This window comes from Enterobacter sp. J49, assembly GCF_002148625.1.
GTDB classification, from domain to species: domain Bacteria; phylum Pseudomonadota; class Gammaproteobacteria; order Enterobacterales; family Enterobacteriaceae; genus Enterobacter; species Enterobacter ludwigii.
This window is the reverse complement of record NZ_MWPY01000033.1, coordinates 620,890-677,526: the sequence shown is the minus strand read 5'-3', so window position 1 is coordinate 677,526 and position 56,637 is coordinate 620,890. Positions and strand designations below refer to the sequence as shown.

The following is a 56,637-nucleotide window of genomic DNA, read 5'->3' as shown; positions in this document are numbered from 1 at the left end:
GGGAGCGTATGCTGGCAGTTGATGCAGTCCCAGGTCCAGAAATCAATCAGGACGACTTTACCCCGCAAAGATTCAGACGTGACAGGGTCACCATTAACCCATCCGGTTCCGCCACTTAACGAAGGCAACTGACTGCTGGGTTCGGTCATTACGACCGGCTGCAGTTTTACTGGCGCAGTGGCGGGCTTCGCCAGGGTCAACAGCGTCGTTTCAAGACGGTCTGCCACCCCATTTGCACCTTTCAGCACCGAGTTCATCCCCGTGGCGTTGAACGCCACAGCCGCTAACATCACCACGCCCGCCCCCTTGCGCAACCTTTCCATCAGCGCTGATTTGGCCCGCAGCGGTGCCATCAGTTTCCGACCGCCGGCCATAAGCAGGCCCAACATAAGCGCACATCCGCTGCCATACGCCGCCAGCAGCGCGCCGGTGGTGATGGCCGAATGACCCGCAATATTGATACTGAAAATAGCCCCGAGGATCGGTCCGGCACAGGGAGACCAGAGCAGACCGACGGCCAGTCCGGCCAGGAAAGCGGAAAACATTCCGCGCGTTTGTCCGCTGCGGGTGTTGAGGATATTGCCCGCGCTGACCGCAGGCCCGGCTATGCGCTGGGCGAAGGACGGGAAAATTAAGGCCAGCGCGGCTGTAGCCAGAATAATGAGTGCCAGCCAGCGCCCTATTATCGTGGCATCCGTGATCCATTCGCTGGCAACCGTGACAACCATCGCCACCACGGTAAACATCACGATCATCCCTGCCAGCAGAGCCAGGATATGTCTTCGCTGCCCCTGAAAACCGGCAAACAGAAGAGGTATCACCGGGAGCGTACATGGACTGAGCAGGCTTATCATCCCGCCCAGAAACGCGATTATCAAAAACATAAAAACCTCACATTACAGATGGCCTGCGACGCTGCAGTGAGGGTATTTCATCGTACGGATGTGTTTGGGATGTGTGCAAAACGGGACGATTTGTCTGCTCTCGTATCGGTCACGCAACCGGATACAAAACCGTACAATTAGCGACGCGGCAGCGTTACCGTGACCTTCAGCCCGCCTTCAGGAAGGTTTGCCAGCCGCAGTTTCCCGTCAAGCTGCGCGGTCAGCTGTGCGGCAATCGCCAGCCCCAGGCCGGTTCCGCCGGTATCACGGTTACGCGATGTTTCTACCCGATAAAAAGGCTGTAATACCGCGTCGAGTTCAGCTTCGGGTATCCCCGGCCCGCCGTCCAGAATATGGATAGCAATGTGTCCGGCAGAAGAATCATCAATCTCAATAACGGCATAGCCACCAAACTTAAGCGCGTTATCCAGGAGGTTGGTCATCACCCGGCGAAGCGCCTGCGGCCGAGTCACTATCGGCAGGCGGGCGTCGTTTGCCTGAAACTGCACGTTTTTACCAATGTCCTGATAATCACAGGCAATGCTGTTTACCCAGGCATTGAGCTCCAGCTTTAGCGAGGTCTCTTCCAGGGACTCTGATGACCGGGCATAGGCAATCCCCTCCCGCACCAGACGGGTCATGTTATCGAGGTCGTTCAATAACTTGTCCCGTAACTCGGGTTGATCGGCCATCTCGACGCGCAATTTCATGCGCGTGATGGGCGTCTGCAGGTCGTGAGAAATGGATGCCAGGATCTGCGCGCGTTCGCGAAGATAGGATTGAATGCGCGCCTGCATCGCGTTAAAGGCATGCGCGGCTCTTTGCACTTCTACCGGCCCCTTCTCCGTCATTGGTGTGTTTGCCGCCGGGTCCAGCGCGTCAACCGCACGGGTAAACTGAGAAAAAGGCCGAATCACCTGACGCACGGCGATCCAGGCACAGGCCGCAAGCAGCAGCAGCTGCAATACCAGCACAACAGGTAACCAGCTGGCAACCGGCGGCATGCGTGGCGTCAGATCGATGGTCAACGGTGCGCCATCACGTAAGGTGAGATGCGCCTGAATATGGGAAATGGGACCGGGAACGGCGGTAAACGTGAGCGGGTAGTCAGCCGTAAGGGTCTCTTTTAGCGTTCGAATGGCGTCGCGTGAACGTTTATCCTCAGGGGGTGCGCCCGGTTCTCCAGGCCCGAGAATATAGCGATAGTTACCGCGCTCCAGCCGCGGCAGCCAGGCCGCCCGCTCCTGAGCGGGAAGTCGGTCAAGAATGGCCACGCTAGTGGCTACATCGTTTTCCAGATTACCCAGCATTACGCTGCGGGCGCTGTGCATGCGTTCAACCATCACCAGCGTCAGGCTGAGAGTATTGGCCAGTAAGAGTCCAGCCAGCACGATGACCAACAGACGGGACAGCAACGAGCGTGGCCAAAGCGTCATTCATTGGCCTCTTTTATGGTCACCGGCATTGTAAAGACATAGCCTTCACTGCGCACGGTCTTGATATAGGCCGGCGTGCGGGCGTCTTCATTCAGACGCTGACGCACCCGGCTCACCAGCAGATCAATCGATCGTTCAAAAAGCTCGGCATCGCGCCCCTGGGTCAGATTTAGCAGTTGATCCCGGGTCAGGACACGCTGAGGGTGATCGAGGAACACGCGCAGCAGACGATATTCCGCTCCGCTGAGCGCCACTACCATCCCTTCACTGTCGATTAAATGACGGGCCACGGTGTCCAGTTGCCATTCTCCGAACGTGACCAGTCGCCCGGCTTCCGTCACCTGTAAATTGGGGGGCATTGTGCGGAAACGACGTAAAATGGCTTTGATCCGCGCGAGTAACTCGCGTGCAACAAAAGGCTTCACGACATAATCGTCTGCCCCCATCTCCAGCCCCAGGATCCGGTCTGTTTCCTCGTTACGCGCCGTGAGCATCAGAATGGGCAAGTCTTTATGTTTACCGCTTCGGAGCTGACGACACAGCGTTAATCCGTCATCGCCGGGCATCATGACATCCAGCACCACAAGATCGATATGCTGTTTATCAAGCACAACTCGCATCTCTTTGCCATTTGCCGCGCCAGAGGCGCGATATCCGGACTTAACGAGGTAATCGACAATCAGCTCACGAATATCCCTGTCGTCATCGACGACAAGGATATGATCAATATGCTCCACAGAAATCTCCAGACTGAAGGGTAACGTATTGAAAATAGCACATTTCAGAGTTTATCTGCGTCCACAACTGCGTTGACGAAATCCTGCGGATCTTCCTGTGGTGGGTTGTGACCTACGGTTTTGCCAAAGGTACGGTGTTCATACTTACCGGTGAATTTCCCGGCGTAGGCCTGTGGAGCAGGATGCGGCGCCCCGTTGTTTCCGCCTTCAATGGTGATCGTCGGGACGGTAATATTCGGAAGCGTTGCCAGTTTTTGCTCATAACTGTCGTATTTGCGCTCCCCTTTTTCCAGCCCTAAACGCCAGCGGTAGTTACTGAGCGTCACCGCGACATGGTCCGGGTTATCAAGGGATTTGGCACTGGCGTTAAACGTTGCATCGCTAAATTTCCAGTCAGGTGATGCCTGTGACCAGATCAGACGGGCGAAGTCATGGGTGTTTTTGGCGTAGCCTTCAGCGCCACGTTCGGTGGCGAAATAGAACTGATACCACCACTGAACTTCTGCTTTCGGCGGTAAGGGTTGTTTGCCAATCTGCTGGCTGCTGATCAGGTATCCACTGACGGAGACCAGCGATTTAACGCGTTCTGGCCACAGCGCCGCGACGATGTCCGCCGTACGGGCACCCCAGTCGTATCCTGCAAAAACGGCCTGCTTGATGTTCAGGGCATCCATCAGGTTCACAATGTCTTTCGCCATGGCCGAAGGCTGGCCGTTACGCGGCGTTTTATCTGAGAGGAAACGGGTAGTTCCGTAACCACGCAGAGAAGGCACAATCACCCGATATCCTTTGGCAGCCAGCGCGGGAGCAACTTGCGCATAACTATGAATATCGTAGGGCCAGCCGTGTAATAAAATGATCGGTTGACCATTTTTCGGGCCGATGTCGACATAGCCGACGTTAAGGTCGCCGGCGTTAATCTGCTGAGGATGATCAAACGCCGTCGCGAAATCAGTACCGGTTGCTTCGGCCTGACAGGACATGACGGTACCAAGAGAAACGGTTAATGCGAGAGTTGAGTATGCGAGTTTGCTGAACATGTTGTTATCTCCGATTGAGTACGATTCACGGGGATATAACAACATCGGTTTGTATAGCGGATATGTGCGAATGGGCCTTTATTGCAAGCCTGTGTATGTATCAGAGGCGTTGATACAATGTGATACAAACACAGGTCATTGCGTCTTAAAGCGAGACGCGATAACGAACGTAATCGTCGGCTTCGCCATATTGGTCGTAGAGTTTACGTGCCGGGTTGTTCTGCCGCGTGACCCAATAAAGTTTCGACCACCCTTCGCGCTTGCCTTCGTCCATCAGGGCGTCAATGAGCGCTTTTCCGGTCCCTGCTCCCCGTTGGCTGGCAGCAACAAACAGGTCTTCCAGATAACAAACGGGCGCTGTCGACCAGGTTCCTTCGTGCAAAATACACATGGCGAAGCCGATGACGTTGCCGTCGCTTTCCGCAACCCGGCAAAACATCGATGATCGCTCGTCGAGCGCCCTTTGCCATGTCGCGGCGGTCACGGACTCATCGAGGACACAGTCATAAAAATGGGTGTAGCCGTCCCACAGCGGACGCCACTGGGAATAATCTTCTGCGCGTAAAGCTCTTACCGTAACAGCCATATATTCCTCTTATTACAAATCGAAAGCCTTTTAAAAGCAGTTATTGGTAGTAAAGAATTCCAGCACACCGAAAAAGAATGTGATAGAGATGAAAATACCAGAAGGTGAACAAAAACATAACGCTTAAACAGGGAGAACCACGGATGACAATACCGACGCTAACGACAGACCGCCTGTTACTTATTCCCCTGGTCGCGGAAGATGCCGTCCAGATACAGCGGCTTTATCCGCGCTGGGAAATCGTTCGCTATATGGTCTCCTCAGTACCCTGGCCCTACCCGGATAACGGCGCGGAGTATTATGTTAATAACGTTGCATTGCCGGATATGGAAAAAGGCATTGCCTGGTTCTGGAGTATTCGACGTCGCGAGGCACCGGATGAGCTGATGGGGATTATCTGCCTGTACGATGTCGAAGATAACAACCGTGGGTTCTGGCTGGCGCCGGAGTTTCAGGGTAAGGGATACATGCGTGAGGCCAGTATTGCGGCGACGGATTATTGGTTTAACACCCTGAACAAGCCGGTGTTGCGTGCGCCAAAAGCGGCTGCTAACAGCCGCTCCCGCCGTATTTCAGACAGTAGCGGCATGCGGCTTATCAGGACAGAAAAGAAAGCGTACGTCAGCGGCATACTGGATTCCGAACTGTGGGAAATCACCCGTGACGAATGGAATGCCCGTCAGGTCAGTTGATAATACTTATCCGGTAACAGTCTTTCGGGGATCTCTTCTTCATCGTTCATCTGCAACAGGTCACGTTCCATCATGTTGCAGATGGCGTCCAGCGGCAGGTCATTATCTTCGGTACCAAACGGGTCTTCCAGCTCTTCCGCCAGCGTATCCAGCGAGATAAAGGTGTAAGAAATCAGCGCCGACACAAAAGGCGTCATGTAGTGCAGATCGACGACCAGCGCGAACGGCAGCATGATGCAGAATAGATACACCGTACGATGAAGGATCAGCGTGTAAGCAAACGGTACGGGTGTCGTCAAAATACGCTCGCAACCCGACAGGACGATGGACATGTCGTTCAGTCGGTTGTTGAGACTGTGGAACAGGATATCTGAGAGCTCACCATTGCGACGCCTGACGGCAAGCCACTCCCCCATGATCAGTAAAATACGGTTCGCCGGCGAGTTGGCGTTCATCACCTTGCGTAAATCATCTTCCGGAAGATAACGGGAAAGTTGTTCGGCGTTCGTTTCCCGGCGCAGGGTCATGCGCAAACAGTTGGCAAAGGCAATCTGCAGGCGGACAAACTCGCCGAGATGTTTATCGTCCGGCAAGGTGTTTTTTACCTCGCGAAACAGAGAGCGTGCCGCTATCATCAGTTGCCCCCAAAGCTGGCGCGCCTCAACGTAGCGGGAATAGCAGGCGTTGTTTCGGAAACCGAGAAAGATAGCGATCGCCACACCGAGAATGCTAAATGGCGCAACGGTAAATTTGATGCCAAGGGATGTGTACCACGGCAGCATCAGGATCACGGCGATAGAAAGCAGGAAGTTGAGTAGCAAGCGGGTATAGATTTTTGGCAGTACCGAGCCATGCCAGACAAAGATGAGTTGTAACCAGTGCTGTTTAGGACGAACAATCATAGTGAGTTTCAGGAAAGAAAAAGAGCGTGGCTATTAAACGTGATCCCCCTCACGGTTGCAAGCATGTTAATAAAACATTGAATTTTCTGACCTGGCTAGCCTAAACCGCACGGTGCCAGAGGTGTTTTTAAAAACAGAGCAAATAGTATGTTGTAACTAATAAGATCCCCATTAAAACCCGGCCGAAGCCGGGCAACGGTGTTAGCAGAGCGGTTTAACCGCCGCACGCATTCCCTGTTGCAGAATAGCATCCAGATCCCGCGTAACCTGCTCGACCAGGCCGTTAACCTGCGTAAGATCTTGCTCCCAGTGTTCACCCACGCTCAGTACCGATTTTACCAGTTGGCGGGTAGTGATCTGGCGATCGTGATGCTGTGTCCACAGCTGCTGGAAACGCGCCAGCCAGTGCGCGTCGTCCTGTACCGGGTAACTTTCCCCGTTACGCTCCCCGCGATAAAACGCAATCAGTGCCGCTAAAGCAAACGTCAGTCGCGCAGGCAATGACCCGGTTGCTTTCTGCCCTGCCAGCAGCTGCGGCAGAATGCGGGTGCGGTACTTGGTCATCCCGTTGAGGGCAATCGACAGCAGCTGATGCCGGATGTAAGGGTTACGGAAACGGCCCGTTACCGCACTGGCGAACGATTCCAGCTCATCACGCGGCAAATCCAGTACCGGAATAATTTCCTCATAGATAGCTTTTTCGACAAAAGCGCACACGTCAGCATCGTTCATCGCCTCGCCTACCGTGTCCAGCCCGGCCTGGAAGGCTACCGGTACCAGCGCCGTGTGCGCACCGTTCAGAATGGCGACTTTACGCTCTTTGTAAGGCCGGATGTCATCCACGATCAATACGTTGAGCGGGAACTTATCAAGACGCAGTTCGCTGGCAAGGGAGTCTGGGCCCTGAATCACAAACAGATAGAAGTGTTCGGCGGTATCCAGGAACCCGTCCTGATAACCCAGTTCAGCCTGCAGGGCGACCACTTCGTCACGCGGGTAACCCGTTACAATGCGGTCAACCAGGGTCGAGCAGAAGCAGTTGGCATCGTTCAACCATTCAGTAAAGGCCGTCGGCAGCGCCCACTCCTGCGCGTAGCGCAGCACCAGTTCCCGCAGCGCATCCCCGTTGTAGTCAATCAGTTCACACGGAATGATGACCCAGCCTTTGTCTGGCGCACCGTTAAAATGACTGAAACGCTCGAAGAGCAATCGCGTCAGCTTCGCCGGGTAGCTGACGGCAGGCGCATCTTCAAAGGTGTCGCCCGCGTGATAACCGATCCCCGCTTCCGTGGTATTCGAGAACACAAAGCGCATCTCCGGGTTATGAGCCAGCCTGAGGAACGCATCGTATTCGTTATAAACGTTGATTTCGCGGTTAACGGAACGGATAAGACGTGCATCGCTCACCGCGTCGCCCTTTTCGTTCAGGCCGCGAATGATCGTGGTATACAGACCATCCTGCGTATTCAGCGACGGCGGAAAATCACTTTGAATGGGACGAACGACCACCACACCGGCGTTAAGATCGGTATGTTCGTTTAACAGGTCGATTTGCCAGTCGATAAACGCCCGCAGGAAATTACCTTCACCAAACTGAATGATACGTTCCGGATAGTGTGGACCGGGAAAATCATGACGGTTAAGTGTGTTCACAATGGGTTCCTTTTATAATTAGTCATACAGCCTGATAAGATTGGTACGATAACTTATCAAAACTTTACGACCGGGAACCCTGTTTTGATCAATTCATGATGGAGTTGTGAAAAATAATTATAAGAACTTATAGAACACGGAGGTGGCGGTCATCGCGCCATCCGGCATCAATGCATAGCGCGGGATCTCCCCCACTTTTTGCCAGCCAGCACGCTGGTAGAACGTCTCGGCACCGCTGCCGGTGGACGTATCCAGTACCAGGACCGAAATGCCTCTGGCTCTGGCCTGAACTTCAAGTTCTTCCATCAGGGCCATTGCCGCCCCTTTACGGCGCGCTTTTTCATGGACCAGCAGTTTTGCCACATCCGCGCGATGCGGCTGATTCTCCGGCTGATCGGTGATCAACTGTACCGTGCCGATAACGCCGTCCTGCGGATCGATACTGGCCAGCACAAGACGTTCATTGCGTCCCACGCTCTCAGCAATACCGCGCCAGAAAGCACGCGCTTTCTCCAGGCTAAAGGGCAACATAAAACTGACGGATGCGCCGCCGTTAACGCAGTTTTCGAGGATCGCGGACAACGCATCGAGGTGGGTGAGGATCTCTTCCCGGGTGAGGTTTTTGATGTGCAGTGAGGTATTCATTGTTTTTCCTTACGTTGAATACCGTCACTGTGCAATTAACATCTTATTAACGCAAACGGATCGATCATAGGCTTTTGTTATGTCATCTTTCACGGTGGCGTTGCTGCTTCATGGCATACATCTTTTCATCGGCCTCTTTTAGCCACTGTTGCAGGTCATGGCCATTGTGGTCAAATTCACTGAGGCCCCACGAGAACAGAAGCGACCACGGATGCAGTTTGCGGGCATTATAATTTTCGACCTGCTCGGCCAGATACTGCATCGCAATCCAGGCCCCCTGCTCATCCGTATCGGCGAACAGCACGGCAAACTCATCCCCACCAAAGCGAACCAGCAGATCCGCCTCACGGAAGGAGGAACGCATCAGTTGCGCCATCACGTTCAGCGCCTTATCACCTTCCTCGTGGCCGTAGCGATCGTTTATCTCCTTAAAGCGATCCAGATCCAGCCAGCCGAGGGTTAACGGCTCTGCACGGCGTCGGGCGACGGACAGGGTAAACCGGACGAGCTGATTAAAGCCCCGACGGTTGAATAAGCCCGTCAGTTCATCGGTAGTCGCCGCACTGACGGCAGCAAATTCATCTTCTGCCAGCGCGCCCAGGTCTCCCAGCACGGCAAGATCGGCCGCCGTAAACTCGCGCGGAGAATAATCAATCAGGCAAAGCGATCCGACACTCGCGCCGTCGCGCAGACGCAGCGGGAAACCAGCGTAGAAACGAACGCCGGGCTCACCGGCCACCAGCGGATTATCAGCAAAGCGGTCATCCTGACGCATGTCCCCCACCACCAGCGGCGCTTCGCTGAGGATCGTATGGCCACAAAATGAGATATTGCGCGGGACCGAGTCCGGTGCCTGGCCATCCGCTGACTTCACGATCAGCGAATGCTCATCGATAAGATTGACCATCGCCAGCGGCACCTGGAAAAAGCGTTTTGCCAGACGCGTCAGGCGGTCAAAGGCCGGCGAACTGTCGATTTCAAGCAGGCCTGATTCGCGCAGCGAGTTCAGACGTTCCGTTTCATTTTCAGGGGTTGCAGGTGTTTTCATAACGTCTCCTGACGCAAGCTTTACTAAAAGCGTAGCTTAAACAGAGACATTGTCAGTGTACGAATATCCTGTTCAGACGCTATTTGTTAACGTCACTGGCTCATGACGACTAATGCAGTGATGTTTCGCTGCCGGTGGTTGCAGTAACCTGCTCATCCGACAACCGGGCGCTGGTCCGATTTCGCCCCGCTTTCTTTGAGCGATAGAGATGATCGTCCGCTTCAGCCATCAGCTTATTAAAGACCTCCGTCAACTGCCATGATTCAGATTTACCGCTGCCCAGGCCAATGCTGACGGTCAGATACAGCGTCTGCTGGCGCCAGGTAAACGGATGATGTGCGACGGTGGTTCGAATGCGTTCAGCCAGTTCAAAACCGTGCTGCGCATCCCCGGAGTTCACGACCACCGCGAACTCTTCTCCGCCCATTCGCGCCACCATACCGTCCTCACCGACAACCTGCTGAACCTGCCGGGCAAAGGCCGCCAGTATGCGATCACCGCACTCGTGACCGTAGTTATCATTGATGCTTTTGAAGTAATCGATATCCAGCAGCATGACGGTTAAAAAACGCGAATGCCGGTGCGCCTCTTCTTGCTTTAACGCTTCATAAAGCCCGGAGCGGGAATAGACATGCGTCAGAAAATCATAATCTGCCCGCAGTGACACCTGACGAATCAGTGAATTAATGGCCGCCACGCTGACGGAGACCATCACCGGACAAATAGCCATAGTGGCAATGCCCAGCCGGGCTGAGAACATCATCGGGGTCGAAAGCGGTGTCGCAACGGCAATATTGATAATGGAGTTGGCAACCAGAATGATCTCAACGGCGCCCGTGAGAAACGTCAGTAAACAGGTGACGGGCAGCGGGTAGCGTACCGCACACCAGATAAGCGCCGGCAGCGGGAAACAGAGGCTCCCCGCGCCGCCAATCACCACCGATGCGACCACCGAGACAATCAACGCCATAACCGGGAACAGCTGCTCCAGACGTAACTGAATATCACGCACGGGCAGGCTAATCGTCAGCATACACGGCACAATCAGCACCCCCGTTGAAAACTGCTCGCTAAACCAGTCGGCAAACAGCGGCCAGAAGGTGTGACTGTCGATACCGACCGACCCCACCGCGCCAAGCAAGGCACACAGCAGCGCAGCAATCAGGCAGTAGTTAAACAGACGCAGCGCATTAAGCGGATCGGGGGTTTTCATCAGCCGTTTATCACGCAGAACCAGTATGGCGACCACGACGATAAAAATCATATTCGACAGGTTAATCACCAGCGAGGCCATTCCCCAGCTGGTGGTGACCGCGTCGTACATCAGCATGGCAACATACGCGACCGCGTAGTTATGCAGACGATTCAGATAAGCATAACGGGCGAATACTCCCGCCATAACGCCATTCAGTGGCCAGAACAGCGACAACGCTTCAACCAGACGCAATTCAGCACCCACAAAATAGAATAAGGTGGTGAGAATAAAGATCCACGACGCATTACGCAGCGGAGTATCGGGTTGAAAAAACCTGAAGGCAGAGAGAGCAGAACGCATTAAATATCATTCCGTATAATAACTTATGGCGATTATGTCGATCGTCAGCAGGATCTGAACTAACTTAACCTGCATCTATAACACAAATACAACAGGATCATAACTCGTCAAATTTAGGCGTTCATCTGCAGCACCAGCCAGTGGTGGATCACGCTGACGATATAATGCTGTTGCTGCGCGCTGAGCTGAACACCCTGCGGAATGTTATGCCACTTTGCCAGACAGCCACGACAACAGGTGGCGGTGGCATGCTGAGCGATAAACACCGGATGACCGCGCATGGGCGTCTGTTTTCCGTCATTGTTGGGATGGGCCGGTGCAAGACGCCGGGCAACAAAATCGGCGGCGTGCTGGTCAATGGTTTCGGCACCTTTGTCCCAGCAGTACTGCCGTTCCTTCGTGCCCAGGCGAAAGCGCGAACGAAAAGGCGATCGCGCCAGGCGGGCAAAAAGCGGATCCAGGGTCGACATCAGTATACGGAACGTCCCAGACGTTGGGTCAGTTTCTCCAGAACTGCCACACCGGCAAGTGAATTTCCCGTTTCATCCAGCTCCGGGCTCCAGACGGCAATCGCCATTTCGTGAGGCACGATTGCCACCACCCCGCCCCCGACACCCGATTTAGCCGGAAGACCGACGCGCCAGGCAAACTCTCCGGCGTTCTGATACATCCCGCTGGTCGCCATCAGGGCATTCACCTGACGCGCCTGCATGGGCGAGACAACATCTTGCGCGAGGTGCGGCGCATGCCCCTGATGGGCGAGGAACAAGAATGTCTGTGCCAGTTCAACACAGCTCATTTCCAGCGCGCAGTAATGAAAATAGTTTTGCAGCACGGTGGCGACATCGTTATGGAAGTTACCAAACGATTTCATGAGCCAGGCGATAGCCGCGTTACGGGCGGAGTGTTCAAACTCCGAGCGCGCCACCACCGCATTGTAGGCAATATCGGCGACGCCCGAGAGCTGGCGGACAATTTCAAGCATGCGCTGGCGAGGGGCGCTAAGACGGCTTTGCAGCATATCGCAAACCACCAGCGCACCGGCATTGATAAACGGGTTACGCGGTTTACCCTGTTCAATTTCGAGCTGAAGCAGTGAGTTGAAAGGCTGCCCGGACGGATCTTTCCCCACGCGGTGCCAGATTTCGTCTTCCTCATACTGGCGCATGGCCGCAACCAGACTGAGTACTTTTGAAATCGATTGAATTGAAAAACGCTCGGTGGCGTCACCGGCCTGGTAACGCTGCCCGTCTACCGTACAAATGGCAATACCCAGCTTATTCCCGCTGACCGAGGCAAGGGCCGGAATATAGTCGGCAACCTTCCCTTTTCCAATTAACGGACGAACCTGCGACAAAATCTCGTCCAACATCTCATTATGGATGACCGCAGCCACACTTTGCTCCTTGCCCTCAGGCTAAAACGGGCTGCGAGTATAACAGAGGCTTATATGTTGCGTCAGGCGCTAAGACGAAAACGCGAAACCGCCTGCAATAAAAGATCGGATTGCTTATGCAGCCGTTCAGAAGCATCCGACGCGTCAGACACCAGCATGTCGGTCTGACGGGAAACCTGATTCAGCGCCTGAAGCTGCCGCGTCATCAGATGTATGCTCTCCCCCTGGCTCAGGGTCGCGACCGAGATCTCATTCAGCAGACTGCTTAAATTAGCCACCAGCCCGATCACCTGCTGCAGATTATCTTCCAGCAGGTTAACGGCCCGGGAACCGTCTTCGATGCCCTGCAAAGAGTGATTGATCAGTGCCTGAATAGTCTGCGTCGAGTGGCTGCTCTTTCTGGCCAGCAGCCCCACTTCCCGGGCGACAACGGCGAACCCGCGCCCGTGGTTCCCCGCATGGGCAGCCTCGATGGCCGCATTCAGTGCCAGAATGTTGGTCTGAAACGCCACGCTGTCGATCATCGCCACGATCCCGCGCATCTCTGACGATCGGTCAACGATCGCCTGCATGGAGGCATTGACGGTTGTCATCATCCGATCGCCGCCCGCGGCTACCTGGCGCGCCTCGTCCGCCCTGGAGCTGGCGAGTTTTGCATAACCTGTATTCCCTTCCACGTGGTTTTCCAGCGCGGCAATGTGTGTCGTCACATCCTCAAGCTCTTTCGCCTGACGAGCCGACTGCAGATACAGCTTCTGGTTGCCCTGTGCCAGAGAGCCTATATTTTCAACCATTTCGTGGGTGGCATTGCTGACCTGGGTCACCAGTTCCTGCAGTCCGTGCTGCAGGGTGGAAACACTGTCGCTCAACTGTCCGATCTCCTTGTTAAAGCGCAGCACGCCTGGCGGTGTACCGGACAGGTCTCCTGCCGCCAGCTGGTTAATGTGAGCAATCAACCGACGCAGCGGCGTAATGACCCAGCGGGACATGCCGAACCACACCAGAATGGCGATGGCAAGTAGCAGAACCGGTGCAATCAGGAAGAGCGTTTGCAGGCCAGAGAGTTGCGCCATCAGACTCTGGCGGCCCTGCATCGCCTGCTTCTCGCTGGCCTGCTGATAGCGGGCATAGTTTTCGTTGAAGTCAGTCTGGAAAGCCTGGGCAGGCACGGCGAAAAAGGCGTCGATCGTGTTGGTCTTGATGAGCCCTTCCGCCTGCTCCTTGATGGCACCGTAGAAAAGCTGGTAGCTGGTGATCAGGGAGTCATCTTTTGGCGGATTGAGCGCCAGCCAGGCGTTCCAGGCCTGCTGAGAAACCGTCAGCGACGCCTGAGCTTCGTCCATCAGGCTGTGCCAGCTTCCTTCAGAGCCGGTCTCTTTATCCTGCATAAACCAGACGCCGGAGCGGTTAAGCAGATCGCTTGCTGCCAGCAGAGACACGCGGGCCAGATCCAGTTTGCTCTGTTGCTGGTATGCCAGCAGATTTTGCTGCTCGTTGCGCTGAGCGTCTTTCAGGGAAGCATTGAGCAAAAATGAAGAGGAGAGTTGCAGTGCGGAGAAAAGACCAATAATACAGAAAATACCGGTCAGCAGGCCAAACTGACGAGGGATGAGGCGCTGCGCAATACGGCGAAAAATTTGCGTTAGGTTCATAATTTTCTTCAGTAACAAGACGTTAGACGCGTGCGAGTCTACGAAACGAAAATGACAGAACCATTGCAGGAAAATGACAACGGCCTTCGTGCTGAAGGCCGTTATCGGAGAGCGAACTAGACTCTGTTCTTCCATACCGTCTGCACGTTACAGAACTCGTGCAGACCGAAGTGGGAAAGCTCACGACCAAAACCGCTCTTCTTCACGCCGCCAAAGGCCACGCGTGCATCGCTGGCGCTGAAACCATTGATGAACACCCCACCGCACTCCAGCTCACGGGAGAATTTCTCCGCCAGCGTATCGTTCGCGGTAAAGACGGTTGCGGACAGACCAAAGTCGCTGTCGTTAGCCAGCTGCAGCGCGTGCTCCGCGTCTTTCGCAACGCTAACCGCCGCAACCGGACCAAACAGCTCCTGACGAAATGCCGTCATGCTGGCAGTGACATTCCCCAGCACGGTCGGTGCATAGTAGTTACCTTCACCGGCGACTTTCTCCCCGCCAAGCAGCAGCGTGGCGCCTTCGGCCAGCGTGGCCTGCACCTGCTGATGCAGTTCATCGCGCAGGTCAAATCGCGCCATCGGGCCAATAAAGTTTTCTTCGCTATCCGGCGTCCCCATCTTCAGGGCCGCCGTCGCCTCGACAAAACGCTGGGTGAAAGCATCAGCGATGCCCTCTTCCACAATAAAGCGCTTAGCGGCGGCGCAAACCTGTCCGGTATTCTGATAACGACCGGCCACGGCTGCTTTCACCGCCAGATCCAAATCAGCATCATTGAGCACAATAAACGGATCTGAACCGCCCAGCTCCAGGACGCATTTCTTCAGTGCTGCCCCCGCCTGCGCACCAATCGCCGCACCCGCGCGCACGCTGCCGGTTACGGTTACGGCAGCAATACGACGGTCGTTGATCGCCTGGCTCACGCCCTCATTCGTGGCATTCACCCAGCCAAAGACACCCTGCGGAAAACCGGCGTCAGCAAATACCTGCGCAATAAGGTCAGCCGAGCCGAGTACGTTTGGCGCGTGCTTGAGCAGATAGCTGTTCCCGGCCAGCAGGATGGGTACCGCGCCACGCAGTACCTGCCAGAGCGGGAAGTTCCACGGCATGACGGCAAGAACAGGTCCCAGCGGCCGGTATTCAATCACCGCGTTCTGGTTTTCTACCAGGGTCGGTTCAGGCTGCAGCATTGCCGGGCCGTGTTCCGCATACCAGTCGCAGAGGCTGGCGGATTTTGCCACTTCAGCACGCGCCTGCAAAATGGGTTTGCCCATCTCACGGGAGATCATTCGTGCCATCTCGTCTGCACGGTTGCGCAGCGCGCTGGCGAGATCGCGCAGCTTCTGCGCCCGGTCGGAAACGCTTACGCGTCTCCACTGACGAAAACCGGCATCAGCCTGCGCAATTGCGCGTTCAACGTCGTCGGTGCTCGCCCACGGATACGCCGCGAGCGTCTCACCGGTGGCTGGGTTAACAGAGAGGGCATGTGTAGCAGAGGAATAAGTCATGATGGTCTCCACGTAATAACGGTTGATTCATTGTGGCGCACTCTGCTATTTCTTAAAAATGAATAATACTAACCACCTTGTTCACGAATCGAGAATGGCATGGACTTAACTCAGCTTGAAATGTTTAACGCCGTGGCGCTCACCGGCAGCATCACCCAGGCGGCGCAAAAGGTGCATCGCGTTCCGTCGAACCTGACCACCCGCATCCGCCAGCTGGAGGCCGATCTTGGCGTGGAGCTGTTTATTCGTGAGAACCAGCGTTTACGTTTATCCCCCGCCGGGCATAACTTCCTGCGCTACAGCAAGCAGATCCTGGCGCTGGTCGATGAGGCGCGAATGGTCGTCGCCGGTGATGAACCGCAGGGATTATTTGCGCTTGGCGCGCTGGAGAGTACCGCCGCCGTGCGTATTCCGGAAAGCCTGGCGCAGTTTAACCAGCGCTATCCACGTATCCAGTTTGCCCTCTCTACCGGGCCGTCCGGCACAATGATTGACGGCGTACTGGAGGGAACCTTAAGCGCCGCGTTTGTCGACGGCCCCCTTTCGCATCCGGAACTGGAAGGCATGCCGGTTTACCGGGAAGAGATGATGCTGGTCACGCCCGCCGGGCATGCAGAAGTGGCACGCGCCACGCAGGTAAGCGGCAGTGACGTCTACGCCTTTCGCGCAAACTGTTCGTATCGCCGACATCTGGAAAGCTGGTTTCACGCCGACAGAGCCACGCCCGGGCGTATTCATGAAATGGAGTCTTATCACGGCATGCTCGCCTGCGTCATCGCGGGCGCCGGTATCGCGCTGATGCCTCGTTCGATGCTGGAAAGTATGCCAGGCCACCATCAGGTGGAAGCCTGGCCGCTGGCAGAAAACTGGCGCTGGCTTACCACCTGGCTGGTCTGGCGCCGCGGGGCTATGACCCGCCCGCTGGAGGCTTTTATAGCGCTGCTAAACGAACGTCAACCACCAGTGCCTTCTTCATAAACAGGCTCAGCGGGTCATCAACATACGGCGGAAACGCCGGACGTTGCTCATAGCCGCACTGCTCATACAAACGGACGGCGGCATGTTGCCGGATGCCCGTCTCCAGGCGAAGCGTGTGGCAGTGACGGCTCAGGGCTTCATCTTCCAGCGCCGCCAGCAGCATCTCGCCGAGATGTTGCCCGCGATGAGCCGGATCGATATACACCCGTTTCATTTCACCGGTCCCGTCGCCGTTGAGCACCACGGCACCACACCCGACGGCATGAAGCTGCCGGTCCCGAATAATCATCAGGATCAGCGAGGCTGTCGGCAGTTCGGTCAGATCGAGCAGGTGGTTACTTTCAGCGGGATAGAGTTCGCTCTGATAGCGGTCAAGCGCGGCAATCAGATTCAAAATATCAGGGTGATGTGCAGATTCAGCGGTAATGGAATACATGGCGGGCTCCTTGTTGTTTTTATTTCAACATAGCGCAGCCCTGCACACGTGCTTCATACCGTTAACTTATATCAGCATTGCGGTTCAGGCTGACGAGGGTATCTCTTAGCCAGCGGTGTCCTGCGTGGTTATGGCTGCGTTCATGCCAGATAAGACTGACGTCAAACGTCTCTTTCAGCCAGGGGAGTTCCACCACGGTGAGTGGGTTAATGGTTCCCATAATTAATCGTCGGGGCACAAGTGCTACCAGATGGCTCATCTGCACCATGCCGGGAACAAACAGAAATGATGCCGCAGACACCGCAACCTTACGTTGCAACCCTGACTCCGCCAGCATGACATCCAGCGGCGTGGTAAAACCGCCCCCCGAGGGGGACACGATAATATGCTCAAGTTTTGCGAACGCTTCCATTGTCAGTTGGTCGTTCAGTTCAGGATGCTGAGGGCGCCCGATAAGCACGTACGATTCGTCATAAAGATGTTGCGTTCTGAGCTGCGCCTGCGCAGGGTCTGGCGTGGCAATGGCAGCATCAACATCGCCTGAGCTCAGTTGATGGGCCAGTTGATGCGGATCGTAATTCCTGACAGCAATACGCACGCCGGGGGCAATCTCTTGCAGGGTCACAATCAGCGGCATAATGACCGCGGCCTGCACGTAATCAGTACAGGCCAGAGAGACCGTTAGCGAATCGTGCAGCGGATCAAAGTCCTCATGTGATTGCAGCGTATCCCGTATTTTTGCCAGCGCCCCGCCAAGCGTCGCCATCAGCTCTAGAGCTTTGGGGGTTGGCGTCATCCCCCTGCGCCCCGGGATCAATAACGGATCGTTAAACATCCCCCTCAGCCGGTTAAGCTGCGCGCTGACGGCAGGCTGGCTAAGACAAAGCCGGCTGGCGGCCCTGGTGACATTTTGCTCCGCGACCAGCGCTTCCAGAGTCAGCAGCAGGTTTACGTCAGGCTTTTTGGTATTCATAGGATGGATATCATGTAAGAAATAAATCGATTTCACGCTCGCCGCCCGCATTCCGATAATGCACTACCGCAACAACACAGAGCGAGAATGAAATGTCGTATGATAAAAAACCACTCATAACAGTTTTTGGTGCCACCAGTAAACAAGGACGTAGCGTAACCAGAACCCTGCTGCAAAGTGGGCGCTATCGGGTGCGCGCCTTAACGCAAAACACGGACTCTCCTGCGGCGAAACAGCTGGCGGAACGGGGCGCTGAACTGAGGCAAATCACCCTTCAGACGGGCAATGATGCGCATCTGATCGGGGCGTTTGCCGAGTCAGACGGAGCGTTTCTGATGACACCAGGTTTCATCCCCGTATCGACGCAGATGCCAACGGGTGAAACGGCGCTGGGTTACAGGCTTGCAGATGCCGCCGTCAACGCCGGCGTAAAACACCTTGTCTTCAGCAGTCTGGAAAACGTCGAGAGAATAACAGCCGGAACTCTATGGGCTCCTCATTTCAGCGATAAGGGCCGAATTGAGGAGTACATCCGCACACTCCCCGTCAGCGCGTCGTTTATTCAACTGGCGTTCTTTTACACCAATCTGGCCGAATATTATCCGCCGCGTAAAGAAGGCGACGAGCTGATCTTTCCCCTCTATCTCCCGGAAGACGTTCGGGCGCCCTTTGTCGACCCGCTCACGGCAACCGGCCCTGCGGTGCTTGAGATGTTCGATAACCCCGAACACTACAACGGCATGACGTTACCCGTTGTCGGTGAGTGTCTTTCGCCGCGTGAGATGGTGGAAACCTTCACGGAGGTCACCGGCATAAAAGCCCGGTATCGCTCAGCCTACACGCGAGAAGCACTCCTTCACCACTTCCCCGATTTCGCAGACAACGCGGCACTGGTCAGTGAAATTACCGGCATGACGGAATATGCCGTGAACTACGGCTATTACGGAAAAGACCGGGATCTTAACTGGAGCAGAACCATAAACCCTGCCACCTTAACGTGGCGTGAATTTCTGATTACGTCTGGCTGGCAGGGGGAAAAACGAACGTTTGATTAACGCAAGCCACCGTCATTCCCGACAAGCCACCGTCATTCCCGATGATGAAATGACGGTGGCCCATTCCTGGCTTACATCGCCTGGCGTAAATAGATATGCCCTTTCAGATACAGGGTGGCCTGACCGCCGATTAACACCCGGTCCCCCGCCAGCTCACAGCGTAAATCCCCGCCCCGTCGCGAGACCTGGCGCGCGTTCAGCACGGTTTTGCCCAGCTTTTCGCTCCAGTAGGGAATCAACATGCTGTGAGTGGACCCCGTAACCGGATCTTCCGGCACCCCTTCTCCCGGACAGAAGAAGCGGCTGACGAAGTCATATTCATCGCCCGGTGCCGTGACGCAGACCATCTTATCCAGCGGAATCATTGCTGAGATATCCGGCGTAAGGGCCTCTACCTGCTGCTGGTTCTCCAGCACCACCATGTAATCGCGCCCGACACGCACCTCTTTTGCCCGCTCAATGCCCAGCGCGCTCAACAGCAGCGCTGGCGGATTGTCGACGACCGCCGTCGGCCAGGCCGGGAAGTTGAGCGTCAACCAGTCACCGCTGCGTTTTACCGTCAGCTCGCCGACGAAACGGGTGGTGAAGGTGATTTCCGTGTGTGGATAATCAAGGTATTCGAAAATGACATGCGATGCCGCCAGTGTGGCATGTCCACACAGGTTAATTTCGTCAAGGGTAGTGAACCAGCGCAGCTCGAATCCGCCGTCAGTGCGTACGAAAAAGGCCGTCTCAGACTGATTGTGCTGTTGCGCCATGTTGAGCAGCGTCTCGTCCGGCAGCCACTCTTCCAGGGGGCAAACCGCCGCTGCGTTGCCGCCAAACGCCCTGTCGCTGAAGGCATCGACCAGATAGAAATCAATTTCCTGCATTGTCTCTTCCTCTTTTGTTATGGTTATTTAGCGCAGAAAGACGGTGCCTTTCAGATACAGCGAGGCCTGCCCGCTCATCAGCACGCGTGAACCTTTCAGTTCGCAGCGCAGATCACCGCCACGAGCCGACACCTGGCGGGCAAACATCGCTGTTTTACCCAGTTTTTCACTCCAGTAGGGAATAAGCATTGTATGCGCGGATCCGGTGACCGGATCTTCCCAGACGGCAACTCCCGGTGAGAAAAAGCGGCTCACAAAATCATAATCCTCCTCTCCCCGCGCCGTCACGCTGACCTTATGTTCGCCAGGCGTCATTGCCGAGATATTCGGCGCAAGCGCCTCAACCTGCTGGCGGTTTTCCAGAACCACCACCCAGACACGCCCCTTACGGGCTTCTACGTAATGGCCGATCCCCAGCGCCGCAAGCATCGCCGGCGGGGGCGTCTCTTCCTGCGTCGGGCATGCCGGGAAGTCCAGCGTCATCCAGTCCCCTTCCCGGCTAACCGTTAGCTGGCCAGAGGCGGTATCAAAGTGGATACGCGGGTCAGGATAGTTGAGTTCATTAAACAGGACGTACGCGGCTGCCAGTGTGGCATGTCCGCAAAGGTTGACTTCGGTAAGGGTGGTAAACCAGCGTAACTCAATTCCCGCTTTACTGCAGACGAAAAACGCCGTTTCCGACTGATTATGCTGCTGTGCCATTCTGAGCAGTGTCTCATCAGGCAACCATGCGTCTAACGGGCACACGGCCGCCGGGTTTCCACCAAAAGAGGCATTGCTGAACGCATCTACCAGATAAAAATCAATCTCCTGCATTGTCTTACCGCCTGTTTTTGTTGTGATGTTCTTTTATATTCAATGAAAACCATGCCCCCGGCTACCGCTTTTACCAGGTGAATTTTGAGATCTGCATCACATAATGGTTGAGTTTTCGCCGGTTGACGTTTTAAGATCGTCTCCTCTTCTTTTCAGCAACGAATCTCCGACATCGCTATGACAACGAACACAGTTACCCGCAGAGTCGCGTGGCTACGCGTGGTCACGCTGGCAATTGCCGCGTTTATTTTTAATACCACAGAATTTGTTCCGGTTGGGCTGTTGTCTGACATCGCTGAAAGTTTCCAGATGGAAACCGCGCAGGTGGGCATTATGTTGACCATCTATGCCTGGGTGGTGGCACTGATGTCACTGCCGTTTATGCTGCTGACCAGCCAGATGGAACGGCGAAAGCTGCTGATCGGGCTGTTTGCCCTGTTTATCGTCAGCCACGTCCTGTCGTTTCTGGCGTGGAACTTTACGGTGCTGGTCATCAGCCGCGTCGGTATCGCCTTTGCCCATGCCGTATTCTGGTCGATCACCGCGTCACTGGCCATCCGCCTGGCACCTGCGGGTAAACGCGCGCAGGCGCTGAGCCTGATAGCCACCGGCACGGCACTGGCTATGGTCCTGGGCCTGCCGATTGGCCGTATCGTTGGGCAATACTTTGGCTGGCGAACCACGTTCTTCGCTATCGGCATGGGGGCAATGATCACCCTGGTCTGCCTGATTAAACTGCTGCCGAAGCTGCCAAGCGAACACTCCGGCTCGCTGAAAAGCCTGCCGCTGTTAATGCGTCGTCCGGCATTGCTGAGTATCTATTTGCTGACGGTCATTGTGGTCACGGCACATTACACCGCCTACAGCTATATTGAACCGTTCGTTCAGGTCGTGGCCGGCTTTAGCGCCAACTTTGCCACCGTTCTGCTGTTGATCCTGGGGGGCGCGGGCATTATTGGCAGTATTCTGTTTGGTAAGCTCGGCAATCAGCACGCGTCGGCGCTGGTCAGCAGCGCCATTGGTTTACTGCTGGCGTGCCTGGTATTACTCATGCCAGCAGCGGGCAGCGAGGGTCATCTGGCCGTCCTGAGCCTGTTCTGGGGAGTGGCGATCATGATTATCGGTCTGGGTATGCAGGTGAAGGTGCTGGCCCTCGCCCCGGACGCAACGGATGTGGCGATGTCACTGTTCTCGGGGATTTTCAATCTCGGTATTGGCGCGGGCGCGCTGCTGGGAAATCAGATTAGCCTTCACGTGTCGATGTCGGCGATTGGCTATCTGGGTGCCATTCCGGCACTGGTGGCGCTCATCTGGTCCCTGCTCATCTTCCGTAAATGGCCGGTCGCACTGGAAGAACAGGCCCATCACGGGTAGACCGCAGTCAACGTAAAACGGCAACCTCGGTTGCCGTTTTGCATTACCGGGCGGGTGATTAATGGTACGTCTTAATAATCTCCAGCACGCCGTTGATAATAAACTGCACGCCCATACACACCAGTAAGAAGCCCATCAGGCGGGAAATCGCCTCAATACCGCCCTTACCGACCCAGCGCATGATCGCGCCTGAACTGCGCAAGGATGCCCATACGATGATACCAATCAGTGCAAAAATCAGCGGGGGCGCAACCGTGATGACCCAGTCCGGGAAGGTCGAACCATCCCGCACCGTTGACGCGGAGCTGATGATCATCGCAATTGTTCCTGGTCCCGCCGTACTTGGCATCGCCAGTGGGACAAAAGCAATATTCGCGCTGGGTTCGGTTTCCAGCTCTTCGGATTTGCTTTTGGCCTCAGGTGACTCATGCGCTTTCTGCGCAGGGAACAGCATACGGAACCCGATGAAGGCGACAATCAGTCCGCCAGCAATACGCAGACCCGGGATGGAGATTCCGAAGGTGTTCATCACCAACTGTCCGGCGTAGTAAGCCACCATCATGATGGCAAACACATAGACCGAGGCCATCATCGACTGATGGTTACGCTCGGCGCTGTTCATGTTCCCTGCCAGCCCCAGGAAGAGCGCAACCGTCGTTAGCGGGTTAGCCAACGGCAGCAGTACCACCAGCCCCAGACCAATTGCTTTAATCAAATCCAACATAGTGCGTCGTTGTCCTTATCCATGTTTATCACCGCAATTATAGGGTGAAAGTGTGACGTTCAGCCATTCGCTCAACGTAACGATTATTTACGGTCATTAACGATAACCCTTCGTTATCTATTTGAATTGAAAGCATGCAAAAAAAGTTCATGAAACGTTTTAGCAATTCGTGGCATCCGCTGATCCATTCAGTTGACTTATACTTGCCTGAGCAATAATATCTGCCGTGACTAAACTACTTGCCAGGGCAACCATTGTGAAAAGCACCAGTGATCTCTTTAACGACATTATTCCGCTGGGTCGTCTTATTCATATGGTTAACCAGAAAAAAGATCGCCTGCTCAATGACTATCTGTCACCGCTGGATATCACCGCCACGCAGTTCAAAGTGCTGTGCTCCATTCGCTGCGAAGTGTGTATCACGCCGGTTGAGCTGAAAAAGGTGCTCTCTGTCGATCTGGGTGCGCTAACCCGCATGCTCGATCGTCTCGTTTGCAAAGGATGGATAGAACGAAGCCCTAACCCGAATGACAAACGCGGCGTCCTGGTGAAACTCACCAGCGATGGCGCGGCTATGTGCGAGCAATGTCATCAACTAGTAGGACAAACACTGCATCAGGAACTAACAAAAAACTTAACGGCAGATGAAGTGGCAACGCTTGAGCTTTTGCTTAAGAAAATACTGCCGTAAACAGAAAAAGAGGTATGACGATGTCCAGACGCAATACTGACGCTATTACTATTCATAGCATTTTGGACTGGATCGAAGATAACCTGGAATCGCCGCTCTCCCTTGAAAAAGTGTCAGAGCGTTCAGGTTACTCCAAATGGCACCTGCAACGGATGTTCAAAAAAGAGACCGGCCATTCATTAGGTCAATATATTCGCAGCCGCAAGCTGACGGAAATTGCCCAGAAGCTGAAAGAAAGCAATGAGCCGATCCTCTATCTGGCGGAACGTTACGGTTTTGAATCACAGCAAACCCTGACGCGTACGTTTAAGAACTACTTCGACGTGCCGCCTCACAAATACCGTATTACCAGCGTGCCGGGTGAATCCCGATACCTGTATCCACTAAAACATTGTAGTTAATCATCGCCTGTAAAGACGTAACCGAGGAAATCATGAAAGTTACAGCCTCCGCCGCCCTCGCCTTGCTGGTGCTGTTTTCCAGCCAGACCTTCGCGGAGCAAACCCCTCGTGCAACGCAGCAAAATAATCGTGACACGATGATTTTGCCGTCAGCACATGACCAGTCACCTTATGACTTCAACCACATGGGTGCTGGTAGTGACAAATCCGACGAGTTAGGCGTGCCTTATTATAATCAGCACAGCTTCTGATTCGTTTTTGCCCCGCGGATGCGGGGCTTTTTTTATGCCTATCCTCTTGCCCGCGTTACCCGACGCACGCGCAAACCAAACACGTTGATGTACAGCCCGGCCATGATCAGCACGGCCCCCAGCAGCTGCAGCGCACTCAGCTTTTCATCGAGCAACAGCGCGGCGCTGGCCAACCCTACCACCGGCACCAGCAGGGATAACGGCGCCACGCGCCAGGTTTCGTAGCGACCCAGCAGCGATCCCCAGATCCCGTAACCAATAATGGTGGCCACAAACGCCAGGTAGATCAGCGATAAAATGGTGGTGAGATCGATTTCCACCAGGCTTTTCAGCATCACGTCCCGCCCATCAAAAATGAGCGCCGCAACCATAAACGGAACAATGGGGATCAGTGCGCTCCAGACCACCAGCGACATCACCTTCGGGCGCGCCTCATGCTGCATAATCAGCTTGTTGAAGATATTCCCGCAGGCCCAGCTCAGCCCCGCTGCCAGCGTTAACATAAAGCCCAGTAACGCCACGTGCTGCCCGTTCAGGCTGGCTTCTATCAGCACCAGCACGCCGAACACCGCAAGGGTGATCCCTGCCAGCTGTTTACCCTGCAGACGCTCGCCAAAGACAAACGCCCCGAGAATGATGGTAAAGAACGCCTGAGCCTGTAACACCAGAGAAGCCAGACCAGCGGGCATCCCGAACTTAATGGCGCAGAACAGAAACGCGAACTGGCCAAAGCTGATGGTCAGGCCGTATCCCAGTAAGAGTCTGAACGGAATTTTCGGGCGCGCGACAAAGAAGAGCGCCGGGAAGGCCACCAGCAGAAAACGCAAACCGGCCAGCATGAGTGGGGGCATGTTATGCAACCCAAGCTTGATGACCACAAAATTCAGACCCCATACGATGACCACCAGCAACGCCAGCAGCCCGTCTTTTCGCGTCATACTCTGCCCCTGAATGATTAAATTTTTGTAAACACTTCAAGGTAACGAAAAAAACATGCCACGAGAAGATCATTATTTCTGGCAGTCAACTGAAGCACTTACGGATAAATTAGGTGCTATACAAGCCCCTTATGTCGTGATACTCCTGATATATACCTAAAATAATACACGTTGCAGGTTGGCGGCGAGCAAGCGCGGCCAGAATCTCTGCGGCTCAAAAAACCAAACGCAATTGTCAGGCAGGAATATGAAACCATCACTCAGGCGCTCAACCGCAGCGCTGCTGGCGTCGTCGTTATTATTAACCATTGGTCGTGGGGCAACGCTGCCGTTTATGACCATCTATCTCACGCGCGTATTTAATATGAGCGTTGAGAATATTGGTTATGCCCTGACCATTGCGCTTACCGTCGGTGTGGTATTCAGTATGGGGTTTGGCATCCTCGCCGATAAGTTTGATAAAAAGCGCTACATGCTGATTTCTATCGTCGCCTTTATTGCCGGGTTTGTTGCTATCCCGCTGGTGGATAACGTCACGCTGGTGGTGCTCTTCTTTTCCCTGATTAACTGCGCCTATTCGGTATTTTCAACGGTGCTGAAGGCCTGGTTTGCCGATGTGCTGACCTCGAGCCAAAAAGCGCGCGTTTTCTCGCTAAACTATAGTTTCCTGAACATTGGCTGGACGATCGGGCCGCCGGTGGGCACCTTACTGGTGATGTACAGCCTGCAGCTGCCGTTCTGGCTGGCCGCTTTTTGTGCCGCACTGCCGCTCGGTTTTATCCATTTCTTCGTGCAAAAAAGCGTTGCGCTCGATGCCACCGAAGAGAAAATGCCGTGGCAACCGTCAGTACTGCTTAAAGACCGCGCGCTCTTCTGGTACACCCTTTCCGGCCTGCTGGCGTCGTATGTGGGCGGGTCATTCGCCAGCTGTATTTCGCAGTACGTGCTGGCTGCGAATGCCGACAGCAACTTTGCGCAAAACGTGGTCGCTGTGGTGCTGCCGGTGAATGCTGCGGTGGTCGTCACCCTGCAATACGTTATCGGTCGCAAGATCTCCGCCAGCAATATACGTCCGCTGATGACGGCGGGAACACTCTTCTTCGTCCTGGGTCTGGGCGGTTTTATGCTCTCCGGGGAAAACCTGGTCTACTGGGGCATTGCGGCAGCAGTGTTTACGCTGGGTGAGATTATCTATGCACCGGGCGAATATATGCTGATCGACAATATTGCCCCGCCGGGTATGAAAGCGAGTTACTTCTCTGCCCAGGCGCTGGGCTGGCTTGGGGCGGCGGCAAACCCGATGATCACCGGTATTATCCTTACCAACCTGCCGCACTGGTCATTGTTTGCGATCATGATGGTTGCCATCGTGATTGCCTGGCTGATGATTTTGCGTGGGATGAGCGTGAAGGCGTGGTGCGAAATGCCGAAAGTGGCTTAAGTCCTCAACGCCGGGCGGCATGGCGCCCACCCGGCATCGGGCAGGCCATTAATGGTGCAGCATCTCGTCGACCACCTGCTGTTTGTACATTTCGTTCGGGTAGTACGTCGGCCAGTTATCCATCTCTTTTAGCAGCGCCTCGTGGGAGGTGTTGCCCATAAAGATATGGAAATGTGAAGAGGCTTTTGGGGCGATGGTATGGTCGCTGAACTGGACAAACTTCGGCGCCTTGCTGTCCGGATCTTTACACTCGAACAGATAGCGAACCCCTTTCTTACCTGATGCATAAGTCAGGATCTTATAGCCGCTGTAATCATACTGGCAGCGACTGATAGCCTTACCTTTGTGGAATTCCATCACGTTGTTTTCGATGCCGATAGCCTCAACGTCCGTCGCATACCCTGTGCGATAGTAGGCTTTAACCTCGTCGAAGGATTTTTTGTCCTTCTGCGCTTTCTGTTTAAAAACCGGATCCAGCGCGCCATCGAGCAAAAACGGATAGACGGATTGCCATGTCCCATCCCAGTCAGACAGCTTTCTGTCTTTGACGTCTTTATCCTCAAAGACGCCGTTCGCCGCCTTCTGTTCCGCTTCCGTCATCTGATGTCCATGCGAATGGGCAAACAGCTGACCGCTTACCAGCAGCGCCCCCAGAGTCATTGCAAATTTGCCAATATGTGCAGCCAAAACAAACTCCTCACTCCGTTTTATAAGAATGAGGATGTTATAATATAACATTTCAAATCGCAACCAGTCCGCGAACGCCCTCTTGTTCCATTGTATCGCCCCGTCCACGCTGAATGATGGTCCCGCGCGACATCAGCAGATAGCTGTCGGCAAGTTCAGCGGCGAAATCGTAAAACTGCTCTACGAGCAGGATTGCCATATCCCCTCTGTCCGCCAGCTTGCGGATCACCAGGCCTATCTCTTTGATTACCGACGGCTGAATACCTTCCGTGGGTTCATCGAGGATTAACAGCTGTGGCCGGCTTGCCAGGGCGCGACCAATCGCCAGCTGTTGCTGCTGACCGCCGGAGAGATCGCCTCCACGACGATGTTTCATCTCTTTAAGCACCGGGAACAACTGCCAGATATCCTCCGGGACGCGCTTTGCGTCGCGGGCGGGGAAACGTGACAGCCCGAGCAACAGATTCTCCTCGACCGTTAAGCGTGGAAAAATCTCACGCCCCTGCGGAACATAGGCCACACCCGACTGCACGCGCTGGTGCGGTTTGCTGTGGGTGATTTTTTTTCCCTGCCAGATAATGTCGCCTGTTTTTACCGGGATCAGGCCCATCAGACACTTCAGCAGCGTGGTTTTCCCCACCCCGTTGCGGCCCAGCAGACAGGTCACATCACCGGTCGCCGCTTCAAAACTGACCCCGCGCAGAATATGACTGCCGCCGTAATACTGATTCAGTTCGTTCACCTGTAACATGACGGCTCCTTAGCGTCCCAGATAGACTTCTATGACCTGCTCATTCGCCTGTACCTGGCGAAGTGACCCCTCCGCCAGCACGCGTCCCTGGTGCAGCACCGTCACGTGATCGGCAATGGTTTCGACAAAGCCCATATCGTGCTCGACGACCATCAGGGAGTGTTTGCCCGCAAGGGTTCTGAACAGCTCAGCCGTATAGTCGGTCTCCGCGTCGGTCATTCCGGCCGCCGGTTCATCCAGCAACAGCAGATGCGGGTCCTGCACCAGCAGCATGCCAATCTCCAGAAACTGCTTTTGCCCGTGCGAAAGCAGCCCGGCGCGGCGATTGCGCTCGCCGCCAAGCCGCAGCAAGAGCAGCATCTCGTCAATACGGTCCCGCTGCTCGCCGTTGAGTCTGGCCCGCAGGCTCGCCCAGACGGATTTGTCAGTTTTCATCGCAATCTCAAGGTTTTCCCACACCGTGAGCGCTTCAAAGACCGTGGGCTTCTGGAACTTACGTCCGATGCCCTGACGGGCAATCTCGGCGGGTTCAAGCGCCGTCAGGTCGATGGACTGATCGTACAGCGCTCTGCCGCTTTTAGGCCGCGTCTTGCCGGTAATCACGTCCATTAATGTCGTTTTTCCCGCACCGTTGGGGCCAATCACGCAGCGCAATTCACCCACGCCAATGTTCAGTGAGAGGTCCGTCAGCGCCTGAAAACCATCAAAATTCACGTTGATGGCTTCAAGTTGCAGTACCGGATCGGTCTGGTCGCGATAGCGATCCCCGGGTAACTGGCGGGTAAATAATCCTTCGGCTGGCTGCATTAGTGTTCTCCCTTACGAAACAGACCGTAGACACCGCGCGGTAAAAACAGCGTCACGGCAATGAAAATCAGCCCCAGAAACAGCTGCCAGTATTCCGGCAGGGCAACGGTAAAGACGCTCTTCGCACCGTTCACCAGCGCCGCGCCTATCACCGGGCCGACCAGCGTGCCGCGCCCCCCCAGCGCAACCCAGATGGCCGCTTCAATTGAGTTTGTTGGCGACATTTCACCCGGGTTGATAATGCCCACCTGCGGCACATAGAGTGCGCCAGCCAGACCGCAGAGTACGGCTGAAAGTGTCCACACCAGCAGCTTGAAACCGCGGGGATCGTACCCGCAAAACGTCAGGCGGTTTTCGGCGTCACGCACCGCGGTCAGAATGCGACCGAACTTACTTTTCGCCAGCGCGAAGCCTGTGCCCAGCGCTATCAGCAGCAGCATCACGGTAGCCAGAAACAGCGCAATACGGGTGGTGGTCGCGGTAACGGAAAACCCAAGCAGCGTGGTAAAACCGGTAAAACCGTTATTTCCGCCAAAGCCGGTTTCATTGCGAAAGAACAGCAACATCCCCGCGTAAGTCAGCGCCTGGGTCATGATCGAAAAATAGACCCCTTTGATTTTTGAGCGAAAGGCAAACCAGCCAAACACCAGCGCCAGCAGCCCCGGTACCATCACAATTAATACCAGTGCCCAGACAAAGTGCTGCGTCCCCCACCAGAACCACGGCAGTTCGCTCCAGGAGAGAAACGACATAAACGCGGGCAGCCCGTCACCCGCCGCCTGGCGCATCAGGTACATGCCCATCGCATAGCCGCCCAGCGCGAAGAAGATACCGTGGCCCAGGGAGAGCATTCCGGCATAGCCCCACACCAGATCGAGCGCCACGGCGACGATGGCATAACAGAGGATCTTACCCGTGAGCGTGAGCATCCAGGTCGAGATCGCCAGCGGATGCGTCGCGGGCAGTAAGGCGAAAAACGGTAAAACCAGCAGGCAGGCCACGATCAGGCTACCGGCTATCTGCGTCGTGCGTGGCGCTTTGCGCGCCAGCGTTAAGGTAAGCGGCTGGCTCATCAGTCAGTAACCCTCCCTTTCAGTGCGAATAACCCCTGCGGACGTTTCTGAATAAACAGAATAATCGCCACCAGGATCAGGATCTTGCCCAATACCGCCCCCATTTGCGGTTCGAGAATTTTATTAAAGATCCCCAGCCCAAACGCCGCGGCCACGCTACCTGCCAGTTGACCCACCCCGCCAAGCACCACCACGAGGAACGAGTCGATGATGTAACCCTGGCCCAGTTCTGGCCCAACGTTGCCTAACTGCGATAACGCCACGCCCCCCAGACCCGCAATCCCCGAGCCAAGCCCAAAGGCGAGCATATCGACGCGACCTGTCGGTACCCCGCAGCAGGCCGCCATACTGCGATTTTGCGTTACTGCGCGCACGTTCAGACCAAGACGGGTTTTGTTCAGAATGAGCCACGTGAAGAACAGCACCAGCAGCACAAAACCCAGTACCACAATGCGGTTCCACGGCAGCGTCAGATTGGCAAACACCTGCACGCCACCGGACAGCCATGCCGGGTTTGCCACCTCCAGGTTCTGGGCGCCAAACGTCATGCGTACCAGCTGAATAATCATCAGGCTGATACCCCATGTCGCCAGCAGCGTTTCCAGCGGTCGGCCATACAAATGACGAATAACGGTACGCTCGAGCACCATCCCGATGCTGGCGGTCACAAGAAACGCCACCGGCAGCGCAACAATCGGGTAGAGCGCCAGCCACTGTGGGGCGAAGCCGGCCATCACCTGCTGAACCATCCAGGTGGCGTACGCGCCCAGCATCAGCATCTCCCCGTGAGCCATGTTAATCACCCCCAGCAGGCCGTAGGTAATTGCCAGCCCCAGCGCGGCGAGCAACAGTACCGACCCCAGCGAGAGCCCCATAAACGCCTGACCAAGCAGATCGCCCCACATCAGGCGATGCTCAATCTGTTTCAGACTTTCGGCAGCGGCAGCACGCACGCCGGCATCCGGCTCCGATCCTGCCTGCGTATACGGCATCAGCCGGGACTGAACGTCCGGATCGTCTGATTGCCCTAACAGCGCCACAGCGTTCAGGCGTACCGCAGCCTGCGGACTTGCCAGCTGGAGGTTCGCCAGCGCCAGCTTCAGCGACTGACGGGCCACATCATCCGTTTCGCTGCTCACCCGTTTTTGCAGGAAATCGAGCATTTCAGGCTGCGCATCCCGCTGGAGTTGACGAGCTGCCGCACGCCTTACCGTGACACTGTCACTCACAAGTTGATGGGTTGCCATTGCCGTCGCCACCAGATTGCGCAGCCGGTTGGTCAGACGCACGGCTTTGGTTTGGCCTGCTGCGGCTTTTGTTTCACCCAGGGGAACCATTGCCCCCTGGCGTTGTGCAAACGCATGTTTCTGGCTGTCGGTATAGAGACTTTCACTTTGTAGCGCCTGGAGCAGCGGCAACCGTGCCGCCTCCGGCGCGGTTGCCCACTGCGTCAACAGTTCTGCCTGCTGGCTGCGACTGGCGGACACGAATTGGTCGGCATCCGATGCCTGCACCATCCCTGGCAGCAGTCCGGTAAGCCACACAATAGCGATGATCGTGCGTATGGCGTTCATGACTTTTCTCCCTGCGGTGATAACTTAGTTGCTGGCGGTTTTCATCGGCTGATCGGGCTTTTTGTCATTACCGGCAATGAAGGGACTCCACGGCTGGGCGCGCACCGGCTGTTCCGTCTGCCAGACCACATTAAACTGGCCGTTACCTTCAATTTCGCCAATCATGACCGGCTTATGCAGATGGTGGTTGGTGGCATCCATGGTGAGCGTAAAGCCTGAAGGTGCCTTGAAGGACTGACCGGCCATTGCCGCCCGAACTTTATCGACGTCGGTGGTACCTGCTTTTTCAACCGCCTGCGCCCACATGTGGATCCCGACGTAGGTGGCTTCCATCGGGTCGTTGGTGACCACGGTGTCGGCGTTCGGCAATTTGTGTGCCCTGGCATACGCTTTGTAATCCGCCACAAACGCCTGGTTGGTCGGGTTATCAACGGACTCAAAGTAGTTCCACGCCGCCAGGTTGCCCACCAGCGGTTTGGTGTCGATCCCGCGCAGCTCCTCTTCTCCCACGGAGAAGGCCACAACCGGAACATCGGTAGCTTTCAGGCCCTGGTTAGCCAGCTCTTTATAGAACGGAACGTTGGAGTCGCCGTTGATGGTGGAGACCACCGCGGTTTTCCCCCCGGCAGAGAATTTTTTGATACTGGAAACGATTGTCTGGTAATCGCTGTGACCAAACGGGGTGTATACCTCTTCAATGTCTTTGTCTTCCACCCCTTTCGAATGCAGGAAAGCACGCAAGATTTTGTTCGTGGTGCGGGGATAAACGTAATCGGTGCCTAACAGGAAGAAGCGTTTCGCGCTGCCTCCGTCTTCACTCATCAGGTACTCCACCGCCGGGATTGCCTGCTGGTTTGGCGCGGCACCGGTATAGAAGACGTTAGGTGACATCTCTTCGCCTTCATACTGCACCGGGTAGAACAGCAGTCCGTTCAGCTCCTCAAACACCGGCAGCACCGATTTACGCGACACCGACGTCCAGCAACCAAACACCACCGCCACTTTGTCCTGGCTCAGCAGCTGGCGCGCTTTTTCGGCAAACAGCGGCCAGTTCGAGGCCGGGTCAACCACTACCGGTTCCAGCTTCTTACCCAGCACGCCTCCTTTGGCGTTTATCTCATCGATGGTCATCAGCGCAACATCTTTAAGCGGCGTTTCGGAAATCGCCATCGTGCCGGAAAGGGAATGCATGATCCCCACCTTGATGGTATCGGCCGCCTGAGCGCCAAAACTCATCCCCATAGCTACGACAGACGCGGACAATGCGAAGGCTTTTAATAAGGTACGACGGTGCATATTTTCACTCCTGAAAAAGAAAGCTGTGCAAAGGCGTCCGTTACGGCGTGGACGCAGAAAATAAAAACGTCAGCTTAGAGAGAGCAAAAAGGATGCCAGGATGGATAAAGCGCTATGACAGGAGAAGTAATGAAGGATGTAAAAAGAACGACTCAGAATGGTACAGCGCTGCACTTTTATAATGCAGCGCTGTGGCGGAAGGTTTACCAGACTTCGCTGGCGATCTGCGTCACCAGACGGACTTTGTCCCACTGCTGGGTTTCGCTCAGGCTGTTGCCCTCTTCGGTAGAGGCAAATCCGCACTGCGGGCTCAGGCAAATCTGCTCTTTAGCCACGTATTTCGCCGCCTCCTCCAGACGCGCCTTCACCCCTTCCGGGTTCTCCAGCTCGCCGTTTTTGGTGGTGATAAGGCCGAGCACCACCTGCTGCTTGCCCGGGCGAACAAAACGCAGTGGCGCAAAATCACCGCTACGGTCATTGTCGTACTCAAGGAAAAAGGCATCCACGTTGACCGTCCCGAACAGCACTTCAGCCACCGGCTCATAGCCCCCTTCGGAAATCCAGGTTGAACGGAAGTTGCCGCGACAGACATGCAGCCCGATGGTGAGATCGTCAGGCTTGCCCTCGAGTGCCTTATTCAGAACGCGGGCATATATACGCGCCAGCTCGTCGGCATCGTCACCACGCTCGCGGATCTGACGACGTTGATCGTCCGAACAGAGATAGGCCCAGACAGTGTCATCCAGCTGCAGATAACGGCAGCCCGCGTCGTAAAACGCCCGGATCGCGTCCCGCCAGGTGGTCGCCAGATCGTCAAAATAGTCCTTCAGATCCGGGTAGACCGTTGCATCAATGTCTTTGCGCCCACCGCGGAAATGCAGCACGCTCGGGCTGGGAATGGTCATCTTCGGCTGAGCATTGCCGCTAATGCTTTTCAGGTAGCGGAAATCCTCCAGCATCGGGTGATCGCCAAAGCCCAGCTTGCCGGTCACGCGCACGCCGTGGGCTTTGGTCTGTACACCGTTGAATTGAATTCCCTGCTGAGAATCGTAACGCTCAACACCCTGCAGACCGTCGAAGAAATCAAAGTGCCACCAGGCACGACGAAATTCACCGTCGGTCACCACATGCAAGCCACAGGCGCACTGCTGCTCGACAACATGGCGGATCGCCTCATCCTCAACCGCACGAAGCTGCCCGGCATCAATTTCGCCGCTGGCGAATTTCAGGCGAGCCTGTTTGATGGCATCCGGACGTAAAAAGCTGCCGACTACATCGGCGCGGTATGGGGCATGGTGACGTTGCATGGAAATCTCCTTTATCTGCCGACAATAATTGCCTGCAGTGATAATTCATTATTGAATCTTTAGACTTCTGGATGTCTAAATGTCCAAAAAAGATGTCATACCTGCCGCCAGCCGGCAAACGAGAAAATTTCACGGGTGTTGAAAAAAATTCATCTTCACAGTGCGGAGAGCGATTCCTGGCTCGCAAATTCAAACTTTTCATCTTCCCAGCCGGTGATCCCACCAAGCATAATTTTCACCGGCAGCCCCAGACGCGCCAGCTTCAGCGCGGCTCTGTCCGCACCGTTGCAGTGAGGCCCGGCGCAATAGACCACAAACAGCGTGCCGTCAGGCCACTGGGCCATGCGTTCGGCGGTGATCTGACGCCACGGCATATGTAGTGCACCGGGAACGTGACGGCGGGCGAACTGCTGCGGGCTCCCGACGACGTGCAGCAGGACGAAATCCTGCTCGTGATTCGTGATGGCATGATGCACATCGGCGCAATCGGTCTCGACGCTCAGGCGGCGCAGAAAATGGGTAACGGCTTCCTGGGGTTCAGCAGCCGGAAATTCAGTAACATAACTCATGATCCTTCCTCATCTTTGGCATTTGTGTTAACACTACTCTATCCACAAATTCAGCCCGTGAATGCGCTCGCTTATGCCAGAAAACAGCAAAAAGATGACAAACTTAAGACAGATTTCCCGCCCTCAGGTCATTGTGTTGGCGTATGACGGTTTGTGTACCTTTGAGTTTGGCGTCGCAGTAGAAATCTTTGGTCTGCCGCGTCCGGAGCTGGGAGACGGATGGTATCGTTTTGCCGTGGCGGGCGTAGACAGCGGTGAACTTCGGGCGACCGGCGGGATTCGCCTCATCACCGACGGCGATTTAACCCTGCTTGAGACGGCCGACCTGATCGTTGTGCCCGGCTGGCGAGGACTGGATTCACCGGTTCCGCCCGCGCTCTGCGCGGCATTACGTAAGGCCAATGCGCGGGGATGCCAGCTTTTGTCGATCTGTTCCGGCGTGTTTGTTCTTGCCGCTGCCGGGCTGCTGGATGGGCGTAAAGCCACAACGCACTGGCGCTATATTGAGGCGCTTAAGGCCCGTTACCCGGCCATCGAGGTGGTTGAAGATGTACTTTATCAGGACGACGGCGACATTCTTACCTCGGCGGGCAGCGCGGCAGGTATCGATTTATGCCTGCACGTAGTCCGGCGGGATTATGGGATGGAAATCGCCAACACCGTAGCGCGTCGTCTGGTCATTCCCCCGCACCGGGATGGCTCACAGCCGCAGCAGCTAAGCCGCCCGGTGGCGCAACTGCGCGAAAGTCAGCGTCTCGGTCAGCTGTTTGATTTTCTGCACACCCATCTTGCCGTATCGCACAGCGTTGATTCACTGGCGCGTCGGGTCGGCATGAGTCAACGCACCTTTCTGCGCCGCTTTCAGGATGCGACAGGCACCACGCCCGCGCGCTGGCTGCTCAATGAGCGCCTGCTGAGGGCAAAAGATTATCTGGAAAGCAGTCGTTTAAGTATCGACAGCATCGCGGAGCAGACCGGATTCGGTCAGGCATCGACCCTGCGTCACCATTTTCGGCAGCAGTTCGCCCTTTCACCGGCCCAGTATCGCAAACACTATTCGCGTCCTGCCCGCTAGTGGCCGGATTGCAGACAAAAAAAACCGCCATAATATGGCGGTAAATGCTTGCATGGATAGATTTGTATTTTGGTCTCTACGTCCCGACACTCCATGGCCGGGCAGCGGATCTCTTACAAACTAACATCCATAGTCTCAATGAAAGGTAAACAGCCTGATTAACCCGCTTTGGTATTGATTTGCAAATAACGCATCAGACCCTGCTCCGCGCTCTGTTTTGCATCATCATTGATGGCTTCCAGATAAAACGAACGCGACACACCATACGGTGCTTTTTCAGACGGATAAACCGCGAACTCGAATGTTTTACCTCTTGCCTGATTGGTGCAGCCTAATTGCCAGCGCTGGTCATCAATTCTGGTGCTATTACAGGCCACGCGTCCGTAATCGCTGGTTAAATATGACCCAACACGCGCTTTCGCGGACTGAATATATTCTGGTTCGTCATTACTAATAGAGTAAATACCTGCACCCGCCCCAACAGCAACCACCAGCAGCGCAAGCGCTATCATTTTTTTCATTTAACAAGACCCATTCCTTAGCCAGAGTTTAACCATTATATAGGATTTATCCTTAAAGCTAGTGGCTAATTACGTACCAGAATTGGCGGTTAACAAACTTGATGCTAATTTTAGGAAAAGTCTCATCACAGCTGTCGCCGCACAGAATTTGACACTCTCTTTGCGCTAATTTGAATTTTTGAATAATTTCCCGAAGAAATTATTGGCATGATAGTCCCGCGATGGCATTCAACGGTGAAATAATGATGAGAAAAGGGTTAACGCTGATATTGCTGGTGTGTGGGTTATTTTCAGGTCAGCTGATGGCAGGACATAAAGGCCATGAATATGTGTGGGTAAAGAATGTGGAGCATCAGCTCCGCCATGAAGCGGATAGCGATGAATTACGCAGCGTTGCAGAAGAGTCTGCGGAAGGTTTGCGCGAACACCACCTGTGGCAGAAATCGCGCAAACCGGACACGCACTTTCGGTAATTAATTACCCTTACGCTTAGGCAGGGTTTTCATTAAATCGTCCGGGCTCACGGAGGCCACAACGCTACCCGGCGACGGCATTTTGAAAATATGATTTTTCATCTTGCCAATCACATGCATTTCGCACGGACGGCAGTCAAATTTCAGGGTCAGCACTTCGTCGCCATTCACCAGCTGCATCGGTGTGGCCTTCCAGCTTTTAATATTCCCTTTCGCCTGTTTCGGGCAGAGGTTGAAGGCGAAGCGGAGACAGTGCTTGGTGATCATCACCGGCACATCGCCCTTCTCTTCATGGGCTTCATAGGCTGCGTCAATCAGCTGTACGCCGTGACGGTGATAGAATTCACGCGCTTTGTGGTTATAGACGTTCGCCAGGAAGGACAAGTGCGTGTCAGGGTAAACCGGCGCAGGAACGGTTTCGGCCTTGCGGCTGCCGCGTGGATAGTTAGCCAGGCGGGCGGCATCCAGCATTTCTGCCGTCTCGCGGCGGAACTGGTTCAGCAGGCTGTTCGGAACAAACAGGGCATCCGGCAGGTTTACGTCGATATGACGCGCGTAGTAAAGGGTCTGCCCCAGCTTCGCCACGCCATCCTTCAGGTTGTTAAGGGCTTTTTCCGCGTTGTTTGCCACCTCGAACAGACCATCAAGCGTGTGCGTCACGCTGATACCGTCTTCACAGGTCATGGTCAGGATCAGCTGCTCTTCCCAGCCGCCCAGTTCAATGTCCACCGCGATACGACGTTCGCTCGAAGTTTTCAGTAGCGCCTGCTGCCAGTTGTGGTCAAGATTACGGTTCAGTGCCGCGTTAGGGCGCGCTTTGTAGAGATCCGCAGGCATCTCGTTTGGCCATACGCGATAGCGATTTTCACCGGTTTTTTCCACCGTATTCGCACGGAAGCCCACCACTTCACGCTTGATCATCACGTTCAGTCCATCGCCGTTGGCCAGCGGCTCGGTCACTTCCACGTCGAGGTGATCTTTTGCCACTTTCAGCACTTCACCCACCGGTAAACCAATAAACTTCGGTGAATCAAACGCACCGATATCCCCTTTACGGGCATTCACAAAGTAGTCAGTGCTGCCGCGGTGGAAAGTTTTGTCCGTTGACGGAATAAAGAAATGCTCGGTACGACCGGCCGACGCACGCGCCAGGTCACCGCGATCTTCAATGATGGCATCCAGCATCTGACGATAGTGAGCGGTGATGTTCTTCACGTAGCTCATGTCTTTATAACGCCCTTCAATCTTGAAGGAGCGCACACCGGCGTCAATCAGCGCACCCAGGTTGGCAGTCTGATCGTTATCTTTCATCGAGAGCAGGTGTTTTTCGAACGCCACAACGCGGCCCTGATCGTCTTTCAGGGTATACGGCAGACGACATGCCTGAGAGCAGTCGCCGCGGTTGGCGCTGCGCCCCGTCTGGGCGTGGGAAATATTGCACTGACCAGAATAGGCGACGCACAGCGCGCCGTGGATAAAGAATTCAATGGTTGCGTCGGTCGCCTGGTGAATATCGCGGATCTGGTTCAGGTTCAGCTCACGCGCCAGCACGATCTGGGAAAAACCCACATCAGAAAGAAACTTCGCCTTCTCTACCGTGCGGATATCGCACTGGGTACTGGCGTGCAGTTCAATGGGGGGAATATCCAGCTCCAGCACGCCCATATCCTGCACAATCAGGGCATCGACGCCGGTCTGGTAGAGATCGGTAATTAAACGTTGCGCAGGCTCCAGCTCATCATCATGCAGAATAGTGTTCAGGGTCACGAACACTTTCGCCCCAAAGCGATGGGCGAACGGCACCAGTTCAGCAATATCGCTCAGGCTGTTGCTGGCGTTATGACGGGCACCAAAGCCAGGCCCACCAATGTAGACGGCATCAGCACCATGAAGGATCGCTTCACGGGCGATGGAGGCGTCGCGGGCCGGGCTTAAGAGTTCGAGATGATGGGATTGCAGGCGCATACTTCGTCGTTATCCGTTATGGTCAAAATGGCGGCTATTGTAGTCAGAAGTATGCGGCAGCGAAACAGTTTTGCGTCGCTTCAGCGGGGATAATGGATCAGGGAGTGAAAATGCACCGCCCGGTCGCTGCTGTTGCGGTAGGCGTGCGGTTTATCCCCGGCAAAACGCACCCCCGAATCGGCAGTAATGGTCTGCCACTCGCCATCAATGTTCATCTCCAGTTCGCCGCTGATCACCACCACGTGTTCAATCACGCCAGCCTCGTGGGGCGTGGATTCGCTCAGGGCGCCGGCAGCGAGGGTTATCGAAAAGTGGTCAAACTTTAGCGTCTCATCCCACGGGAATAACGGTTTCACCACCATCGCCTGCTGTTCCGGGTCGAATACCGCCTGCCTGTCAGCTGCCGGCGTGATGAAGGCAGAAAAAGGGATGTTCAGCCCCGTGGCGATTTTCCACAACGTGGATACCGTCGGGCTGGATTCATTGCGCTCGATTTGCCCGAGCATGGCCTTTGAAACGCCGGTCTCTTCTGCCAGTCTGGCGAGGCTCCAGCCACGCGCCTGACGCTCGGTTTTCAGTGTGTAAGCAAGATGTTGTGTGATGTCCATGTTCCCTCCTGATGCGACCGATCATACCACTTGTACGCTATAACGCACAGTGTTACCTTAGGGCGGACGTTATAACGCACAACGGAGTTTTCATGCGCCCTTCATCCTCACTCTTTCCTGCCGTTCTCGCCGGTTTTGTCGCCGTTCTGGTGGGATATGCCAGTTCCGCCGCCATTATCTGGCAAGCCGCTGCCGCCGCAGGCGCAAACGCGCAGCAGATCGCCGGCTGGATGACGGCCCTGGGGATAGGTATGGGGGTCAGCACGCTGGCGCTTTCCTGGTGGTATAAAGCCCCGGTGCTTACCGCCTGGTCTACACCCGGCGCGGCGCTGTTAGCCACCAGCCTGCACGGGGTAACGCTTGCCGAGACCATCGGGATTTTTATCTTTGCCAACGCGCTCATTCTGCTGTGCGGCGTAACCGGGTTGTTTGCTCGCCTGATGAAGCTTATCCCGCATTCCCTTGCCGCTGCTATGCTCGCCGGGGTGCTGCTCAGGTTTGGACTGCAGGCGTTCAGCAATCTTGAGGGACATTTTTTACTGTGCGGCAGCATGCTGGCGGCATGGCTGTTCGCCAAAGCGCTGGCCCCTCGCTACGCCATTGTCGCCACGTTGCTGGTGGGCAGTATGGTGGCCTGGGCGGGAGGTGACGTTGTCACAAAAGAGTTAACCCTTTCCGTGGTGATGCCCACGTTTATCGCGCCAACCTTTACGTTAACCAGTCTGATAAGCATTGGCGTGCCCTTCTTCCTGGTCACCATGGCGTCCCAGAATGCGCCGGGCTTCGCCACGATGCAGGCTTCCGGCTATCCGCTGGCCGTATCACCGCTGATGATCGTCACCGGAGGGCTGGCCCTGGTGTTATCCCCGCTCGGCGTCTTTTCCATCTGTATCGCCGCGATCACCGCTGCGATTTGCCAGAGCCCGGATGCGCACCCGGATGCCAGCAAACGCTGGCTTGCCGCCATGGCCGCAGGCGGGTTTTATCTGCTGGCGGGCATTTTTGGCGGATCCATTTCCGGGCTGATGGCCTCCCTTCCCCTGAGCTGGATCCAGATGCTCGCCGGCCTGGCGCTGCTGGGCACCATTAGCGGGAGCCTGTATCAGGCACTGAACAACGAAACGGAGCGCGACGCGGCAATTGTCACCTTTCTCATGACCGCCAGCGGCGTCACGATCCTGGGTATTGGCTCTGCGTTCTGGGGGCTGGTGCTGGGCGGCGTATGTTATACGGTCTTTTCACACCTTCGCCGCGCGTAGCTGCGAGGGCGTTATGCCCATCATGCTGCGAAAGCGGTTACTGAAATGGCTGGCGGAGTTAAACCCGCAGGCCAGCGCGATATCCGTGAGCGGTGTGGTTGTATGCTGCACCAGCGCTTTGGCTTTCTCCATCCGACGCTGCATCACGTACTGATGTGGCGCCAGCCCCATGGACTGACGGAACATTCTGGCGAAATGATACTCGCTCAGCGCGGCCTGTTCGGCCAGTTCCGCCAGCGTCAGCGGCTGGGAAAGGTTCTCTTCGATAAACGCCAGCACGTTACGCAGCACAAACGGTGACAACCCGCCGGTCACCACCGGCAGCTTCCACTGCACGCTGGAGTAATTCTGTAACAGGTGGGTCATCAACAGCGTAGACGCGGTACTCAGGGTGAGCTGGTTAGCTTTTTGCTGCCAGTCGCAGCCGAGCAAAAACTGACGGTAAAGCGCGGTAATTTTCGGGTCGCTGCCGAAGATCTTTTCATCCAGCGTCAGGGACAGCGGGCGCTTGTCCCAGATTTTTTCCCCGACATCACGCAGATGCTCATCGGTGCAGTAGAGATGGACAAACGACAGGTCATCGCGAATATCCCACGTCGATTCACTCTCTTTTGGCATCAGACAGAAACGGTCCGGGCCGCCGCCGTTTTTCCAGCCGCCCGGCGTTTTTTGATAGCTCTCATAACCGTCCGCCACGTACAGGCTGAGGGTATGGTGATTACTTTTTACGGTTATCGTGTCGTGCTTGTTGTACCAGGCTGCCAGTTGAATACCGGAATTCAGCGCAACGGTTTCCCGCAGCACGGCGTTCTGCTGGCGTAGCGTTTCAAAGGTATCGTAAGCGCGAGACATAGCTATTAACGGGTAAGTAATCAGACTCTCAGTCTATGAAGTGTTGCGCCACGATGCCAGATCTGCAGCCACAAAAAAGCGCAAGAATATGCAAGTCCACCGCAAATCGGTGAAAGCAATGTCATGCCACTCGCGCCAGACTGCACTTTTCAGTATGTGAGAAGAGAGCAACAATGAACGCATTACTCTATGGACTGGTGGTGGTGATATGGGGAACAACCTGGATTGCCATTTTCCTGCAACAGGGGCCAGTCGCAGCCCCGGTGTCAATTTTCTGGCGCTTTGCCGTGGCCTGCGCCACGATCATGATCGTCTTAATTGCCCTGCGTCGGCTTCGTAAGCTGGCCTTGCGGGATCATCTCTTTTGCATGCTGCAAGGATGCTGCGTTTTTTGCTTCAACTTCTGGTGTTTTTACACCGCCGCCGCGCACATCAATACCGGGCTGGAGTCGGTGATTTTCTCGATGGCCGTACTGTATAACGCCATCAACAGCTTTATTTTCTTCGGTCAACGCCCACCCGCACGCTTCTGGACGGCGGCGGCCCTGGGGCTTATCGGGATCATCACCCTCTTCTGGGACGACCTGCTGGCGAGTGGCTGGAGTGCCTCACTGCTGACGGGGATTGGCCTTTCAGCACTGGGGACCTACGGGTTCTCGCTGGGCAATATGATCAGCATGCGCCACCAGCGAAAAGGGCTGGAGACCATGACCACCAACGCCTGGGCGATGTTTTACGGTACGGTCATTATGGGCTGCATTGCCCTGTTCAGGGGTGACAGTTTTATCCCCGAATGGACGGTGAGTTACATTGGTGCGCTGCTTTATCTCGCCATTTTTGGTTCGGTCATCGCTTTTGGCGCCTACTTCACGCTGGTGGGACGCATTGGCCCGGGCAAAGCGGCATACAGTACGCTGCTCTTCCCGCTGGTGGCGCTGTCCATCTCCACGGTCTATGAAGGTTACGTGTGGCATCTCAACGGCATCATTGGATTACTGCTGATTCTGGGCGGTAATATGGTGATGTTTACGAAACCGGAAACCTGGTTCAGACGTTTGCGTATGGCATAAAAAAAGGCCTGCATTGCTGCAGGCCGTTTTGATTATTTCGCGGTTTTCTTAACATCAAACATGGTGGCATCCGTCGCCATGTCATCCACAACCTGTTTTAACGTTGCAAAGCCCATTGGCGTGTTTTCGTTCGCCAGCTCTTTACCTTCGCCTTTACGCACGACCTTCATGACCGGCTTATTCGTCGCCGAATCAATCAGCTCACCTTCGAAGAAGAGATGGGTATCCATGGTGCGGTGCCCCGTTGCCATTTGCGTACCTGCAACCACTAACGCGACGGGCACTACTTCATAGAACTGCAGACCTTCTTTCTGCGAACTCACACCGGTAATCGCACCGCGGAAGATCAGGCTGTGTTTACCTGGTGTCGTAACAACAGGTTTACGCTGGCTGATTGCCGCTTTCATTTTGGTGTTGGTATAAGCCAGAAGCTCATCAAGCGTTTTTTGACCAATTTGGGTCGTTGGTTTTGGCGCTGGATAATAGGTGATTGGCGTCCATAAAATACTGTCGTAATTTGCCTCGTTATACGACGGGTCGACCCAACGCAGCGTCGGTTTACCCGTTGCGGACGTTGTTTGCTGCAATCCAGAATAATCTTTTAAAAAGCCTGAATATTGTTCGGGGGCGGCGACTTTAGACGAACAGCCCGCTAACGCCAACAGACCAGAAAGCACTGCAACTTTAAAAAAAGTGTGAGTACGCATGATGGTATTCCATGTTATCTGCAAGTATGCATTTGAAGTTATAGCAAAAGTCTGGCGGGTTTGTTGTGACAAAAAATGATGTAAGCAGCACAAATTGCGAAAAGATTGCCCGACTGAACGCCGGGCAGAGAAAAACTACTGATTAATATCAACCTGCCAGAACAAATGCTTGCCAAACGGATCGATTTCATAGCCCGTGACTTCCTTGCGCACCGGTTCAAAAATCGTCGAATGGGCAATCATTACTGCCGGCATCTGGTCATGCATCATCTGCTGGGCCTCTTTATACAGCGCCACGCGTTTATCATGATCGGTTATCGATTTCGCTTCAGCGATAATTTTATCAAATGGTTTGTAGCACCATTTGGCGGAATTAGATCCACCGTTAGCCGAAGTACAGGTAAATAACGGACCAAAGAAGTTATCCGGGTCGCCGGTTGCGGTGGTCCAGCCCATCAGCGCGGCCTGATGTTCACCGCCCTTCACCCGCTTAAGATACTCGCCCCATTCATAGGTGACGATTTTGGTCTGGACGCCAACCTTCGCCCAGTCGGCCTGAATCATCTCCGCCATCCGTTTTGCGTTCGGATTGTAGGGGCGCTGAACCGGCATCGCCCATAAATCGATGCTGATGCCGTTTGCAAAACCAGCCTCCTTCAACAACGCTTTCGCTTTCTCCGGATCGTAGTCGTAATCCTTCAGTTCGCTGTCGGCGCTCCAGACGCCCGGTGGCAGCAGGTTTTTCGCCGCCGTACCGGTGCCATGGAATACCGCGTCAATGATGGCCGGCTTATTGATGGCCATTGCCAGCGCCTGGCGAACCTTCACGTTATCCAGCGGAGGTTTTTGCGTATTGAAGGCCAGAAAACCGGTATTCAGCCCGGCTTTACTCATCAGATTAATGTCTTTATTAGCCTTCATGCGCGGCAGATCCGCCGGGTTTGGAAACGGCATCACCTGACATTCGTTCTTCTCGATTTTGGCAAAACGCACCGAGGCATCGGGCGTGATGCTAAACACCAGCCGATCCAGCTTCGATTTGCCCTGCCAGTACTCCGGAAACGCAGTGAACAGGATGCGCGAATCTTTCTGGTACTGCGCCAGCTTAAACGGCCCGGTGCCAATCGGGTCCATATCCACCTTTTCCGGCGTGCCGGCTTTCAGCATCGCGTCGGCATACTCCGCCGACAGGATCGAGGCGAAATACCACGCCAGATCGGCGACAAAAGGCGCTTCCGGATGAGCGAGCGTAAAGCGCACGGTGTGGTCATCGACTTTATCAATGGCCGTGATCAGGCTACCGAACTCAAGGCTCTCGAAGTTGGAATAGCTGCCGTTAGAGACGTTGTGATAGGGATGGTTTACATCCTTCTGGCGCATAAACGAGAAAATCACGTCGTCGGCGTTAAAGTCGCGCGTCGGCCTGAACGATTTATTACTCTGGAATTTCACCCCTTTACGCAGATGGAAGGTATAAACCTTGCCGTCCTCGCTCACCTCCCAACGTTCCGCGAGGCTCGGGACCAGTTCCGTTGTACCCGCCCTGAAATCGACCAGCCGGTTATAGACCGGCACGGCACTGGCATCCACGCTGGTTCCCGACGTGTATAACTGAGGATTAAAGTTTTCCGGCGATCCTTCAGAGCAATACACCAGCGTTTTTGCCGCGACGGTGGAACTGACCGTGAGCGCAGCAAGTGCCAGCGTTAACATTGTGAGTTTGCTTTTCATCATTTATTCCTGTCTTTTTAATTCGACGGCTAATTAATTCTTTTGCCATTTCATAAATATCATTAAAGTGATGTAGCAAACACCTGAAAAATAAATACAGAAGGAATCACTATGGGCTCGGCACTCTCCAGACAATTAACGCACCGCTTCTTCCGCTATCTCGCCATCACCAGCCAGAGCGATCCCAGAGTGAACACCCTTCCCTCTACGCCGGGCCAGCACGACATGGCGCGTGAGCTAGCCCAGGAGCTGGCGCAGCTGGGTTTAGACGATATTGTCATTGATGAATACGCGACGGTTACTGCGGTTAAAAAAGGTAATGTAGCCGGGGCGCCACGCATCGGTTTTATTACCCATATTGATACCGTCGATGTCGGTTTATCACCGGATATTCATCCACAAATATTAAAATTTACGGGTGAAGACCTCTGTTTGAATAAAGAGAAATCAATCTGGTTACGCGTAAAAGAGCATCCAGAAATTCTGGCTTACCCGGGTGAAGAGATTATTTTCAGCGACGGGACCAGCGTATTAGGCGCAGATAATAAAGCCGCCGTCACCGTGGTCATGACGCTGCTGGAAAACCTGACGCCAGAACACCAGCATGGCGACATTGTGGTCGCGTTTGTGCCGGATGAGGAGATCGGCCTGTGTGGCGCGAAGGCGCTGGATCTAAACCGTTTTGACGTTGATTTTGCCTGGACCATCGACTGCTGTGAGCTGGGTGAGATTGTTTACGAGAACTTCAACGCCGCGGCGGCAGAAATTCGCTTTACCGGCGTAACGGCTCACCCCATGTCCGCCAAAGGCGTGCTGGTTAACCCACTGCTGATGGCGACAGACTTCATCAGCCATTTTGACCGCCAGCAAACCCCGGAATGCACCGAGGGGCGTGAAGGCTATATCTGGTTTAACGGCATTCAGGCGGGGCAAAACGAGGCCGTCTTAAAAGCGAATATCCGTGATTTCGATAAAGCACAGTTTGCCGCCCGCAAGCAGCAGATTGCCGATGTCGCGGCGTTGATTGCCGGGCAGCATCCTACGGCAAAGGTGGAGTATCGCATTGAAGATACCTACAGCAATATCAGCAATGCGATTGGTGAGGATCGTCGCGCTATCGACCTGATGTTTGAGGCCATGGAATCCCTTGGGATCACGCCCAAACCGACGCCAATGCGCGGCGGTACTGACGGCGCAGCGCTCTCGGCAAAAGGCCTGCTCACGCCAAACTTCTTCACCGGCGCGCATAACTTCCACTCGAAGTTTGAGTTTTTGCCGCTGTCGTCGTTCGAGGCCTCATACAACACGGCCCTGCAGCTCTGCCTGCTGGCCGCCCGTTAAGCGGGCTTGCGCGCCAGCAGCGTGGCAAAACGCAGTTTGATGCGGTTACCGTTCTCGTCTGTGCGGTGCAGTTCGCCCACCTCTTCGTTGTACTTGAGCAACGCCCAGCCCTCGTAGTAGTTGCTCAGTTCACCGCTTTTGAACGCAAACGAGAAGCCGACGGTGCACGGGTAATCCGCCGTGTCCATCGCGGCAACAATCAGGTTATAACCGCCGGGTCTGGTGCAGCGCTGCATATTGCCGATCAGGCCCGGAATGGTTTTCGCTTCCAGGAACATCAGCACCACGGTAGAGAGAATAAAATCGTATTCGCCCTCAAAGCTCAGGTTGTTCAGATCTTTGATTGCCGTCTGCAGGTTTACGATGCCTTCTTCCGCTTTGATGCGCTCAATATTATCGATACTCAGGGGATTTTTATCCCACGCGGTCACGTCGTAACCGTTGGCTGCCAGATAGAGGCTGTTACGCCCGTTACCACAGCCCAGATCCAGCGTTTTACCCGGTTTCACAATGCCCGCGCTGTACAGCACTTCTGAGTGCGTACGGGTTAAGCCATATTTCTCTGTGAAGTAATTTTCATCAACAGCCATTATTTTTCCTCAGATTGCATAAGCAGCGCTTTATCAGTGCGCACCAGAAGTTTGCCCTGTATCAGCAAGATAAACGTTCGTACCAGCAGCATCCCGATGATGACATTGGTAAAGATAAACAGTGGGACGGCAATGGCGTGGAAAAAGCCCGACGGACTGCTCTGCCCAAGATGAAGCCCCGTGGTGGCCAGGGCCGACACGCCAAACGAGAAGCTCCAGAACGAGGCGTTAAACGGCTGGGATAAATACCATGGCATCAGCCGTAACATAAACAGCAGTTGCAACAGGCCGTAGCCGAACAGCATTTTGGCAAATGTATCCGCCTCACCGCCATTGACGCTAAACCAGGCGCTGCAGGCCACCAGCGCGGGGGCCAGCTGAATACCCAGCGAGGTTCGCAGCGCGGAAGGCAACTCCCCGGCGCTACGAAGTCGTTGCAAAATCACCGGCTCAAGGCTGAGCCAGGAAAAAACGCCCGCCCCGAGAAACACCAGCCCGGCATCGTTAAACCCCAGCGCGCCGCACGCCATGGCACTGATAAAGTTGTTTGCTACCGTGGGCAGATATAACCCCGGCGTGGTGGCCTCTTGCGGATGGTTACCGCGCCATAATCCGGCGCTTTGCCAGGCAGCATAAGCCAGCTGTATCACCACCCCGACGCCAAATAACACCAGTGACACCGGACGCAGCCAGGGCACAAAACCGATGGCGACCAGCATCGTTGTGGCGGGAAAAAGGCTGACAAAACTGCTCATCACCGGGTGGCGCATCTCGGCCAGCACACTTCGCGGGAAACGGATCGCCCGGGCGATAAACGCCACCGTAAGCAAAAACCAAATCACAATCGCAAGGGCCACCAGGCTCTCACCAGGCCAGCGCGTCACGGGCCAGAGCGTGCTGGCGTATCGCCAGGCGAAGCCCATCCCAATGATGCCAAGCACCATACCGAAGTAACCCGCGGGCAGGTTAAGCACTTGTTGAGCGTTGTTATTTTTATTCATTAATTTGAATTTTTAAAATGTATTTTAAATGCCATTTTAAGGGGTTTCCGCGACGGATGCCAGCACTACGAAACGCCGAAAGTTTGCTACGTTTAGTGGAGACGCTTACCCGAGACTCCATGATGAAAAAGTACAGGCTCAGCGAGGACACCCGCCTCTGGCAATGGAAAAACGGCGAGACAACGCACACGACGTCGTTACGACAGATTATTGCCACGGCGAATTTTAACGACATCGTGAGCGGCACGAAAGGCGGCTGGGTTGAAGATGAGAGCGCCCTCGCGCACGAAGGCGACTGCTGGATCTACGATGAAAACAGCGTCGTCTTTGCCGGTGCGACGGTGTCCGGCAACGCGCGCCTTACCCTGCCTTGCATCGTCAGTCATGACGCGCAGATTGGCGACAACTGCTGGCTGGACGGCGCAGAGGTCAGTCACGGTGCGCGCATAAGTGACAACGTCACGATACAGCAATCCTGCGTGCGCGGCGAATGCCATATTTTCGGTGAGGCGCGGGTGCTTCATAACAGCGTGGTGATTGCTGCCAAAGGGCTTACGCCGGACCATGAGCAGATCCTGAAAATTTATGACAAGGCGACGGTGAGCCAGTCCCGCATTGTGCATCAGGCGCAAATCTACGGCGAGGCAATGGTTAATTATGCCTTCGTTGAACACCGGGCGGAAGTTTTCGACAGCGCCATCCTCGAAGGCAACGATCTCAATAACGTCTGGGTATGTGATTGCGCAAAAGTGTACGGTAACGCCCGCCTCATTGCCGGTTTTGACGACGATGCCATCCCTACCGTCCGCTACAGCTCTCAGGTGGCAGAGAACGCGGTGGTGGAAGGAAATTGTGTCATTAAACACCACGTCCTGATTGGCGGTCAGGCCTGGCTGCGCGGCGGCCCTATCCTGCTTGACGATAAGGTCGTGATCCAGGGACGGGCACGTATCAGCGGCGATGTGCTTATTGAGCATCGGGTTGAAATCACCGACGATGCGGTGATTGAGGCTTTTGCCGGTGAGAACATCCATCTGCGCGGAGAAAAGGTGATTAACGGCGACCAGCGCATCACCCGTACGCCTCTGTTGGGAGCGTTATAGCGGGTAAATTTTGCCGTAGAGATTCACATCGTCAAAACGGCCATTCAGGAACTCTGCTTCCCGCAGGCACCCCTCCAGCGTAAAACCGTTGCGCAGGGCAACGTTGTTGCTGGGTTTATTCGCCACCCGACACTTAATGACAAAACGGCGGATCTCGCCTCGCTCGGCGTAATAGCGCATAAACGCCTGCAGCGCCTGCGACAGAATGCCCTGTCCCTGATGCGCCTCATCCAGCCAGTAACCGATGTATCCGGCTTTGTTGGCGGGTTCAATCGCATTAAACGACAGCACGCCGACCAGGTCCTCATCCTTGAAAATCAGAAACATTTTGGCGTAGCCGCGCTGGTGCAGCATCTGATTACTCAGTACATTACGACGGGTGTCATCTTCGGTGCCCACATGCTGCGCCCAGTCAAAAGCGGTTTGCAGCCAGGCTTTGTTTCTGATGACCATGTTGTGCAGATCGGCGGTATAGCGCTCTTCGACGGCGCGAAGCTCGAGATGGTCAGTCACCGGGATAATTTCAGATTCAGTGGCGGTCATCGTCCCTTCCCGTCACCCTCTCCCCGGCGGGGAGAGGGAATAAATGGTCAACGCATGATGCGATCGTCGACGTAGTTACGTTTGTCCGGCGCAGGCGGGAAATACTGATACAGCCAGGTCTCACTGATCGCATCCCCCTGACAGCGCAGGAACAGGCGCATATCCACCGGTTCGGTTGAATCCGAGGTAGGATACCAGTCGAACAGAATGCGATAGCCGTCAAACGGCTCAACGTAGAGGATCTCAACCTGCTTCGCTTCGCCGCTGGAGAGGGTAATGACCGGCTCAATGCCTTTTGGCGCGGCAGCTTTCAGATCGCCCCCGACGAAGTCGATAGCAAAGCGACGGGCCCACACTTTCGGGTAGTTTTCGCCCGGCGCCCAGCCTTCCGGGAACCCACCCATACCGGTGCGGGTCGCGAAGACATTCGCCAGTGGGGAACGGACCGGCGGCATGGCGCTCCAGTAAAGACGGTATTTAAAGTCCAGCTCATCGCCCGCTTTCACCGGTTTTTCTGGCTGCCAGAAGCAGACCACGTTATCCAGTGTTTCACCCGTTGTCGGGATCTCCATCAGGCCAACCGCACCTTTACCCCAGTCGTTACGCGGCTCCACCCAGAGGCCTGGGCGTTTGTTATACCAGCCCATGACGTCCTGATAATGCGAGAAATCGCGATCGAGCTGGAGCAAGCCGAACCCTTTCGGGTTTTTGTCCACAAACGCATTAAACTGCAGCTTCTGCGGGTTGTTCAGCGGACGGCAAATCCACTCCCCGTTACCGCGCCACATGGCGAGACGGTCGGAGTCATGAATTTGCGGGTGGATGGTATCGCACATGCGGCGTTCGTTTGTACCGCAGCTGAACATACTGGTCATCGGCGCAATGCCGAGCTGTTTAATGTCTTTACGCGCATAGAGATGGTTTTCCACCTCCATGATCACCTGGCTCTTCTCGCAGTGGATCACGAACTTATACGCACCGGTGATGCTTGGGCTGTCCAGCAGCGTATAGACGGTGAAGGTAGTGTCGCCCGGTTTGACGGTTTCAAACCAGAACGCGGTGAAGTCTGGGAACTCTTCCGGCGTGTCGGTAAAGGTATCCACCGCCAGACCCCGCGCGGAAAGACCATACTGATAGGTATCATCAACCGCACGGAAATAGCTCGCCCCCAGGAATGAGACGATATCGCGACGCGCCAGTTCCGGTGCCTTGAAGGCACGGAAACCGGCAAACCCAAGATCGCTTTGCCCTTCCAGCTGCTTCGTATCAACACCGGTTTCACCGTAGCTGAACAGCTCAGGACGGAAGTGGATTTCGCGCGCCTGTGACGTTGACTGATCCAGCGAGAACATGCGCACGCGGCGACGGAAACCCATGCCCATATGGAAGAACTGCACGTCCAGTTGACGGCCTTCAATGTTATTCCACAGTGACTGTTTTTCATCGTAACGGATGGCGTTATAGGCCTGCGGCGTCATGGTCGCCAGCGTGTCCGGTAACGGTCGCGGTGCTCCGCCCCACGGGGTTTTCGCCAGGTCATGGGCCATGGATTGCAGTACGGAGAAGTCAAAACGACGGCTCTGACCGTCAGCAATGTCAGAGTCAGCAGCGTAAGCCGCTTTGGAAAACAGGGAAGCAAGGCCAGTTGTGCCGCTCAGGGCTGCCATTGCCAGCGAGCCTTTTAGAAAACGTCTGCGATTCATGCCTGGAAAAACGTCCTTATGGTCGTGTGAATGTGTTTCGCACTCGGCGAAATGACGGCAAGAAAGAACGCACAGCCTAAACAAAAATGGTTAAGAATCCAATTGTTGGGCGGCGATTATCTGTACAAAGTGCGAAATATTTTCTGTCGAGCAGAACGACCCGAAAAAGGTGTAAAGAAAGGTATAAAGACGTGTATAAAAATGCCCCGGCTGGACATCGTCAGTCGGGGCAAATGAGGCGGTTATTTTACGCTGACATCGATACCTGGGAAGTACTTATCAGCGAGTTTAGCGATCGTGCCATCGGCACGCACTTTATCAATTGCGGCATCAAGTTGCTTTTTGGTGGCCTCGTCCCCTTTACGCAACCCAAAGCCGATCCCACTGCCGAGGATAGTGTCGTCCGACACCGGTTTGCCGATAAAGCCAAACCCTTTCCCCTGCGGCTTGCTGAGGAAACCTGCCTGCCCGGCCGCGGACATAACCAGCGAGGCGTCGATACGGCCATTCAGCAGATCGCCCCAGGCCATATTCTGATCTTTATAAGACACCACGGTGACACCCTGCTTTTCCCAGTGCTCTTTCGCGTAGGTTTCCTGAATGGAGCCCTGCAGGACACCGATGGTTTTGCCCTTAAGCCCCGCGGGCGTTGCCTCTACCGCGGTACCGGCCTTGCCAACGAGCTGCGACGGGATGCGGTAAATCGGCTGGGTAAAATCAATACTTTTACGTCGCTGTTCGGTGATGTTCATCGCCGAGTTAATGGCATCAAATTTCTTCGCCACCAGGCCCGGTATTAACGCATCAAAAGAGGTTTCAACCCAGGTGCATTTCAGCGCTGCGGCTTTGCAGATGGCATTGCCCAGCTCAACGTCAAACCCTTCCAGTTCGCCAGCAGCATTTCGGCTTTCAAACGGCGGATATTCCGCCTCCAGCCCGTACCGCAGTTCGATGGCAGCGAATGACGAAAACGTACACAGCAATCCCATGCCGACAACTAACGCGCGTAATTTCATCTCCAACTCCTTAGCGTGGTTTAACCCGACACAGGGCCTGGGCACCTGCCCGTAACGTCGCCTCATCTTTCGCAAAAGAGAGACGAATCAATTTATTATCCGTACCATCCGCATAAAACGCCGACAGCGGAATGGTGGCCACTCCATACTCAACGATCAGCCGTTTCACCAGTTCACTGTCGCGCTCATCGCTAAACTGGCTGTAGTCGGCCAGCAGGAAAAACGAACCGGCGCTCGGCAAGAGTCTGAACGGTGATGCTTCCAGCAAACTTTGCAGCAGATCGCGTTTGCGCTGATAAAACGCCGCCAGCGACAGCCAGGTTTGCGGGTCAATCATGTGCTCTGCAAACGCATGCTGCATTGGCGTATCGGCAGAAAACATCAGAAATTGATGGACTTTACAAATCTCATCCATCAGTACCGCCGGAGCAACACAGTAACCCACGCGCCAGCCGGTCACGTGATAGGTTTTTCCGAAGGAAGAGATAATGACGCTCCGCTCCGCCAGCTGCGGATGTGTCGCCATACCGTGGTGCGGTTCACCATCAAAGACGACGTGTTCGTACACTTCGTCAGACAAAATAATGATATCGGTATTGCGGGTCACCGCCACCAGCTGCTGCAGGTCCTCTGCTGAAAAGACCTGCCCACTCGGGTTATGCGGGGTATTGATGATAATCATGCGCGTACGTGGGGTGATCGCCGCACGGACTTCATCCCAGTTGACGGCAAAATCCGGCACCGTCAGTTTAATGGCAACCGGCGTGGCCCCCTGCAGGCGAACAATCGGGGCGTAACTGTCAAACGACGGTTCAAAGTAGATCACTTCGTCGCCCGGGTGCACCAGCCCGCTGATCGCCGAATAGAGTCCTTCGCTGGCACTGGCGGTGACCAGCACTTCGCTGGCCGGGTCATAGTGCGTGCCGTAGAGGGTGGCAATTTTATCCGCAATACGCTCTTTAAGCGGCTGCAGGCCGGTCATTGCCGCGTACTGGTTGTGCCCTGCCTCCATCGCCCGGGTCACCCCGGCGACCAGTTTGGGATCGCAGGAAAAATTGGGTGCACCCTGAGAAAGATTGATGGCGTTATGCCGGGCGGAGAGCTGGCCGATAACGGTAAAAATCGTGGTCCCCACATCGGGTAATTTGGAACGGGTGTGCACCGGAGTGTGTAACGTCATCCTCTTTCCTTTCTCATGATGAATGCATAACTATTCAAACAACAAGTCAGTTGTCGGGACAATCGAATTGTTGTCATAATAGCCATGAGAAAAACGCATACCTGAGGTGTTTAATGTCGCGCCGTTCGCTCCCGCTTAATGCCATCGATGCCTTTTTAGTCACCGCGCGTCATCTGAATCTGACCCATGCCGCAACAGAGCTCTGTCTGACGCAGGGAGCCGTAAGTCGCAAAATCGCCACCCTTGAAGCGTGGTTCGGCTTTCCGCTGTTCGAGCGCCATGCGCGCGGCCTGCGCCTCTCCCCACAGGGCAGCGCCCTGCTTCCGGAATTGCAATCCACTTTTGAAACGCTGCTGACCCTGGCCGATCGGGCCCGTACCCAGCAAACCGTGATCCGACTCAAAGCACCCACCTGCGCCATGCGCTGGCTGGTGCCTCGTCTGCTGGAGGTGGAGCGCGAGCAGCCGGATCTGCAGATCGCATTGACCACCACCACCGACCATAACGTCAATTTCAAAACGGAATCTTACGACGCGGCCATTGTATTTGGCACCCATATGAGCGCGGGCGATCTGTTGTTTGAAGAGGCGTTAACCCCGGTAATGAGCCCCCTGCGAGCAGGTTGCGAACTGGGTGCGTTAACCTTCCTTCACCCGACACGGGATAAGACAGACTGGTCCTTGTGGCTGGCGAAGCAGGAAGGCCCGGGGGTTGTTATGCACAAAAATCAACACTTCGACACGATGGACCTTGCCATCACGGCCGCCATTCAGGGGCTGGGGGTGGCCATTGCTGACGAAACGCTGGTGGAAGAAGATGTCCGCGCCGGGAGGCTGGCGCGGCCTTTTGCGAGCAGCATTAAAACGGGTGCGAGCTACAGACTGGTTCTGCGCGAATCGCCTGGCCAGGAAAATGGGCTGGCGGCGTTTCGCGCCTGCCTGCTCAGTCGAGGCTCACATGGTGTTTCATAACGCGCTTAAAGAGGCTCATGCGCGCGCGCATAAAGCGGTTTTCAAGCCTGAAACCTGCATGTTTATTCACGCCGATACGTAGCAGCACGTCCCTTCCTTTTCGACAGGCCGGCCAGTGCGTCGGGCCAGGAAGACTTTCCCGGTGACCGGCGTCACGCGCAAAACTCACCCAATAATCTGCAACCTGCGCTGCGAATTGCCGGTCTCGCGCATTAACGTAGTGGCAGGAAGGCTCAATCTCACCAAGGGTATCAAACACGTACGGCACCTCATTACCATGCCAGGCACCGTTGATATAGGTTGCGTGTTCTGCTTCCGCCACATAGTCGAACCAGTAACGCCAGCACAAGCCGCCCACGCGCTGCTGGGCCTGCATCACCACATATCCCATGGTGGTAAAAGCCATATCCCGGCACACCTGCCTGCCAAGCTCCACATCCCCTTTCACACCCGGATAGAGCAGTTTGATCAGCCCCAGTCCAAAGCGACGTTCACGGCGAAGCTTCTGGATCTGACCGGCGAGATCGATACCAAATACCGCCATCACGCTGGCTTCGTCACTGTTCGACCCAATCATCACCGGAACAGGATGCTGACGCGCGGCAAAGAACACATCGAGCATTGATTCCGGCAGAACACAGTCTCCGACGATGGGGGCCGGGGCGATGTTCAGCGGCGCGGCCAGCGGCCAGAACGCTTCGGGGGGAATGGCACGTAACTGTTCTGCTGACGCCTCCTCAAGGCCGAAATGCGCCGCCAGCGCTTCCCCTTTTTGCAGGGCCTGTTCCCGCGGCGTATCCGGCAGGGTGTATCCGCTTTGCACAATCGCCTTGTGGAAGAGTCCCTTCGCCAGCGGAGACGCCAGCAGCGACAACACGCTGCGCGCGCCGGCGGATTCACCAAACAGGGTGACGTTGTCAGGATCGCCACCGAAAGCGGCAATATTCTCCCGAACCCATTCAAGGGCGGCAATCTGATCCAGCAGCGCAAAGTTATGCACCACCCGGTCTTCTTCTCCCTCCAGCGCGGGATGGGCAAAAAAGCCAAGGTGACCAAGACGGTAATTGATCGTCACAACCACCACGCCGCGCGTTGCCAGCGCCTTACCGTTATAGGGCGGCAGGCCACCCGCGCCAATGGTAAACCCCCCGCCGTGTAGCCAGACCATGACGGGAAGCGGCGCCGGGCGCTCGACGGGTGACCAGACGTTAAGATACAGACAATCTTCTGAGAACCGGCCGGGATCGCCGCCCCCTAACGCCTGGCAATACTCACTGTTCTGCCAGCTTGAGGGCGAAAAAGCGGTGGCCAGACGCAGCCCCTCCCAGCGTTCAGGCGGCCGTGGCGAACGCCAGCGCCAGTTGCCAACGGGAGGTGCCGCATAGGGAATACCACACCAGAGATGTACGTTTTCATCCGTTAAACCAGACAGTGCGCCCTGGCGCGTTTCAATCACAGGGGCGGAGGGATTTTGCATAACAACCTTCTGTTTCCATCACACCCCAGAAGAGTAACGATTTCAGAGCAAACCGCAACGCTGTTTGCTACGGATTTCAGCTTCCTGATAGAGCATGAACTCATCGTACACCGGGCAACCCAGCGCCGCTTCGAACGCGTCGCGACTGGCGTTACCGTGGCTACGCGCCTGGGTTTCATTGCCCAGATTCGACTGGAAAATCCCTGCGGCACTGACCGGGAGGAAATCTTCATAGGTGATCGGCTGAGCGACAACCCACCCGCGCTCAATTAACGGCTGTGGATCGTCTCCCGGACGAAACGCATGTCGATGCGCTTCCCCGGATGGCGTCAGGCGATAGCGGAAATAGGCGAGTTCCTGACGGCGCATCAACAATTCGCTGTCCGGGAAGGCGCTGAAGATCTCGCGCAAATGGAGCTGGTGCGTCATGTTATCTTTACCGGTACCGGCTTCTGCAAGCAGGCTGTCATAAAGCGCACGACCTTTTGGCGTCAGCGCCACGCCGCGCTGTTCAATTTCGCCAAAGCGCGCAGTATGCGTTCCTGTATGCTCCCCGGCAAACAGCACCGGCTCTTCCAGCGCTTTAAAGCTGGTCTGGCGCAGTAATACGGGAACCTCGCGGCGTGGTGGTCCTTCAATCAGAATTTTGGGTTCAATCCCGTACTTCGGCATCAGCTCCTGCACCCGGTCAATATCCAGCGTACGT

At 55.2% G+C, this 56,637-nt stretch carries 57 protein-coding genes (2 of these 57 cut by a window edge); 15 read left to right on the top strand and 42 right to left on the bottom strand.

Annotated elements, in window-relative coordinates:
* The 5 genes from BJP35_RS16160 to BJP35_RS16140 form a co-directional block, all read right to left on the bottom strand.
* A protein-coding gene (locus BJP35_RS16160; protein ID WP_086463421.1) for a cytochrome c biogenesis protein/redoxin crosses the window boundary here: on the bottom strand, window positions 1-884 show its 5' portion. It extends 307 nt beyond the left edge of the window; only the first 884 of its 1,191 coding nucleotides appear in the window; its start codon is at window positions 882-884; the stop codon falls past the left edge of the window.
* 137 nt (window positions 885-1,021) lie between these two features.
* Window positions 1,022-2,320 (bottom strand): ATP-binding protein, encoded by a 1,299-nt coding sequence (locus BJP35_RS16155; RefSeq protein WP_020884141.1) that lies wholly within the window; start codon window positions 2,318-2,320, stop codon window positions 1,022-1,024.
* Window positions 2,317-3,057, bottom strand: a complete 741-nt coding sequence (locus BJP35_RS16150; RefSeq protein ID WP_025204193.1) for a response regulator — start codon at window positions 3,055-3,057, stop codon at window positions 2,317-2,319. Before BJP35_RS16150 ends, BJP35_RS16155 begins: the two co-directional genes overlap by 4 nt.
* A 44-nt stretch (window positions 3,058-3,101) precedes the next feature.
* Window positions 3,102-4,097, bottom strand: coding sequence for an alpha/beta fold hydrolase (locus BJP35_RS16145; protein WP_020884143.1), 996 nt, complete (start codon window positions 4,095-4,097; stop codon window positions 3,102-3,104).
* A gap of 145 nt (window positions 4,098-4,242) precedes the next feature.
* Window positions 4,243-4,683 carry a GNAT family N-acetyltransferase gene (locus BJP35_RS16140; protein ID WP_014170062.1) on the bottom strand — a complete coding sequence of 147 codons (441 nt, stop codon included), beginning with the start codon at window positions 4,681-4,683 and terminating at the stop codon, window positions 4,243-4,245.
* 143 nt (window positions 4,684-4,826) lie between these two features.
* On the opposite strand from BJP35_RS16140, the gene BJP35_RS16135 reads away from it, so the two are divergent.
* On the top strand, window positions 4,827-5,375 hold the full coding sequence (locus BJP35_RS16135; RefSeq protein ID WP_086463420.1) for a GNAT family N-acetyltransferase: 549 nt from the start codon (window positions 4,827-4,829) through the stop codon (window positions 5,373-5,375).
* On the opposite strand, the gene BJP35_RS16130 is transcribed toward BJP35_RS16135, so the two are convergent.
* From BJP35_RS16130 to sad, 9 genes are all read right to left on the bottom strand, one after another.
* Window positions 5,363-6,277, bottom strand: a complete 915-nt coding sequence (locus BJP35_RS16130) for a bestrophin family protein (RefSeq protein WP_014170060.1) — start codon at window positions 6,275-6,277, stop codon at window positions 5,363-5,365. The genes BJP35_RS16135 and BJP35_RS16130 overlap by 13 nt on opposite strands.
* A 201-nt stretch (window positions 6,278-6,478) precedes the next feature.
* Entirely contained in the window at window positions 6,479-7,930 is a 1,452-nt protein-coding gene (locus tag BJP35_RS16125; protein WP_047744652.1) for a tagaturonate reductase, read from the bottom strand.
* Window positions 7,931-8,047: 117 nt separating this feature from the next.
* Entirely contained in the window at window positions 8,048-8,575 is a 528-nt protein-coding gene (locus tag BJP35_RS16120) for a GNAT family N-acetyltransferase (protein WP_047744651.1), read from the bottom strand.
* A gap of 82 nt (window positions 8,576-8,657) precedes the next feature.
* Window positions 8,658-9,623 carry a sensor domain-containing diguanylate cyclase gene (locus BJP35_RS16115; RefSeq protein WP_014170057.1) on the bottom strand — a complete coding sequence of 322 codons (966 nt, stop codon included), beginning with the start codon at window positions 9,621-9,623 and terminating at the stop codon, window positions 8,658-8,660.
* 109 nt (window positions 9,624-9,732) lie between these two features.
* Window positions 9,733-11,178, bottom strand: a complete 1,446-nt coding sequence (locus BJP35_RS16110; protein WP_047744650.1) for a GGDEF domain-containing protein — start codon at window positions 11,176-11,178, stop codon at window positions 9,733-9,735.
* A 113-nt stretch (window positions 11,179-11,291) separates the two neighbouring features.
* Entirely contained in the window at window positions 11,292-11,648 is a 357-nt protein-coding gene (locus BJP35_RS16105; protein WP_047744649.1) for a DUF4186 domain-containing protein, read from the bottom strand.
* Complete coding sequence (gene glsB / locus BJP35_RS16100; RefSeq protein ID WP_025204200.1) at window positions 11,648-12,574, bottom strand: glutaminase B; 927 nt, start codon at window positions 12,572-12,574, stop codon at window positions 11,648-11,650. The genes BJP35_RS16105 and glsB overlap by 1 nt, the downstream gene beginning before the upstream one ends.
* 62 nt (window positions 12,575-12,636) lie before the next feature.
* Window positions 12,637-14,226 (bottom strand): methyl-accepting chemotaxis protein, encoded by a 1,590-nt coding sequence (locus BJP35_RS16095; protein ID WP_047744648.1) that lies wholly within the window; start codon window positions 14,224-14,226, stop codon window positions 12,637-12,639.
* A gap of 116 nt (window positions 14,227-14,342) precedes the next feature.
* Window positions 14,343-15,731: a succinate-semialdehyde dehydrogenase gene (sad, locus tag BJP35_RS16090; protein WP_041162600.1), complete on the bottom strand. Its 1,389-nt coding sequence runs from the start codon at window positions 15,729-15,731 to the stop codon at window positions 14,343-14,345.
* 99 nt (window positions 15,732-15,830) lie between these two features.
* On the opposite strand from sad, the gene BJP35_RS16085 reads away from it, so the two are divergent.
* Entirely contained in the window at window positions 15,831-16,709 is an 879-nt protein-coding gene (locus tag BJP35_RS16085) for a LysR family transcriptional regulator (protein WP_047744647.1), read from the top strand.
* On the opposite strand, the gene BJP35_RS16080 is transcribed toward BJP35_RS16085, so the two are convergent.
* Complete coding sequence (locus BJP35_RS16080) at window positions 16,663-17,145, bottom strand: GNAT family N-acetyltransferase (protein WP_086463419.1); 483 nt, start codon at window positions 17,143-17,145, stop codon at window positions 16,663-16,665. The two genes, BJP35_RS16085 and BJP35_RS16080, sit on opposite strands and share 47 nt — an antisense overlap.
* A 61-nt stretch (window positions 17,146-17,206) precedes the next feature.
* On the bottom strand, window positions 17,207-18,118 hold the full coding sequence (locus BJP35_RS16075) for a LysR family transcriptional regulator (RefSeq protein ID WP_236900304.1): 912 nt from the start codon (window positions 18,116-18,118) through the stop codon (window positions 17,207-17,209).
* Window positions 18,119-18,210: 92 nt separating this feature from the next.
* Between BJP35_RS16075 and BJP35_RS16070 the strand changes: the two genes are divergently transcribed.
* Window positions 18,211-19,173 carry an NmrA/HSCARG family protein gene (locus tag BJP35_RS16070; protein WP_047744644.1) on the top strand — a complete coding sequence of 321 codons (963 nt, stop codon included), beginning with the start codon at window positions 18,211-18,213 and terminating at the stop codon, window positions 19,171-19,173.
* Between the two features lie 71 nt (window positions 19,174-19,244).
* On the opposite strand, the gene BJP35_RS16065 is transcribed toward BJP35_RS16070, so the two are convergent.
* The gene (locus BJP35_RS16065) at window positions 19,245-20,045 is read right to left on the bottom strand and encodes a PhzF family phenazine biosynthesis protein (protein ID WP_032681016.1); all 801 of its coding nucleotides are present in this window, start codon (window positions 20,043-20,045) and stop codon (window positions 19,245-19,247) included.
* A 27-nt stretch (window positions 20,046-20,072) separates the two neighbouring features.
* Window positions 20,073-20,861 carry a PhzF family phenazine biosynthesis protein gene (locus tag BJP35_RS16060; RefSeq protein ID WP_047744643.1) on the bottom strand — a complete coding sequence of 263 codons (789 nt, stop codon included), beginning with the start codon at window positions 20,859-20,861 and terminating at the stop codon, window positions 20,073-20,075.
* Between the two features lie 177 nt (window positions 20,862-21,038).
* Between BJP35_RS16060 and BJP35_RS16055 the strand changes: the two genes are divergently transcribed.
* Complete coding sequence (locus BJP35_RS16055; RefSeq protein WP_020884157.1) at window positions 21,039-22,235, top strand: sugar transporter; 1,197 nt, start codon at window positions 21,039-21,041, stop codon at window positions 22,233-22,235.
* A 58-nt stretch (window positions 22,236-22,293) separates the two neighbouring features.
* Here the strand turns inward: BJP35_RS16055 and BJP35_RS16050 are convergent, their stop codons facing one another.
* Window positions 22,294-22,959 (bottom strand): MarC family NAAT transporter, encoded by a 666-nt coding sequence (locus BJP35_RS16050; protein WP_014170045.1) that lies wholly within the window; start codon window positions 22,957-22,959, stop codon window positions 22,294-22,296.
* Window positions 22,960-23,215: 256 nt separating this feature from the next.
* On the opposite strand from BJP35_RS16050, the gene marR reads away from it, so the two are divergent.
* From marR to marB, 3 genes are read left to right on the top strand one after another with little or no spacing between them, the layout of a single operon-like run.
* Window positions 23,216-23,650 carry a multiple antibiotic resistance transcriptional regulator MarR gene (gene marR / locus BJP35_RS16045; protein WP_020884159.1) on the top strand — a complete coding sequence of 145 codons (435 nt, stop codon included), beginning with the start codon at window positions 23,216-23,218 and terminating at the stop codon, window positions 23,648-23,650.
* Between the two features lie 20 nt (window positions 23,651-23,670).
* Window positions 23,671-24,051 carry an MDR efflux pump AcrAB transcriptional activator MarA gene (gene marA, locus BJP35_RS16040; RefSeq protein WP_008502237.1) on the top strand — a complete coding sequence of 127 codons (381 nt, stop codon included), beginning with the start codon at window positions 23,671-23,673 and terminating at the stop codon, window positions 24,049-24,051.
* A 32-nt stretch (window positions 24,052-24,083) separates the two neighbouring features.
* A complete protein-coding gene (gene marB, locus BJP35_RS16035; protein ID WP_014170042.1) occupies window positions 24,084-24,302 on the top strand; it encodes a multiple antibiotic resistance protein MarB in 219 nt (72 codons plus the stop codon).
* 38 nt (window positions 24,303-24,340) lie between these two features.
* Here the strand turns inward: marB and eamA are convergent, their stop codons facing one another.
* Window positions 24,341-25,240 (bottom strand): O-acetylserine/cysteine exporter, encoded by a 900-nt coding sequence (gene eamA, locus BJP35_RS16030; RefSeq protein ID WP_047744642.1) that lies wholly within the window; start codon window positions 25,238-25,240, stop codon window positions 24,341-24,343.
* 247 nt (window positions 25,241-25,487) lie between these two features.
* Here eamA and ydeE point away from each other — a divergent pair, with 247 nt between their 5' ends.
* Window positions 25,488-26,681: an efflux MFS transporter YdeE gene (gene ydeE / locus BJP35_RS16025; RefSeq protein ID WP_059305981.1), complete on the top strand. Its 1,194-nt coding sequence runs from the start codon at window positions 25,488-25,490 to the stop codon at window positions 26,679-26,681.
* A gap of 48 nt (window positions 26,682-26,729) precedes the next feature.
* Here the strand turns inward: ydeE and zinT are convergent, their stop codons facing one another.
* The 8 genes from zinT to BJP35_RS15985 all read right to left on the bottom strand — a co-directional run bounded on the left by zinT (window position 26,730) and on the right by BJP35_RS15985 (window position 34,745).
* Complete coding sequence (gene zinT, locus BJP35_RS16020) at window positions 26,730-27,368, bottom strand: metal-binding protein ZinT (RefSeq protein ID WP_041162947.1); 639 nt, start codon at window positions 27,366-27,368, stop codon at window positions 26,730-26,732.
* A 52-nt stretch (window positions 27,369-27,420) separates the two neighbouring features.
* Complete coding sequence (urtE, locus tag BJP35_RS16015) at window positions 27,421-28,119, bottom strand: urea ABC transporter ATP-binding subunit UrtE (RefSeq protein WP_047744641.1); 699 nt, start codon at window positions 28,117-28,119, stop codon at window positions 27,421-27,423.
* 9 nt (window positions 28,120-28,128) lie between these two features.
* Window positions 28,129-28,926 carry an urea ABC transporter ATP-binding protein UrtD gene (urtD, locus tag BJP35_RS16010; protein ID WP_014170037.1) on the bottom strand — a complete coding sequence of 266 codons (798 nt, stop codon included), beginning with the start codon at window positions 28,924-28,926 and terminating at the stop codon, window positions 28,129-28,131.
* Entirely contained in the window at window positions 28,926-29,999 is a 1,074-nt protein-coding gene (gene urtC, locus BJP35_RS16005) for an urea ABC transporter permease subunit UrtC (RefSeq protein ID WP_047744640.1), read from the bottom strand. Before urtC ends, urtD begins: the two co-directional genes overlap by 1 nt.
* Window positions 29,999-31,573, bottom strand: a complete 1,575-nt coding sequence (gene urtB / locus BJP35_RS16000) for an urea ABC transporter permease subunit UrtB (protein WP_047744639.1) — start codon at window positions 31,571-31,573, stop codon at window positions 29,999-30,001. The genes urtC and urtB overlap by 1 nt, the downstream gene beginning before the upstream one ends.
* A gap of 24 nt (window positions 31,574-31,597) precedes the next feature.
* Entirely contained in the window at window positions 31,598-32,869 is a 1,272-nt protein-coding gene (gene urtA, locus BJP35_RS15995; RefSeq protein WP_020884166.1) for an urea ABC transporter substrate-binding protein, read from the bottom strand.
* Window positions 32,870-33,072: 203 nt separating this feature from the next.
* A complete protein-coding gene (locus BJP35_RS15990) occupies window positions 33,073-34,176 on the bottom strand; it encodes a cobalamin-independent methionine synthase II family protein (protein ID WP_047356507.1) in 1,104 nt (367 codons plus the stop codon).
* 155 nt (window positions 34,177-34,331) lie between these two features.
* Window positions 34,332-34,745 carry a rhodanese-like domain-containing protein gene (locus tag BJP35_RS15985; protein WP_025204217.1) on the bottom strand — a complete coding sequence of 138 codons (414 nt, stop codon included), beginning with the start codon at window positions 34,743-34,745 and terminating at the stop codon, window positions 34,332-34,334.
* A 73-nt stretch (window positions 34,746-34,818) separates the two neighbouring features.
* On the opposite strand from BJP35_RS15985, the gene ftrA reads away from it, so the two are divergent.
* Complete coding sequence (ftrA, locus tag BJP35_RS15980) at window positions 34,819-35,820, top strand: transcriptional regulator FtrA (RefSeq protein WP_047356508.1); 1,002 nt, start codon at window positions 34,819-34,821, stop codon at window positions 35,818-35,820.
* A gap of 158 nt (window positions 35,821-35,978) precedes the next feature.
* On the opposite strand, the gene BJP35_RS15975 is transcribed toward ftrA, so the two are convergent.
* Window positions 35,979-36,341 (bottom strand): hypothetical protein, encoded by a 363-nt coding sequence (locus BJP35_RS15975; protein WP_014170029.1) that lies wholly within the window; start codon window positions 36,339-36,341, stop codon window positions 35,979-35,981.
* A gap of 242 nt (window positions 36,342-36,583) precedes the next feature.
* Between BJP35_RS15975 and BJP35_RS15970 the strand changes: the two genes are divergently transcribed.
* Window positions 36,584-36,814, top strand: coding sequence for a DUF2554 family protein (locus BJP35_RS15970; RefSeq protein ID WP_025204219.1), 231 nt, complete (start codon window positions 36,584-36,586; stop codon window positions 36,812-36,814).
* Here the strand turns inward: BJP35_RS15970 and BJP35_RS15965 are convergent, their stop codons facing one another.
* Together BJP35_RS15965 and BJP35_RS15960 are read right to left on the bottom strand one after the other, a co-directional pair.
* Window positions 36,815-38,779 carry a U32 family peptidase gene (locus tag BJP35_RS15965; RefSeq protein WP_014170027.1) on the bottom strand — a complete coding sequence of 655 codons (1,965 nt, stop codon included), beginning with the start codon at window positions 38,777-38,779 and terminating at the stop codon, window positions 36,815-36,817.
* Window positions 38,780-38,859: 80 nt separating this feature from the next.
* Window positions 38,860-39,387 (bottom strand): helix-turn-helix domain-containing protein, encoded by a 528-nt coding sequence (locus BJP35_RS15960; protein ID WP_047744636.1) that lies wholly within the window; start codon window positions 39,385-39,387, stop codon window positions 38,860-38,862.
* Window positions 39,388-39,479: 92 nt separating this feature from the next.
* Between BJP35_RS15960 and BJP35_RS15955 the strand changes: the two genes are divergently transcribed.
* Window positions 39,480-40,646, top strand: coding sequence for a benzoate/H(+) symporter BenE family transporter (locus BJP35_RS15955; protein WP_020884173.1), 1,167 nt, complete (start codon window positions 39,480-39,482; stop codon window positions 40,644-40,646).
* Here the strand turns inward: BJP35_RS15955 and BJP35_RS15950 are convergent.
* Window positions 40,626-41,498, bottom strand: coding sequence for a helix-turn-helix domain-containing protein (locus tag BJP35_RS15950; protein WP_025204220.1), 873 nt, complete (start codon window positions 41,496-41,498; stop codon window positions 40,626-40,628). The genes BJP35_RS15955 and BJP35_RS15950 overlap by 21 nt on opposite strands.
* 173 nt (window positions 41,499-41,671) lie before the next feature.
* On the opposite strand from BJP35_RS15950, the gene BJP35_RS15945 reads away from it, so the two are divergent.
* On the top strand, window positions 41,672-42,568 hold the full coding sequence (locus BJP35_RS15945) for a DMT family transporter (protein ID WP_014170023.1): 897 nt from the start codon (window positions 41,672-41,674) through the stop codon (window positions 42,566-42,568).
* A 32-nt stretch (window positions 42,569-42,600) separates the two neighbouring features.
* Here the strand turns inward: BJP35_RS15945 and BJP35_RS15940 are convergent, their stop codons facing one another.
* The gene (locus tag BJP35_RS15940) at window positions 42,601-43,275 is read right to left on the bottom strand and encodes a DUF3313 domain-containing protein (RefSeq protein ID WP_020884175.1); all 675 of its coding nucleotides are present in this window, start codon (window positions 43,273-43,275) and stop codon (window positions 42,601-42,603) included.
* 135 nt (window positions 43,276-43,410) lie between these two features.
* Entirely contained in the window at window positions 43,411-45,006 is a 1,596-nt protein-coding gene (locus BJP35_RS15935) for an ABC transporter substrate-binding protein (RefSeq protein ID WP_047744635.1), read from the bottom strand.
* A 111-nt stretch (window positions 45,007-45,117) separates the two neighbouring features.
* Between BJP35_RS15935 and pepT the strand changes: the two genes are divergently transcribed.
* Window positions 45,118-46,347, top strand: a complete 1,230-nt coding sequence (pepT, locus tag BJP35_RS15930; RefSeq protein WP_020884177.1) for a peptidase T — start codon at window positions 45,118-45,120, stop codon at window positions 46,345-46,347.
* Here the strand turns inward: pepT and tehB are convergent.
* Both tehB and tehA read right to left on the bottom strand, forming a co-directional pair.
* The gene (gene tehB, locus BJP35_RS15925) at window positions 46,344-46,937 is read right to left on the bottom strand and encodes a tellurite resistance methyltransferase TehB (protein WP_047744634.1); all 594 of its coding nucleotides are present in this window, start codon (window positions 46,935-46,937) and stop codon (window positions 46,344-46,346) included. The two genes, pepT and tehB, sit on opposite strands and share 4 nt — an antisense overlap.
* Window positions 46,937-47,938, bottom strand: a complete 1,002-nt coding sequence (gene tehA / locus BJP35_RS15920) for a dicarboxylate transporter/tellurite-resistance protein TehA (RefSeq protein ID WP_047744633.1) — start codon at window positions 47,936-47,938, stop codon at window positions 46,937-46,939. Before tehA ends, tehB begins: the two co-directional genes overlap by 1 nt.
* Window positions 47,939-48,060: 122 nt before the next feature.
* Here tehA and ydcK point away from each other — a divergent pair, with 122 nt between their 5' ends.
* A complete protein-coding gene (gene ydcK, locus BJP35_RS15915; RefSeq protein ID WP_047744893.1) occupies window positions 48,061-49,041 on the top strand; it encodes a YdcK family protein in 981 nt (326 codons plus the stop codon).
* Here ydcK and rimL read toward each other — a convergent pair.
* From rimL to BJP35_RS15890, 4 genes are all read right to left on the bottom strand, one after another.
* The gene (rimL, locus tag BJP35_RS15910) at window positions 49,036-49,584 is read right to left on the bottom strand and encodes a 50S ribosomal protein L7/L12-serine acetyltransferase (RefSeq protein ID WP_086463418.1); all 549 of its coding nucleotides are present in this window, start codon (window positions 49,582-49,584) and stop codon (window positions 49,036-49,038) included. The genes ydcK and rimL overlap by 6 nt on opposite strands.
* Before the next feature lie 47 nt (window positions 49,585-49,631).
* Window positions 49,632-51,287, bottom strand: a complete 1,656-nt coding sequence (locus BJP35_RS15905; RefSeq protein WP_025204228.1) for a glucan biosynthesis protein D — start codon at window positions 51,285-51,287, stop codon at window positions 49,632-49,634.
* A gap of 242 nt (window positions 51,288-51,529) precedes the next feature.
* A complete protein-coding gene (locus BJP35_RS15895) occupies window positions 51,530-52,303 on the bottom strand; it encodes a transporter substrate-binding domain-containing protein (protein ID WP_040017445.1) in 774 nt (257 codons plus the stop codon).
* A gap of 10 nt (window positions 52,304-52,313) precedes the next feature.
* Window positions 52,314-53,483 carry a pyridoxal phosphate-dependent aminotransferase gene (locus BJP35_RS15890; protein ID WP_014170012.1) on the bottom strand — a complete coding sequence of 390 codons (1,170 nt, stop codon included), beginning with the start codon at window positions 53,481-53,483 and terminating at the stop codon, window positions 52,314-52,316.
* Window positions 53,484-53,596: 113 nt separating this feature from the next.
* Between BJP35_RS15890 and BJP35_RS15885 the strand changes: the two genes are divergently transcribed.
* On the top strand, window positions 53,597-54,454 hold the full coding sequence (locus tag BJP35_RS15885; protein WP_047356516.1) for a LysR family transcriptional regulator: 858 nt from the start codon (window positions 53,597-53,599) through the stop codon (window positions 54,452-54,454).
* On the opposite strand, the gene BJP35_RS15880 is transcribed toward BJP35_RS15885, so the two are convergent.
* Window positions 54,426-55,931, bottom strand: coding sequence for a carboxylesterase/lipase family protein (locus tag BJP35_RS15880; RefSeq protein ID WP_032678128.1), 1,506 nt, complete (start codon window positions 55,929-55,931; stop codon window positions 54,426-54,428). The two genes, BJP35_RS15885 and BJP35_RS15880, sit on opposite strands and share 29 nt — an antisense overlap.
* 42 nt (window positions 55,932-55,973) lie before the next feature.
* On the bottom strand, window positions 55,974-56,637 hold the end of the coding sequence (locus tag BJP35_RS15875) for a VOC family protein (protein ID WP_086463416.1). Its footprint extends 680 nt past the window's final position; only the last 664 of its 1,344 coding nucleotides appear in the window; its start codon lies beyond the right edge, outside the window; it ends in the stop codon at window positions 55,974-55,976.

Bases quoted from the DNA above. Each gene is read 5' to 3' on its own strand.
- eamA (WP_047744642.1), bottom strand. From the start codon at position 25,240: ATGACGCGAAAAGACGGGCTGCTGGCGTTGCTGGTGGTCATCGTATGG.
- BJP35_RS16120 (WP_047744651.1), bottom strand. From the start codon at position 8,575: ATGAATACCTCACTGCACATCAAAAACCTCACCCGGGAAGAGATCCTC.
- BJP35_RS16055 (WP_020884157.1), top strand. From the start codon at position 21,039: ATGACAACGAACACAGTTACCCGCAGAGTCGCGTGGCTACGCGTGGTC.
- BJP35_RS16115 (WP_014170057.1), bottom strand. From the start codon at position 9,623: ATGAAAACACCTGCAACCCCTGAAAATGAAACGGAACGTCTGAACTCG.
- tehA (WP_047744633.1), bottom strand. From the start codon at position 47,938: ATGAATAAAAATAACAACGCTCAACAAGTGCTTAACCTGCCCGCGGGT.
- BJP35_RS15960 (WP_047744636.1), bottom strand. From the start codon at position 39,387: ATGGACATCACACAACATCTTGCTTACACACTGAAAACCGAGCGTCAG.
- BJP35_RS16155 (WP_020884141.1), bottom strand. From the start codon at position 2,320: ATGACGCTTTGGCCACGCTCGTTGCTGTCCCGTCTGTTGGTCATCGTG.
- urtA (WP_020884166.1), bottom strand. From the start codon at position 32,869: ATGCACCGTCGTACCTTATTAAAAGCCTTCGCATTGTCCGCGTCTGTC.
- ydcK (WP_047744893.1), top strand. From the start codon at position 48,061: ATGAAAAAGTACAGGCTCAGCGAGGACACCCGCCTCTGGCAATGGAAA.
- BJP35_RS16130 (WP_014170060.1), bottom strand. From the start codon at position 6,277: ATGATTGTTCGTCCTAAACAGCACTGGTTACAACTCATCTTTGTCTGG.
- marA (WP_008502237.1), top strand. From the start codon at position 23,671: ATGTCCAGACGCAATACTGACGCTATTACTATTCATAGCATTTTGGAC.
- marB (WP_014170042.1), top strand. From the start codon at position 24,084: ATGAAAGTTACAGCCTCCGCCGCCCTCGCCTTGCTGGTGCTGTTTTCC.
- BJP35_RS16095 (WP_047744648.1), bottom strand. From the start codon at position 14,226: ATGAACCTAACGCAAATTTTTCGCCGTATTGCGCAGCGCCTCATCCCT.
- BJP35_RS15890 (WP_014170012.1), bottom strand. From the start codon at position 53,483: ATGACGTTACACACTCCGGTGCACACCCGTTCCAAATTACCCGATGTG.
- pepT (WP_020884177.1), top strand. From the start codon at position 45,118: ATGGGCTCGGCACTCTCCAGACAATTAACGCACCGCTTCTTCCGCTAT.
- ydeE (WP_059305981.1), top strand. From the start codon at position 25,488: ATGAAACCATCACTCAGGCGCTCAACCGCAGCGCTGCTGGCGTCGTCG.
- BJP35_RS15955 (WP_020884173.1), top strand. From the start codon at position 39,480: ATGCGCCCTTCATCCTCACTCTTTCCTGCCGTTCTCGCCGGTTTTGTC.
- BJP35_RS16140 (WP_014170062.1), bottom strand. From the start codon at position 4,683: ATGGCTGTTACGGTAAGAGCTTTACGCGCAGAAGATTATTCCCAGTGG.
- BJP35_RS15945 (WP_014170023.1), top strand. From the start codon at position 41,672: ATGAACGCATTACTCTATGGACTGGTGGTGGTGATATGGGGAACAACC.
- BJP35_RS15985 (WP_025204217.1), bottom strand. From the start codon at position 34,745: ATGAGTTATGTTACTGAATTTCCGGCTGCTGAACCCCAGGAAGCCGTT.
- BJP35_RS16085 (WP_047744647.1), top strand. From the start codon at position 15,831: ATGGACTTAACTCAGCTTGAAATGTTTAACGCCGTGGCGCTCACCGGC.
- BJP35_RS15990 (WP_047356507.1), bottom strand. From the start codon at position 34,176: ATGCAACGTCACCATGCCCCATACCGCGCCGATGTAGTCGGCAGCTTT.
- ftrA (WP_047356508.1), top strand. From the start codon at position 34,819: ATGCCAGAAAACAGCAAAAAGATGACAAACTTAAGACAGATTTCCCGC.
- BJP35_RS16075 (WP_236900304.1), bottom strand. From the start codon at position 18,118: ATGAATACCAAAAAGCCTGACGTAAACCTGCTGCTGACTCTGGAAGCG.
- BJP35_RS16105 (WP_047744649.1), bottom strand. From the start codon at position 11,648: ATGTCGACCCTGGATCCGCTTTTTGCCCGCCTGGCGCGATCGCCTTTT.
- BJP35_RS15905 (WP_025204228.1), bottom strand. From the start codon at position 51,287: ATGAATCGCAGACGTTTTCTAAAAGGCTCGCTGGCAATGGCAGCCCTG.
- BJP35_RS16065 (WP_032681016.1), bottom strand. From the start codon at position 20,045: ATGCAGGAAATTGATTTCTATCTGGTCGATGCCTTCAGCGACAGGGCG.
- BJP35_RS16070 (WP_047744644.1), top strand. From the start codon at position 18,211: ATGTCGTATGATAAAAAACCACTCATAACAGTTTTTGGTGCCACCAGT.
- urtE (WP_047744641.1), bottom strand. From the start codon at position 28,119: ATGTTACAGGTGAACGAACTGAATCAGTATTACGGCGGCAGTCATATT.
- sad (WP_041162600.1), bottom strand. From the start codon at position 15,731: ATGACTTATTCCTCTGCTACACATGCCCTCTCTGTTAACCCAGCCACC.
- urtC (WP_047744640.1), bottom strand. From the start codon at position 29,999: ATGAGCCAGCCGCTTACCTTAACGCTGGCGCGCAAAGCGCCACGCACG.
- BJP35_RS15975 (WP_014170029.1), bottom strand. From the start codon at position 36,341: ATGAAAAAAATGATAGCGCTTGCGCTGCTGGTGGTTGCTGTTGGGGCG.
- BJP35_RS15970 (WP_025204219.1), top strand. From the start codon at position 36,584: ATGATGAGAAAAGGGTTAACGCTGATATTGCTGGTGTGTGGGTTATTT.
- urtB (WP_047744639.1), bottom strand. From the start codon at position 31,573: ATGAACGCCATACGCACGATCATCGCTATTGTGTGGCTTACCGGACTG.
- rimL (WP_086463418.1), bottom strand. From the start codon at position 49,584: ATGACCGCCACTGAATCTGAAATTATCCCGGTGACTGACCATCTCGAG.
- BJP35_RS15965 (WP_014170027.1), bottom strand. From the start codon at position 38,779: ATGCGCCTGCAATCCCATCATCTCGAACTCTTAAGCCCGGCCCGCGAC.
- BJP35_RS16145 (WP_020884143.1), bottom strand. From the start codon at position 4,097: ATGTTCAGCAAACTCGCATACTCAACTCTCGCATTAACCGTTTCTCTT.
- urtD (WP_014170037.1), bottom strand. From the start codon at position 28,926: ATGCAGCCAGCCGAAGGATTATTTACCCGCCAGTTACCCGGGGATCGC.
- BJP35_RS16080 (WP_086463419.1), bottom strand. From the start codon at position 17,145: ATGTATTCCATTACCGCTGAATCTGCACATCACCCTGATATTTTGAAT.
- BJP35_RS15885 (WP_047356516.1), top strand. From the start codon at position 53,597: ATGTCGCGCCGTTCGCTCCCGCTTAATGCCATCGATGCCTTTTTAGTC.
- BJP35_RS15880 (WP_032678128.1), bottom strand. From the start codon at position 55,931: ATGCAAAATCCCTCCGCCCCTGTGATTGAAACGCGCCAGGGCGCACTG.
- tehB (WP_047744634.1), bottom strand. From the start codon at position 46,937: ATGGCTGTTGATGAAAATTACTTCACAGAGAAATATGGCTTAACCCGT.
- BJP35_RS16110 (WP_047744650.1), bottom strand. From the start codon at position 11,178: ATGCGTTCTGCTCTCTCTGCCTTCAGGTTTTTTCAACCCGATACTCCG.
- BJP35_RS16050 (WP_014170045.1), bottom strand. From the start codon at position 22,959: ATGTTGGATTTGATTAAAGCAATTGGTCTGGGGCTGGTGGTACTGCTG.
- BJP35_RS15940 (WP_020884175.1), bottom strand. From the start codon at position 43,275: ATGCGTACTCACACTTTTTTTAAAGTTGCAGTGCTTTCTGGTCTGTTG.
- BJP35_RS16135 (WP_086463420.1), top strand. From the start codon at position 4,827: ATGACAATACCGACGCTAACGACAGACCGCCTGTTACTTATTCCCCTG.
- BJP35_RS15935 (WP_047744635.1), bottom strand. From the start codon at position 45,006: ATGAAAAGCAAACTCACAATGTTAACGCTGGCACTTGCTGCGCTCACG.
- BJP35_RS15895 (WP_040017445.1), bottom strand. From the start codon at position 52,303: ATGAAATTACGCGCGTTAGTTGTCGGCATGGGATTGCTGTGTACGTTT.
- BJP35_RS16060 (WP_047744643.1), bottom strand. From the start codon at position 20,861: ATGCAGGAGATTGATTTTTATCTGGTAGATGCGTTCAGCAATGCCTCT.
- BJP35_RS15950 (WP_025204220.1), bottom strand. From the start codon at position 41,498: ATGTCTCGCGCTTACGATACCTTTGAAACGCTACGCCAGCAGAACGCC.